The organism is Salipiger sp. PrR003 (genome assembly GCF_010500785.1).
Lineage (GTDB): Bacteria > Pseudomonadota > Alphaproteobacteria > Rhodobacterales > Rhodobacteraceae > Salipiger > Salipiger pacificus_A.
Genome location: NZ_JAAGOV010000065.1, coordinates 165,204 through 219,473, shown reverse-complemented (window position 1 = coordinate 219,473; position 54,270 = coordinate 165,204). Strand labels below are relative to the sequence as shown.

General features: G+C 66.9%; 57 protein-coding genes, 3 tRNA genes and 1 pseudogene (2 of these 61 running past the window's edge). 38 read left to right on the top strand and 23 right to left on the bottom strand.

Features of this window, described 5'->3' with window-relative positions:
* The 7 genes from G0D83_RS23545 to G0D83_RS23515 all read left to right on the top strand — a co-directional run.
* A protein-coding gene (locus G0D83_RS23545; protein ID WP_164197027.1) for an ABC transporter substrate-binding protein crosses the window boundary here: on the top strand, positions 1-640 show its 3' portion. 545 nt of this gene lie to the left of the window's left edge; only the last 640 of its 1,185 coding nucleotides appear in the window; its start codon lies beyond the left edge, outside the window; it ends in the stop codon at positions 638-640.
* Positions 641-767: 127 nt separating this feature from the next.
* Positions 768-1,550: an ABC transporter ATP-binding protein gene (locus G0D83_RS23540; RefSeq protein ID WP_108965591.1), complete on the top strand. Its 783-nt coding sequence runs from the start codon at positions 768-770 to the stop codon at positions 1,548-1,550.
* Positions 1,547-2,371, top strand: a complete 825-nt coding sequence (locus tag G0D83_RS23535; protein ID WP_164197026.1) for an ABC transporter ATP-binding protein — start codon at positions 1,547-1,549, stop codon at positions 2,369-2,371. The genes G0D83_RS23540 and G0D83_RS23535 overlap by 4 nt, the downstream gene beginning before the upstream one ends.
* Positions 2,364-2,786, top strand: a complete 423-nt coding sequence (locus G0D83_RS23530) for a hypothetical protein (RefSeq protein WP_164197025.1) — start codon at positions 2,364-2,366, stop codon at positions 2,784-2,786. Before G0D83_RS23535 ends, G0D83_RS23530 begins: the two co-directional genes overlap by 8 nt.
* Positions 2,786-3,796 carry a branched-chain amino acid ABC transporter permease gene (locus G0D83_RS23525; protein WP_108965598.1) on the top strand — a complete coding sequence of 337 codons (1,011 nt, stop codon included), beginning with the start codon at positions 2,786-2,788 and terminating at the stop codon, positions 3,794-3,796. Before G0D83_RS23530 ends, G0D83_RS23525 begins: the two co-directional genes overlap by 1 nt.
* Entirely contained in the window at positions 3,793-5,085 is a 1,293-nt protein-coding gene (locus G0D83_RS23520; RefSeq protein ID WP_164197024.1) for a branched-chain amino acid ABC transporter permease, read from the top strand. The genes G0D83_RS23525 and G0D83_RS23520 overlap by 4 nt, the downstream gene beginning before the upstream one ends.
* Positions 5,086-5,311: 226 nt before the next feature.
* The gene (locus G0D83_RS23515) at positions 5,312-5,542 is read left to right on the top strand and encodes a hypothetical protein (protein WP_108965602.1); all 231 of its coding nucleotides are present in this window, start codon (positions 5,312-5,314) and stop codon (positions 5,540-5,542) included.
* Between the two features lie 52 nt (positions 5,543-5,594).
* Here G0D83_RS23515 and G0D83_RS23510 read toward each other — a convergent pair whose 3' ends face one another.
* Positions 5,595-6,215, bottom strand: coding sequence for a helix-turn-helix domain-containing protein (locus tag G0D83_RS23510; RefSeq protein ID WP_108965604.1), 621 nt, complete (start codon positions 6,213-6,215; stop codon positions 5,595-5,597).
* Positions 6,216-6,303: 88 nt separating this feature from the next.
* Between G0D83_RS23510 and G0D83_RS23505 the strand changes: the two genes are divergently transcribed.
* The gene (locus G0D83_RS23505) at positions 6,304-7,815 is read left to right on the top strand and encodes a class I adenylate-forming enzyme family protein (protein ID WP_164197023.1); all 1,512 of its coding nucleotides are present in this window, start codon (positions 6,304-6,306) and stop codon (positions 7,813-7,815) included.
* 37 nt (positions 7,816-7,852) lie between these two features.
* On the opposite strand, the gene G0D83_RS23500 is transcribed toward G0D83_RS23505, so the two are convergent.
* The 5 genes from G0D83_RS23500 to pdxH all read right to left on the bottom strand — a co-directional run bounded on the left by G0D83_RS23500 (position 7,853) and on the right by pdxH (position 13,863).
* Positions 7,853-11,455, bottom strand: coding sequence for a vitamin B12-dependent ribonucleotide reductase (locus G0D83_RS23500; protein ID WP_164197022.1), 3,603 nt, complete (start codon positions 11,453-11,455; stop codon positions 7,853-7,855).
* Positions 11,456-12,039: 584 nt separating this feature from the next.
* Positions 12,040-12,116 (bottom strand) — tRNA-Pro (locus G0D83_RS23495).
* A gap of 48 nt (positions 12,117-12,164) precedes the next feature.
* Positions 12,165-12,635: a DUF192 domain-containing protein gene (locus tag G0D83_RS23490; protein ID WP_164197021.1), complete on the bottom strand. Its 471-nt coding sequence runs from the start codon at positions 12,633-12,635 to the stop codon at positions 12,165-12,167.
* A complete protein-coding gene (locus tag G0D83_RS23485; RefSeq protein ID WP_095880456.1) occupies positions 12,611-13,150 on the bottom strand; it encodes a cold-shock protein in 540 nt (179 codons plus the stop codon). Before G0D83_RS23485 ends, G0D83_RS23490 begins: the two co-directional genes overlap by 25 nt.
* A gap of 107 nt (positions 13,151-13,257) precedes the next feature.
* Positions 13,258-13,863, bottom strand: coding sequence for a pyridoxamine 5'-phosphate oxidase (pdxH, locus tag G0D83_RS23480; RefSeq protein ID WP_108965612.1), 606 nt, complete (start codon positions 13,861-13,863; stop codon positions 13,258-13,260).
* A 115-nt stretch (positions 13,864-13,978) separates the two neighbouring features.
* Between pdxH and fabI the strand changes: the two genes are divergently transcribed.
* Positions 13,979-14,785 (top strand): enoyl-ACP reductase FabI, encoded by an 807-nt coding sequence (gene fabI / locus G0D83_RS23475; RefSeq protein ID WP_108965614.1) that lies wholly within the window; start codon positions 13,979-13,981, stop codon positions 14,783-14,785.
* Between the two features lie 72 nt (positions 14,786-14,857).
* Positions 14,858-15,367 carry a xanthine phosphoribosyltransferase gene (gene gpt / locus G0D83_RS23470; protein ID WP_108967619.1) on the top strand — a complete coding sequence of 170 codons (510 nt, stop codon included), beginning with the start codon at positions 14,858-14,860 and terminating at the stop codon, positions 15,365-15,367.
* Between the two features lie 94 nt (positions 15,368-15,461).
* Here the strand turns inward: gpt and G0D83_RS23465 are convergent, their stop codons facing one another.
* Entirely contained in the window at positions 15,462-16,343 is an 882-nt protein-coding gene (locus G0D83_RS23465) for an SDR family oxidoreductase (RefSeq protein ID WP_164197020.1), read from the bottom strand.
* A gap of 103 nt (positions 16,344-16,446) precedes the next feature.
* On the opposite strand from G0D83_RS23465, the gene G0D83_RS23460 reads away from it, so the two are divergent.
* The 5 genes from G0D83_RS23460 to G0D83_RS23440 all read left to right on the top strand — a co-directional run bounded on the left by G0D83_RS23460 (position 16,447) and on the right by G0D83_RS23440 (position 22,059).
* On the top strand, positions 16,447-16,890 hold the full coding sequence (locus G0D83_RS23460) for a helix-turn-helix domain-containing protein (RefSeq protein ID WP_164197019.1): 444 nt from the start codon (positions 16,447-16,449) through the stop codon (positions 16,888-16,890).
* 63 nt (positions 16,891-16,953) lie between these two features.
* Complete coding sequence (locus tag G0D83_RS23455) at positions 16,954-18,180, top strand: aminotransferase (protein ID WP_164197018.1); 1,227 nt, start codon at positions 16,954-16,956, stop codon at positions 18,178-18,180.
* Between the two features lie 37 nt (positions 18,181-18,217).
* Complete coding sequence (locus G0D83_RS23450; RefSeq protein WP_164197017.1) at positions 18,218-20,065, top strand: SurA N-terminal domain-containing protein; 1,848 nt, start codon at positions 18,218-18,220, stop codon at positions 20,063-20,065.
* A 4-nt stretch (positions 20,066-20,069) separates the two neighbouring features.
* Complete coding sequence (trpE, locus tag G0D83_RS23445; RefSeq protein ID WP_164197016.1) at positions 20,070-21,584, top strand: anthranilate synthase component I; 1,515 nt, start codon at positions 20,070-20,072, stop codon at positions 21,582-21,584.
* Entirely contained in the window at positions 21,577-22,059 is a 483-nt protein-coding gene (locus G0D83_RS23440) for a GNAT family N-acetyltransferase (RefSeq protein ID WP_164197015.1), read from the top strand. The genes trpE and G0D83_RS23440 overlap by 8 nt, the downstream gene beginning before the upstream one ends.
* A gap of 39 nt (positions 22,060-22,098) precedes the next feature.
* On the opposite strand, the gene G0D83_RS23435 is transcribed toward G0D83_RS23440, so the two are convergent.
* The gene (locus G0D83_RS23435) at positions 22,099-22,599 is read right to left on the bottom strand and encodes a superoxide dismutase family protein (RefSeq protein ID WP_164197014.1); all 501 of its coding nucleotides are present in this window, start codon (positions 22,597-22,599) and stop codon (positions 22,099-22,101) included.
* 217 nt (positions 22,600-22,816) lie between these two features.
* Here G0D83_RS23435 and G0D83_RS23430 point away from each other — a divergent pair, with 217 nt between their 5' ends.
* Both G0D83_RS23430 and bmt read left to right on the top strand, forming a co-directional pair.
* Complete coding sequence (locus G0D83_RS23430) at positions 22,817-23,890, top strand: site-2 protease family protein (RefSeq protein ID WP_164197013.1); 1,074 nt, start codon at positions 22,817-22,819, stop codon at positions 23,888-23,890.
* 106 nt (positions 23,891-23,996) lie between these two features.
* Positions 23,997-25,010 carry a betaine--homocysteine S-methyltransferase gene (gene bmt, locus G0D83_RS23425; protein ID WP_164197012.1) on the top strand — a complete coding sequence of 338 codons (1,014 nt, stop codon included), beginning with the start codon at positions 23,997-23,999 and terminating at the stop codon, positions 25,008-25,010.
* A gap of 166 nt (positions 25,011-25,176) precedes the next feature.
* Here the strand turns inward: bmt and G0D83_RS23420 are convergent, their stop codons facing one another.
* Positions 25,177-26,262 (bottom strand): PA0069 family radical SAM protein, encoded by a 1,086-nt coding sequence (locus G0D83_RS23420; protein ID WP_164197011.1) that lies wholly within the window; start codon positions 26,260-26,262, stop codon positions 25,177-25,179.
* Positions 26,263-26,400: 138 nt separating this feature from the next.
* Between G0D83_RS23420 and G0D83_RS23415 the strand changes: the two genes are divergently transcribed.
* The 3 genes from G0D83_RS23415 to G0D83_RS23410 all read left to right on the top strand — a co-directional run bounded on the left by G0D83_RS23415 (position 26,401) and on the right by G0D83_RS23410 (position 28,120).
* Positions 26,401-27,111 carry a B12-binding domain-containing protein gene (locus G0D83_RS23415; RefSeq protein ID WP_164197010.1) on the top strand — a complete coding sequence of 237 codons (711 nt, stop codon included), beginning with the start codon at positions 26,401-26,403 and terminating at the stop codon, positions 27,109-27,111.
* Between the two features lie 144 nt (positions 27,112-27,255).
* The gene (locus tag G0D83_RS31950) at positions 27,256-27,429 is read left to right on the top strand and encodes a hypothetical protein (RefSeq protein WP_193989020.1); all 174 of its coding nucleotides are present in this window, start codon (positions 27,256-27,258) and stop codon (positions 27,427-27,429) included.
* A complete protein-coding gene (locus G0D83_RS23410; RefSeq protein WP_164197009.1) occupies positions 27,413-28,120 on the top strand; it encodes a DUF1638 domain-containing protein in 708 nt (235 codons plus the stop codon). The genes G0D83_RS31950 and G0D83_RS23410 overlap by 17 nt, the downstream gene beginning before the upstream one ends.
* 70 nt (positions 28,121-28,190) lie before the next feature.
* On the opposite strand, the gene G0D83_RS23405 is transcribed toward G0D83_RS23410, so the two are convergent.
* Positions 28,191-29,930: a divergent polysaccharide deacetylase family protein gene (locus G0D83_RS23405; RefSeq protein WP_164197008.1), complete on the bottom strand. Its 1,740-nt coding sequence runs from the start codon at positions 29,928-29,930 to the stop codon at positions 28,191-28,193.
* A 174-nt stretch (positions 29,931-30,104) separates the two neighbouring features.
* On the opposite strand from G0D83_RS23405, the gene G0D83_RS23400 reads away from it, so the two are divergent.
* From G0D83_RS23400 to lexA, 7 genes are all read left to right on the top strand, one after another.
* On the top strand, positions 30,105-30,686 hold the full coding sequence (locus G0D83_RS23400; protein WP_164197007.1) for an aminodeoxychorismate/anthranilate synthase component II: 582 nt from the start codon (positions 30,105-30,107) through the stop codon (positions 30,684-30,686).
* Positions 30,683-31,705 (top strand): anthranilate phosphoribosyltransferase, encoded by a 1,023-nt coding sequence (gene trpD / locus G0D83_RS23395; protein ID WP_164197006.1) that lies wholly within the window; start codon positions 30,683-30,685, stop codon positions 31,703-31,705. Before G0D83_RS23400 ends, trpD begins: the two co-directional genes overlap by 4 nt.
* Positions 31,702-32,355: a uracil-DNA glycosylase gene (locus G0D83_RS23390; RefSeq protein ID WP_164197005.1), complete on the top strand. Its 654-nt coding sequence runs from the start codon at positions 31,702-31,704 to the stop codon at positions 32,353-32,355. The genes trpD and G0D83_RS23390 overlap by 4 nt, the downstream gene beginning before the upstream one ends.
* Positions 32,356-32,387: 32 nt before the next feature.
* The gene (gene trpC, locus G0D83_RS23385; RefSeq protein ID WP_164197004.1) at positions 32,388-33,191 is read left to right on the top strand and encodes an indole-3-glycerol phosphate synthase TrpC; all 804 of its coding nucleotides are present in this window, start codon (positions 32,388-32,390) and stop codon (positions 33,189-33,191) included.
* A complete protein-coding gene (gene moaC, locus G0D83_RS23380) occupies positions 33,188-33,664 on the top strand; it encodes a cyclic pyranopterin monophosphate synthase MoaC (protein WP_108965639.1) in 477 nt (158 codons plus the stop codon). The genes trpC and moaC overlap by 4 nt, the downstream gene beginning before the upstream one ends.
* Entirely contained in the window at positions 33,661-34,827 is a 1,167-nt protein-coding gene (glp, locus tag G0D83_RS23375) for a gephyrin-like molybdotransferase Glp (RefSeq protein ID WP_164197003.1), read from the top strand. The genes moaC and glp overlap by 4 nt, the downstream gene beginning before the upstream one ends.
* Positions 34,828-35,001: 174 nt before the next feature.
* Positions 35,002-35,700 carry a transcriptional repressor LexA gene (gene lexA / locus G0D83_RS23370; protein WP_164197002.1) on the top strand — a complete coding sequence of 233 codons (699 nt, stop codon included), beginning with the start codon at positions 35,002-35,004 and terminating at the stop codon, positions 35,698-35,700.
* Here the strand turns inward: lexA and G0D83_RS23365 are convergent.
* Positions 35,697-37,775, bottom strand: coding sequence for a ComEC/Rec2 family competence protein (locus G0D83_RS23365; RefSeq protein WP_164197001.1), 2,079 nt, complete (start codon positions 37,773-37,775; stop codon positions 35,697-35,699). The two genes, lexA and G0D83_RS23365, sit on opposite strands and share 4 nt — an antisense overlap.
* A 78-nt stretch (positions 37,776-37,853) precedes the next feature.
* Between G0D83_RS23365 and gltX the strand changes: the two genes are divergently transcribed.
* Both gltX and gltA read left to right on the top strand, forming a co-directional pair.
* The gene (gene gltX / locus G0D83_RS23360) at positions 37,854-39,284 is read left to right on the top strand and encodes a glutamate--tRNA ligase (protein WP_164197000.1); all 1,431 of its coding nucleotides are present in this window, start codon (positions 37,854-37,856) and stop codon (positions 39,282-39,284) included.
* Positions 39,285-39,391: 107 nt separating this feature from the next.
* On the top strand, positions 39,392-40,687 hold the full coding sequence (gene gltA / locus G0D83_RS23355) for a citrate synthase (RefSeq protein WP_164196999.1): 1,296 nt from the start codon (positions 39,392-39,394) through the stop codon (positions 40,685-40,687).
* 62 nt (positions 40,688-40,749) lie between these two features.
* Here the strand turns inward: gltA and G0D83_RS23350 are convergent, their stop codons facing one another.
* A complete protein-coding gene (locus G0D83_RS23350; RefSeq protein WP_164196998.1) occupies positions 40,750-41,877 on the bottom strand; it encodes a citrate synthase family protein in 1,128 nt (375 codons plus the stop codon).
* Between the two features lie 85 nt (positions 41,878-41,962).
* On the opposite strand from G0D83_RS23350, the gene G0D83_RS23345 reads away from it, so the two are divergent.
* Positions 41,963-43,300, top strand: coding sequence for a CoA transferase (locus tag G0D83_RS23345; protein WP_164196997.1), 1,338 nt, complete (start codon positions 41,963-41,965; stop codon positions 43,298-43,300).
* A gap of 4 nt (positions 43,301-43,304) precedes the next feature.
* Here G0D83_RS23345 and G0D83_RS23340 read toward each other — a convergent pair whose 3' ends face one another.
* From G0D83_RS23340 to G0D83_RS23305, 9 genes and pseudogenes are all read right to left on the bottom strand, one after another.
* Complete coding sequence (locus G0D83_RS23340; protein ID WP_164196996.1) at positions 43,305-44,081, bottom strand: enoyl-CoA hydratase-related protein; 777 nt, start codon at positions 44,079-44,081, stop codon at positions 43,305-43,307.
* Between the two features lie 84 nt (positions 44,082-44,165).
* Positions 44,166-44,294 (bottom strand): annotated as a pseudogene (locus G0D83_RS32865) (hypothetical protein); the annotation flags it as partial.
* A gap of 36 nt (positions 44,295-44,330) precedes the next feature.
* Positions 44,331-44,525, bottom strand: a complete 195-nt coding sequence (locus G0D83_RS23335; protein WP_164196995.1) for a hypothetical protein — start codon at positions 44,523-44,525, stop codon at positions 44,331-44,333.
* 34 nt (positions 44,526-44,559) lie between these two features.
* On the bottom strand, positions 44,560-45,057 hold the full coding sequence (locus G0D83_RS23330) for a cytochrome c-type biogenesis protein (RefSeq protein WP_164196994.1): 498 nt from the start codon (positions 45,055-45,057) through the stop codon (positions 44,560-44,562).
* Positions 45,054-47,021, bottom strand: a complete 1,968-nt coding sequence (locus G0D83_RS23325; RefSeq protein WP_164196993.1) for a heme lyase CcmF/NrfE family subunit — start codon at positions 47,019-47,021, stop codon at positions 45,054-45,056. The genes G0D83_RS23330 and G0D83_RS23325 overlap by 4 nt, the downstream gene beginning before the upstream one ends.
* 97 nt (positions 47,022-47,118) lie before the next feature.
* Positions 47,119-47,670: a GNAT family N-acetyltransferase gene (locus tag G0D83_RS23320; RefSeq protein WP_164196992.1), complete on the bottom strand. Its 552-nt coding sequence runs from the start codon at positions 47,668-47,670 to the stop codon at positions 47,119-47,121.
* 111 nt (positions 47,671-47,781) lie between these two features.
* Positions 47,782-48,051, bottom strand: a complete 270-nt coding sequence (gene rpmA / locus G0D83_RS23315; RefSeq protein WP_108965665.1) for a 50S ribosomal protein L27 — start codon at positions 48,049-48,051, stop codon at positions 47,782-47,784.
* A gap of 23 nt (positions 48,052-48,074) precedes the next feature.
* The gene (gene rplU / locus G0D83_RS23310) at positions 48,075-48,638 is read right to left on the bottom strand and encodes a 50S ribosomal protein L21 (protein WP_095883877.1); all 564 of its coding nucleotides are present in this window, start codon (positions 48,636-48,638) and stop codon (positions 48,075-48,077) included.
* 271 nt (positions 48,639-48,909) lie between these two features.
* On the bottom strand, positions 48,910-49,719 hold the full coding sequence (locus G0D83_RS23305) for a DUF2059 domain-containing protein (RefSeq protein ID WP_164196991.1): 810 nt from the start codon (positions 49,717-49,719) through the stop codon (positions 48,910-48,912).
* Positions 49,720-49,904: 185 nt separating this feature from the next.
* Between G0D83_RS23305 and G0D83_RS23300 the strand changes: the two genes are divergently transcribed.
* Positions 49,905-49,994, top strand: a tRNA-Ser gene (locus tag G0D83_RS23300).
* A gap of 311 nt (positions 49,995-50,305) precedes the next feature.
* Here the strand turns inward: G0D83_RS23300 and G0D83_RS23295 are convergent.
* On the bottom strand, positions 50,306-50,815 hold the full coding sequence (locus G0D83_RS23295; protein ID WP_164196990.1) for a hypothetical protein: 510 nt from the start codon (positions 50,813-50,815) through the stop codon (positions 50,306-50,308).
* A gap of 176 nt (positions 50,816-50,991) precedes the next feature.
* Positions 50,992-51,077: transfer RNA gene (locus G0D83_RS23290), tRNA-Leu, on the bottom strand.
* A gap of 164 nt (positions 51,078-51,241) precedes the next feature.
* On the opposite strand from G0D83_RS23290, the gene G0D83_RS23285 reads away from it, so the two are divergent.
* The 7 genes from G0D83_RS23285 to gap form a co-directional block, all read left to right on the top strand.
* Positions 51,242-51,820: a YqaA family protein gene (locus tag G0D83_RS23285; protein WP_164196989.1), complete on the top strand. Its 579-nt coding sequence runs from the start codon at positions 51,242-51,244 to the stop codon at positions 51,818-51,820.
* A gap of 3 nt (positions 51,821-51,823) precedes the next feature.
* Positions 51,824-52,291 carry a disulfide bond formation protein B gene (locus G0D83_RS23280; RefSeq protein WP_164196988.1) on the top strand — a complete coding sequence of 156 codons (468 nt, stop codon included), beginning with the start codon at positions 51,824-51,826 and terminating at the stop codon, positions 52,289-52,291.
* 144 nt (positions 52,292-52,435) lie between these two features.
* The gene (locus G0D83_RS23275; RefSeq protein WP_164196987.1) at positions 52,436-52,684 is read left to right on the top strand and encodes a PepSY domain-containing protein; all 249 of its coding nucleotides are present in this window, start codon (positions 52,436-52,438) and stop codon (positions 52,682-52,684) included.
* Positions 52,685-52,758: 74 nt separating this feature from the next.
* Positions 52,759-53,310: a cytochrome b/b6 domain-containing protein gene (locus G0D83_RS23270; protein WP_370457303.1), complete on the top strand. Its 552-nt coding sequence runs from the start codon at positions 52,759-52,761 to the stop codon at positions 53,308-53,310.
* The gene (locus G0D83_RS23265; RefSeq protein WP_164196986.1) at positions 53,307-53,843 is read left to right on the top strand and encodes a helix-turn-helix transcriptional regulator; all 537 of its coding nucleotides are present in this window, start codon (positions 53,307-53,309) and stop codon (positions 53,841-53,843) included. The genes G0D83_RS23270 and G0D83_RS23265 overlap by 4 nt, the downstream gene beginning before the upstream one ends.
* A 31-nt stretch (positions 53,844-53,874) precedes the next feature.
* On the top strand, positions 53,875-54,018 hold the full coding sequence (locus G0D83_RS31945; RefSeq protein WP_193989021.1) for a hypothetical protein: 144 nt from the start codon (positions 53,875-53,877) through the stop codon (positions 54,016-54,018).
* 85 nt (positions 54,019-54,103) lie between these two features.
* Positions 54,104-54,270, top strand: partial view of a type I glyceraldehyde-3-phosphate dehydrogenase gene (gene gap / locus G0D83_RS23260; RefSeq protein ID WP_164196985.1) — the start only. The gene runs 835 nt beyond the window's last position; the window shows 167 of its 1,002 coding nt (coding positions 1-167); it begins with the start codon at positions 54,104-54,106; the stop codon falls past the right edge of the window.

The window sequence follows — 54,270 nt, the reverse complement described above, 5'->3', positions numbered from 1 at the left end:
CGAGGCGGCCTTCAAGGACGCCGGCGGCGAGATCACCCTCGCCTCCCCGCACGAAGACGGCAAGGCCGACTACTCGGCCGAAGTCGGCGCGCTGGCCTCGGCCGGCGGCGACGCGCTGGTGGTGCTGGGCTATTCGGACCAGGGCGGCAAGGGCATGATCCAGGCCTCGCTCGACACCGGTGCCTTCGACACCTTCGCGCTGGGAGACGGGATGTATTCCGACGCGCTCCTCGCAGACCTCGGCAGCGACATCGACGGATCCTTCGGCTCGGTGCCGTGGGCGGAAGGTGAAGGCGCCGAGAAGTTCAAGGCCGTTGCGGAAGCCGCCGGCGTGAACTCCGAAAGCTCCTACACCCGCGAAAGCTACGACGCCGCGGCGCTGATCGCGCTGGCGATGGCCAAGGGTGGCGAGCCCTCCTCGGCCGCGGTCGCCGCGAACATCCTCGACGTCGCCAACGCACCGGGCGAGCCGATCCTGCCGGGCGAGCTGGGCAAGGCCCTCGAGATCCTCAAGGCGGGCGGCGACATCGACTACGTCGGCGCCACCAACGTCGAGCTGATCGGACCGGGCGAAGCCGCCGGCACCTACCGCTATTACGAGATCAAGGACGGCGCCTTCGAGACCGTCTCGTTCAAGTAAGCGAAAGACCACAGCGCCCGGGGCCAGAGCTCCGGGCGCTTCTCAACACAAGGGCGCGGAAGAACACGCGCCGCGAAGAACCAAACAAAAACACGGGCAAAAAACGGGCCCGCTGGGGAAACAAGATTTGATCCGCGTCGAAAACCTTCACCGCCATTTCGGCGGTTTTCGTGCCGTTGACGGGGCCAGCCTGGAGATCGCCAAGGGCTCGATCACCGGGCTCGTCGGGCCAAACGGCGCCGGCAAGACCACGCTGTTCAACGTCGTCGCCGGGGCGCTCGCGCCCACCTCGGGCCGGGTGCTCATGGATGGCGAAGACGTGAGCGGGCTGCCGCCGCACGAGCTCTTCCACAAGGGGCTGCTGCGCACCTTCCAGATCGCGCATGAATTCAGCTCGATGAGCTGCCGCGAGAACCTGATGATGGTGCCGGGCAGCCAATCGGGCGAAAGCCTGTGGAACGCCATTTTCGGCCGCGGCCGCATTGCCCAGGAAGAGGCCATGCTGCTGAAGAAGGCCGACGAGGTGCTCGACTTCCTGACCATCTCGCACCTCAAGGACGAGAAGGCGGGCAACCTTTCGGGCGGTCAGAAGAAGCTGCTCGAGCTCGGCCGCACGATGATGGTCGACGCCAAGATCGTCTTCCTCGACGAGGTCGGCGCGGGGGTCAACCGCACGCTGCTCAACACCATCGGCGACGCCATCCTGCGGCTCAACCAGGAGCGCGGCTACACCTTCTGCATGATCGAACATGACATGGATTTCATCGGGCGGCTTTGCGACCCGGTCATCGTCATGGCCGAAGGCAAGGTGCTGGCCGAGGGCACGGTGGACGAGATCAAGGCAAATGAGGCGGTGATCGAGGCCTATCTCGGCACCGGGCTGAAGAACAAGGAGATGATCGGCGGATGAGCGGCGAGATCTACGGCGATCGCGGCAACAAGGACCGCTCGATCACCAATCCCAAGGGCATGGGCGACGCCTGGCCGGTGAAACCCGGCGGCGCGGCCCATGCGGCCCCCGGGGGGCCCTTCCTCATCGGCGATGCGATGACCGGCGGCTACGGCAAGGGCGCGGACATCCTGCATGGCTGCACCATCGCCGTCGAACGCGGCGAGATCGCCGTCATCGTCGGACCGAACGGTGCCGGCAAGTCCACCGCCATGAAGGCGGTCTTCGGCATGCTCGATCTGCGGTCGGGCTCGGTGCGGCTCGATGGCGAGGACATCACCGCGCTCTCGCCGCAGGACCGCGTGCGGCGCGGCATGGGCTTCGTGCCGCAGGTGCGCAACATCTTCCCCTCGATGACGGTGGAAGAGAACCTCGAGATGGGCGCCTTCATCCGCAAGGACGATTTCCGCCAGACCATGGAGCAGGTCTACACGCTGTTCCCGATCCTGCGCGACAAGCGCCGGCAGGCGGCGGGCGAGCTCTCGGGCGGCCAGCGTCAGCAGGTGGCCGTGGGCCGCGCGCTGATGACCCGGCCCAAGGTGCTGATGCTCGACGAGCCGACCGCGGGCGTTTCGCCCATCGTCATGGACGAGCTCTTCGACCGTATCCTCGAGGTGGCGCGCACCGGCATCCCGATCCTCATGGTCGAGCAGAATGCCCGGCAGGCGCTGGAGATCGCCGACAAGGGCTACGTGCTGGTACAGGGCGGCAATGCCTTCACCGGCACCGGCAAGGAGCTTCTGGCCGATCCCGACGTGCGGCGGAGCTTCCTCGGTGGTTGATCTGCATCGCCGACTGACCGGCGCAGCGATCTGCGGGGCACTCTCCCTCGCGGCGCTGCCCGCCTTCGCGGAAGGCGCGCGCGTCTCGCTCGCGTGCGATCGCGTCACCGTCTGCTCCGAGGCGGGCACCTGCACCGATGCGGAGGGCCAAGTCAGCTTCGTGCTGGCGCCGGTCGACACCGATGCCACCGGCGCGGGCGCCTACGAGCTCACCATCGACGGCGGCGCTTCCCTGGCGGCGCAGGCGATGAGCTTTGCCGGTCCCTATCTCTGGGCCCCGGCACTCGGCCACCGAGAGACGCTGACCTTCACCAGTGAAACCTCCGCGCTCTGGCTCCGCCAGACCATCGAGACCGGCACCACCGCGCCGCCCTCGGCGGAGATCGACTTTCTGACATGCAGGATCCTACCCTGATGGACTTCCTCAACGCATTCGTGGCCTTGGCCAATTTCGTCATCGTGCCGGCGCTCGCCTACGGCAGCCAGCTGGCGCTCGGCGCGCTCGGCGTGACGCTGATCTACGCAATCCTGCGTTTCTCCAACTTTGCCCATGGCGACACCATGGCCTGGGGCACCATGTGCGCCGTGCTGGCCACCTGGGGCCTGCAGGCCGCGGGGATTAGTCTCGGACCACTTCCGACCGCCCTGCTCGCCATCCCCGCCGGCATCGCCGGGGCCGCGGTGCTGGTGCTGGCGACCGACCGCGTGGTCTACCGCTTTTACCGCGCGCAAAAGGCCAAGCCGGTGATCCTGGTGATCGTCTCGATGGGCATCATGTTCGTCTACAACGGGCTCACCCGCTTCGTGATCGGCCCCGATGACCAGAACTTCGCCGACGGCGAGCGCTTCCTGATTTCTGCGCGCGACTTCAAGGCAATGACCGGCCTCGATGAGGGCCTCGCGATAAAGACCACCCAGGCGCTCACCGTTGTGGTGGCGCTGATCACCGTCTCGCTGCTGTTCTGGTTCCTCAATCGCACGCGCACCGGAAAGTCGATGCGCGCCTATTCCGACAACGAGGACCTGGCGCTGCTCTCGGGCATCAACCCCGAGCGTGTGGTCACCGTGACCTGGCTGATCGTGGCGGCGCTGGCGACCATCGCCGGGGTGCTCTACGGGCTCGACAAGAGCTTCAAACCCTTCACCTACTTCCAGCTGCTGCTGCCGATCTTTGCGGCGGCCATCGTTGGCGGCATCGGCAACCCGCTTGGTGCCATTGCCGGCGGCTTCGTCATCGCCTTCTCCGAGGTGGGCATCACCTACGCCTGGAAGAAATTCCTCACCTACTTCCTGCCGGAGAGCATGGCGCCCGACGGGCTCGTGCAGCTGCTTTCCACCGACTACAAATTCGCGGTCAGCTTCGTGATCCTGGTGATCGTGCTGCTGTTCCGCCCGACCGGACTGTTCAAGGGGCAGACCATATGACCCGCACCATTGGTCTTTTCGCGCTGGTCGCAGCGCTGATCCTCGGCACCGGCTTCCTGCAGAGCTGGAACTCGGCGCTGATCATCCTCAACATGGGCCTCGTGAGCGCGATCATGGCGCTCGGGGTGAACCTGCAGTGGGGCCTTGCCGGGCTCTTCAACGTCGGCGTCATGGGCTTTGTCGCCGTCGGCGGGCTGGCCGTGGTGCTGGTCTCGATGGCGCCGGTCCCCGAGGCTTGGGATGCTGGCGGCCCCCGCGTCATCGGCGCGATCCTCTTCGGCATCGCCGTGGTCGTCGCGGCCGTGCTGGCCTGGAAGAAGCTCGCTACCGGCGTGCGCGGCTGGGCCGTGGCGGCAATCACCGTGGCGGGCTTCTTCGCCTACCGCGCGCTGCTCGACCCGGCGGTGGATGCCATCGAGGCGGTGAACCCCGCAGCCACCGGCTATCTCGGCGGGCTCGGCCTGCCGGTGCTGCTGGCCTGGCCGGTGGGCGGCGTGATGGCGGCGGGCGTGGCCTGGGCGATCGGCAAGACAGCGCTCGGGCTGCGTTCGGACTATCTCGCCATCGCGACCCTGGGCATTGCCGAGATCATCATCGCGGTGCTGAAGAACGAGGACTGGCTGGCGCGCGGCGTGAAGAACGTCATCGGCCTGCCCCGCCCCGTGCCCTACGAGATCGACCTGCAGGCCGATCCGGGTTTCGTCGAAACCGCAGGCTCGCTGGGCCTTGATGCCACCACGGCCTCGACGCTGGCGGTGAAGCTTGGCTACTCGCTGCTGTTCACCGTGGTGCTGGTGGTGCTGCTGATCCTCGCCCAGCTGGCGCTGAAATCGCCTTGGGGCCGGATGATGCGCGCGATCCGCGACAACGAGACCGCCGCCGAGGCGATGGGCAAGGACGTCACCCGTCGCCACCTGCAGATCTTCGTGCTCGGCTGCGCGCTCTGCGGCATGGCCGGCGCGATGATGACCACGCTCGATGGCCAGCTCACCCCGGGCACCTACCAGCCGCTGCGCTACACCTTCCTCATCTGGGTGATGGTGATCGTCGGCGGCTCGGGCAACAACCTTGGCGCGGTGCTCGGCGGCTTCCTGATCTGGTTCCTCTGGGTGCAGGTCGAGCCGATGGGCCAATTCGCGATGAACCTGATCACCTCGGGCATGGCCGACGGCTCAGCGATCAAGGCCCATCTGCAGGACAGCGTCCAGCACATGCGGCTGCTGACCATGGGGGTGATCCTGCTGCTGGTGCTGCGCTTCGCACCGCGCGGACTGCTGCCCGAGAAGTGAAACGCGCCGCTGACCCCGCCCCCGGCGGGGTCAGCAACCTTTGGCCGAGAGCCACCCCGGGGCTGCGCGGGCTTTGGCCGAACGGACAGCGTGTCGCAGCCTAAGACTATGGTAATCTGCCCGTCTCATCTTAGGTGGACGTCACCGCCGACGAACCTGCCCTCCGCCGGTGCGCAAGAGGCCGGGAACATCGTCCCGGCGCATTCGTTCAGGAGTCATGAGACACATGAATTGGCAAAGCATCACCCGCAACTGGGGCCTCACCGCCGAACGCCTTCCGCAACGTTTCCCGCATCTCGACAGCGACGAGCTGCGCGCACGCCCCCGGAGCCGCGAGGAACTCACCGCCGAGATCGCCCGGCGCCACGACCTGACCCTGCAAGAAGCGGAACGCGAGCTGGACGATTGGGCCTTCGCGCTCGGCGCGGCCCAGAAGCTCGACCGGCTTGCCGGGTAGGCTTTCCCGAGGACTGTATGGCCGGGCCGCGTGACGCCGCCCGCGTGCCGTTTCAGCCCAGCGAGGTCACCCAGAGGATGCTCGCATCCTCGGCACTGACCGACACCACGTTGTGCCCCATCGAGGCGTCGTAATACGCGGAGTCGCCGCGGCGCATCTCGATGGGCTCATAGAACTCGGTGTAAAGCGTTACGACGCCCGTGAGCACGTAGAGGAACTCTTCTCCGTCGTGCCGAACCCATCCGTCGAATTCGTCCATGGACCGGGCGCGCACCCGCGCGCGGTAGGGCAGCATCTTCTTGCGGGTCAGCGATTCTGCCAGCAGTTCATGCTCGTAGGTCGTGGTGACCTGCCGCAGCCCCTCGCCGTCCTTGACGTGCACCATCCGGCCCGAGACCTGCTCGCGCTTCGGCGGGGTGAAAAGCTGGGGCACCGATATTCCCAGCCCTACCGCCAGCTTCTTGAGCGCCTCGTAGGTCGGAGACATCTGCCCGTTCTCGATCTTCGAGAGCGTCGAGCGCGCCAGCCCGGCCTGCTTGGCAGCCTGTTCCAGCGTCCAGTCCCGTTCCTTGCGCAGCTCGCGCACGCGCGCGCCCAGATCGAGCGGCTCGGCGGAGTGTTCCTGCCCGGACTCGCGGGCAATGCGGATGAGGGTACGGGGATCACGCGACATGAAACTGCCATAGCCTTCCGCCGCCACGCTTGCAATGCCGCTTGCGGCGGGCTTGCGCGACTCCCGCGGCCTGCCTAAGCCTTTCGCCATGCTGTCCGTTTTCGATGAAGGCGCTTTTGCCCCCTGTCCCGCCCGCTTCAATCTCGCCGCCCATGTGCTTGCGGCGGGCGCGGCCACGCCCGACAAGATCGCTTTGTCGATCCTGCGCCCCAGCGCGACCGAGCACTGGTCCTACGCGCGGCTCATTGCTGCGGTGCGGGGCACCGCAACCGGGCTCCTGCAGGCCGGGCTCGAGCCAGGGCAGATCCTGCTGCTGCGGCTGGGAAACACGGTGGATTTTCCGATCAGCTACCTTGGCGCTATCGCCGCAGGTATCGTACCAGTGCCGACCTCCTCGCAGCTGACCGAGCCCGAGGTGGCCCGTATCATTGCGCAGCTTTCCCCCGCAGCGATCTTGCTCGGCGACAGGATCGCCTGTCCCGCCACGGATATCCCGACCCACACAGCCGAGCGCTTCACCCCCTGGCACGACCTGCCGCCCGCAGACTTCGCCATGGGTGATCCGGAGCGGCTTGCCTACATCATCTACACCTCGGGCACCTCCGGCGTACCCCGCGCCGTCGCCCATGCGCATCGCGCGATCTGGGCGCGACAGATGATGATGGAGGACTGGTACGGTCTGCGCGCCGACGACCGGCTGTTGCACGCCGGGGCCTTCAACTGGACCTACACGCTGGGCACCGGCCTCATGGACCCCTGGACCCGCGGCGCCACGGCGCTCATCCCCAAGGCCCGCACCGATCCTGCGCAGCTTGCAGTGCTGATGAAGCGCAACGATGCCAGCATCTTCGCCGCCGCGCCGGGCGTGTTTCGGCAGGTGCTGAAATTCCCCCTCCCGCCGCTGCCCGATCTGCGCCACGCGCTCTCAGCCGGCGAGAAACTCTCTGACCCGATCCGCGAGCGCTGGCGCGCGGCGACGGGCAGCGAGATCTACGAGGCCTTTGGCATGTCCGAATGCTCGACCTTCATTTCGGGATCCCCCGAAAGGCCCGCCGCCGCCGGCACGCTCGGCCGTCCGCAGAACGGGCGGCGCGTGGCCGTTCTCGGCCCGGACCACGCGCCGGTCCCCCTCGGAGAACCCGGTACGCTCGCGGTGCATCGCACCGACCCGGGCCTCATGCTCGGCTACCTCGGGGCGCCCGAGGAAACCCGGGCGCGGCTTGCCGGCGACTGGTTCCTCACCGGCGATCAGGCCGCCATGGCCGAGGATGCCTCGATCAGCTACCTCGGCCGCGGCGACGACATGATGAACGCCGGCGGCTACAGGGTCTCGCCGCTGGAAGTCGAGGCGGCGCTGGCGGGTCTGCCGGGAATCCTCGAACTGGCGGTCACCGATCTTGCGGTAAAAGAGGGCGTCCGGGTCATTGCCGCCTTCTACGTCGCCGAAACCGAGCTTGATCCGGACATGCTCAAGGCTGACGCGGCCGAGAAACTCGCGCGCTACAAGCAGCCCCGCGCCTGGGTGAGGGTCGAGACCCTGCCCCGCAGTGCCAACGGCAAGCTGCGGCGCAAGGCGCTTCAGCAGGTCGCACCGGAGTGACGACAGGGGCCGGGCGCGGTGCCCGGCCGCCGATGGCTCAGCTGCAGCCCGACGTGCCGCCGCACGTGTTGCACTTCATGCAGGTGCCGTTGCGCACCAGCGTATAGTTGCCGCATTCGCCGCAGGCCTCGCCCTCGTAGCCCTGCATGCGTGCCTTTGTGCGCGCGTCCATGGCGAGCGACGAGGTGCTCATTGCCGCGGAGCTCACCGCCGGGCGCTCCTCGGAGATCAGCGTGCCGAGCGCCGAAAGCTCCTGCGGCAGCCGCTTGCGCAGATACCCCGACGAAGAGATATGCTTGAGCACCTCGAGCGAGCGGGTTGCGGCGCTTTCGCTCAGTTCTTCGACATTGCCGAGCCCGTCTTCCTCGCCGCGTCCGAGATCGTCGAAGGACGCGCCCGAGGGTTTCACATGGGCGAGATCCGTGCGGTCGAGATAGGACACCGCCAGCTCGCGGAACACGTAATCGAGGATCGAGGTCGCGTTCTTGATGCTGTCGTTGCCCTGCACCATGCCCGCCGGCTCGAACTTGGTGAAGGTGAAGGCGTCGACGAATTCCTCCAGCGGCACGCCGTATTGCAGGCCCACCGACACCGCGATGGCGAAGTTGTTCATCATCGCCCGGAAGCCCGCGCCTTCCTTGTGCATGTCGATGAAGATCTCGCCAAGCGAGCCGTCGCCGTATTCGCCGGTGCGCAAATACACCTTGTGCCCGCCGACAACCGCCTTCTGGGTGTACCCCTTGCGGCGGTCGGGCATCTTCTCGCGGTGCGAGCGCACCAGCTCCTTGATCACCACCTTCTCGATGACCTTCTCGGCCAGCACCTGCGCCTTGGCGGCGGGGGTGCCGGTCTCCAGCACCTCCTGCGCCTCCTCGTCATCCTCCACCAGCGCCGCGGCGAGCGGCTGGCTGAGCTTGGAGCCGTCGCGGTAGAGCGCATTGGCCTTGACCCCCAGCGACCACGACAGCTCGTAGGCCTTCTGGCAATCCTCGATGGTGGCCGAGTTGGGCATGTTGATGGTCTTGGAGATCGCCCCCGAGATGAAGCTCTGCGCCGCGGCCATCATCTGGATGTGGCTGTCGACACTGAGGTAGCGCTTGCCCTTCTTGCCGCAGGGGTTGGCGCAGTCGAAGACGCCGAGATGCTCGTCCTTGAGGAAGGGCGCGCCCTCGAGCGTCATGGTCCCGCAGACATGGTCGTTCGCCGCCTCGATCTCGGCCTTGCTGAAGCCGAGGTGGCGCAGCAGATCGAAGCTGGGGTCAGAGAGCTTCTTGGCCGGAATGCCCAGCGTGCCGCGGCAGAACTCCTCGCCCAGCGTGAACTGGTTGAAGACAAAGCGAATGTCGAAGGCGGTGGCCAGGGCGGCCTCGATCTTCTCGAGTTGCGCCTTGCCGAAGCCATGGCCAATCAACGCCGTGTGGTTCACGCCCGGCGCATTGCCGAGCGAGCCGTGGCCGACTGCATAGGCGGTGATCTCCTCGATCTGGCTGGGTGTGTAGCCAAGACCCGCCAGCGCTGCAGGCACCGAGCGGTTGATGATCTTGAAATACCCGCCGCCTGCGAGCTTCTTGAACTTCACCAGAGCAAAGTCGGGCTCGATGCCGGTGGTGTCGCAGTCCATCACGAGGCCGATCGTTCCGGTCGGTGCGATCACCGTGGTCTGGGCATTGCGGTAACCGTGTTTCTCGCCCAACTCCAGTGCCTCGTCCCATGCGGATTTCGCAAGCTCGACAAGGGTTTGGTCGGGACAGTTCGCGTTATCCAGCGGTACGGGTGTGACCGCCAGCGCCTCGAAGCCATCCGACTTGCCGTGGGCGGCGGCGCGGTGGTTGCGGATCACCCGCAGCATGTGTTCCCGGTTGCGGTCGAAGCCTGCAAAGGTGCCCAGTTCTGCGGCGATCTCGGCCGAGGTGGCATAGGCCGTGCCGGTCATCACGGCGGTCAGCGCGCCGCAGAGCGCCCGGCCCGCGGCGCTGTCATAGCTCAACCCCATGGTCATCAGCAGCCCGCCGATGTTGGCATATCCAAGCCCAAGGGTCCGGAAATCATAGGAACGTTGGGCAATTTCCTTGCTCGGGAACTGCGCCATCAGCACCGAGATTTCCAGCGTCAGCGTCCAGAGCCGCGTGGCATGCACATAGCTGTCCGCATCGAACTTGCCGCCCTTGAGGAAGGTCAGCAGGTTCATCGAGGCGAGGTTGCAGGCGGTGTCGTCGAGGAACATATACTCCGAGCACGGGTTCGAGCCACGGATGGCGCCGTCCTCGGGACAGGTGTGCCAGGCGTTGACAGTGTCGTGGAACTGGATCCCCGGATCGGCGCAGGCCCAGGCAGCATGCCCGACCTGCTCCCAAAGATCGCGCGCTTTCAGGGTTTTGGCGATGGTTCCGTCGGTGCGTCGGATGAGCTCCCAATCGGCATCGTCCCTCACGGCCTGCAGGAAGGCATCGGTGACGCGAATCGAGTTGTTGGAGTTCTGTCCCGAGACGCTGGCATAGGCCTCGCTGTCCCAGTCGGTGTCGTAGGTCGGGAACTCGATGCTGGCGTAGCCCTGCTTGGCGTAATCCAGAACCCGCTTGATGTAGGTCTCTGGAATGGCGAGCTTTTTCGCCTCGCGCACCGCCGTCTTCAGCGCCGTGTTGACCGTGGGGTCATAGCCATCCGCCTCGGCCCCATCCCATTGCCGGATCGCGTCGAAGATCGCGTTGAGCATCTTTTCGTGCATCTTCGAGCCCGCAACGATGCTGGCGACCTTCTGCTCTTCGCGAACCTTCCAGTTGATGAAGTCCTCGATGTCCGGGTGATCGGCGTCGACGATCACCATCTTCGCGGCGCGGCGGGTGGTGCCGCCGGACTTGATCGCCCCGGCAGCGCGGTCGCCAATCTTGAGGAACCCCATGAGGCCGGAGGATTTGCCGCCACCCGAAAGCCGCTCGTTCTCGGCGCGCAGCGACGAGAAGTTGGTGCCGGTGCCCGAGCCGTATTTGAACAGCCGCGCCTCGCGCACCCAGAGGTCCATGATGCCGCCCTCGTTCACCAGGTCATCGCTGACCGACTGGATGAAACAGGCGTGCGGCTGCGGGTGCTCGTAGGCGGACTTGGACTTGGTGAGCTTGCCGGTCTTGTGGTCGACGTAGAAATGTCCCTGGCCGGGGCCGTCAATGCCGTAGGCCCAGTGCAGCCCGGTGTTGAACCATTGCGGCGAGTTCGGCGCGGCGGTCTGGCTCGCCAACATGTGGCGCATCTCGTCGAAGTAGGCCCTCGCGTCGGCCTCGGTGGTGAAATAGCCCCCCTTCCAGCCCCAGTAGGTCCAGGCACCCGCCAGACGATCGAAGACCTGCTTGGCCGAGGTCTCGCCGCCGCGCGGTGTATCGGTCTCGGCGGGAATCGCGCGCCAGAGGAACTCGGGAACACCGGCTTCCCTCACCTTCTTCAGCGCCGAGGGCACGCCCGCCTTGCGAAAGTACTTCTGCGCGATCACGTCCGAAGCAACCTGGCTCCAGCCGGCGGGCACCTCCATGCCCTCCAGCTTGAAGACCGAACTGCCGTCTGGGTTACGTATTTCGGAGGTGGTGGTGACGAAGTCGATGCCCGCATAGGCGTCCTGCCCCGCCGTGGTATACCGTCTCTCGATCTTCATGGTCTCTGCCCCTGCCTGCTGACCCTAATCAAAATTCGGACTGCAAGGCACGGGAGGCCCGACGACGGACGCACTCTCGCACGCGCCGCCGTGTTCTGGCGTTTCCATATGGTCTGTCCCTGCGGAAGGCCACTACATATTGTGGCTCTTGGTCCGTTGATAACAAGTTGGCTCACATCCCCGTCATCGGTCAACGGAAAATTCCGGCCACAGCCATATATTTGGTGATGCGCCAGAAATAAGGCACTAGGGCTATGGGCCCTCAAGAGGAGTGGCGAAATTCCGGTGCCTGCAGCAGCTCCGGCTACCTTCGAAGTTTCAGAGCCCATCTGACACAGTCTGTGTCAGATAAGCACAAGATGTGGTTTATTGTCTCTTACCGCGCCACAGTGGCATTAGCGCCGCCGGACCGGGTGTGATGCACGAAAGACACGCGTTTCTGCCCAGCATTTAAGCAAGACGCCACGTCACAATCCGAGCCCAAAACGCGCGACAGCGCCATCCTCCTGACGATTGCGATGCAAGGGACGTCGATGTTAGGAGAGGAGGATGTCGATGTGAGGAAGGGTGAGCGCCTTGCGCTGTGGTCGGGGCGAGAGGATTCGAACCTCCGACCTACGGTACCCAAAACCGTCGCGCTACCAGGCTGCGCTACGCCCCGACAAGAGAGCCAATACAAGGCTCTTCCGGGATTGAAAAGCCGAAAATCCTAGTCGCAGGGCCAAGCCGCTTCGGTGATTGCCGGGTGTTGCATCTGGCTGCCTTCGGCGATGCCGAGACGGGCCGCCATGCCGCCGTTGATCTCGAGCACGTATTGGGTCGGCGCACCGCTGTCGATGCTCGTGAGATCGCCCGGAATCGCGTTCTCATGCACCGAGACCACGACGCCACGCGCGTCGGCAAAGACCATATCAAGCGGGATCAGCGTGTTCTTCATCCAGAAGGACACCGGATGCGCCTCGTCATAGACGAAGAGCATCCCGGCTGCGGACGGCATCTGCTCGACGAACATCAGCCCGCGCGCGCGTTCCTCTACGCTGTCGGCCACGGCGACGGCGAAACGGGCGCTGCCCCAGTCGCCGCGGAGTTGCACCTCATTGACGTCGCAGGCGGCATAGGCCGCCTGCCCGCCGAGCAGCAGCGCCGCCGCGAGGCTCAGTGCTCCACCGCGGTTTCCCATGCACAGACCTCCGTGGCCATCTGGCCTCGCTTGCCCTGGATCACCCGGATGGCCAGCGCCTCTCCCGGCTGCAGATCCGCGAGCCCCGAGCGCCGCAGCACCTCGATGTGGATGAAGACGTCCTGGTCGCGACCGAAGACATTGGCAAAGCCGAAACCCTTGGCCTTGTCGAACCATTTCACCCGGGCCGGCTCGAGCGGCGCCGACCGGATGATCTCGGGATCGATCTCCTCGAAATCAGCCAGGGGAACACCTGCGGGCGCCTCGGGCGGTTCAATCCTAAAGACCTCGGTGGCCTGGATGCCACGTTCGGTGCTCTGGACACTCACTTCAATGCGGGCGGCGTCAGCCACGGAACTCTGGCCGAAATTGCGCAGCACGTTCGCATGCAGCAATATGTCCGGTCCTCCCTCGTCCGAGATGACGAAGCCGAACCCCTTCACGGGGTCGAACCACTTCACCCGGCCAAGAACGCGCCGCGTTTCACTCTCTTCTTGTGTCAAATGCGTTTCCACTGGTCGTCTTGCGTATCCCCGCCCCCCAATTGCGTTAGGGTGACGTAAAATTGCAAGTCATTGAAACCTATATTTTCTACCAAATTGCTTTTCGCGTATGATGAATTTTACGGATTTAGCCTGGTCACTGTCCACTGATCCGAAACACTTGTGCGCCTCCAGACGAACCGGTCATGCAACCGGAACGCGCCATCGGCCCAAAATTCAATTTCTACGGGAGTGATACGAAATCCCCCCCAAAAATCGGGCCGCGGCGGGTTCGGCCCCTTCGTCGCCGTAATCTTGGCAACTTCCGCCATTAGCGATGCCCGTGACGCTAGAGGCCTGGACTGCTTGGACGCCCATGCCCCTAAACGAGATTTCAGCGAGCGCGACGCGTAATATGCGTCTGCCTGCGGGCCATTCTCCTTAATAACATGTCCACGAACCCGGACCTGACGCCGCAGTGTTTTGGAGTGTAACACAAAGGCTGCCTTGCTGCTGCCCAAAATTTCCTCTGCCTTCGCACTTTCGTAATTAGTGTAGAAAACGAAGGCATTTGCCTCGATTTCCTTCAGCAGAACCATGCGCACGTTGGGCATTCCTTCGGCGTCCACCGTCGCCAGCGCGATCGCATTGGGATCGTTGGGCTCGGTCGCCTCGGCCTCGGTGAGCCAGCGTTGCGCGATGACGAAAGGGTCGTCTCCTGCAAAAATTCCGCCCCGATCGCTCATCTTCCGTCTCCTTTTCCCGCCGGGCGTTGCCCGGAACGGACGTCCAAACTCTTGATGCCTCCGGGCCAATCGCCTAAAGGACACAAATAAAATCAATGCCGGGTAGAGGTCAGGTATGTCAAACACTCTGATGGCCGGGAAGCGCGGCCTGATCATGGGTCTCGCCAACGACAAGTCGATTGCCTGGGGCATCGCGAAGAAACTGCACGAAGCGGGGGCGGAGCTTGCCTTCTCCTACCAGGGCGAGGCGCTGAAGAAGCGCGTCGATCCGCTGGCCGCGCAACTGGGCTCGGACATCGTGCTGCCCTGCGACGTCTCCGACGAGGCTTCGATCGACGCGCTGTTCGACGGGCTGAAGGAGCGCTGGGACAATCTCGATTTCGTGGTCCACGCCATCGGCTTCTCGGACAAGAACGAACTGCGCGGGCGTTACGTCGACACCAGCCGGTCGAACTTCAACCTGACCATGGACATCTCGGTCTACAGCTTCACCGCGGTGATGCAGCGCGCCGAGAAAATGATGAACAACGGTGGCGCCGCGCTAACGCTCACCTACTATGGCGCCGAGCGGATCATGCCCCATTACAACGTGATGGGCGTGGCCAAGGCGGCGCTTGAGGCGTCGGTCCGTTATCTCGCCGAGGACCTCGGCAAGGACGGCATCCGGGTCAACGCCATCTCGGCCGGCCCGATCAAGACGCTGGCCGCCTCGGGCATCGGCGACTTCCGCTACATCATGAAGTGGAACGAGTACAACTCGCCCCTGCGCCGCAACGTGACCATTGACGACGTCGGCGGATCGGCGCTCTACCTGCTGTCCGAACTCGGCGCAGGTGTGACCGGCGAGACGCACCACGTCGACGCGGGCTACCATGTCGTCGGCATGAAGGCCGTCGACGCGCCCGACATTTCCAAGGGCTGAGCCCGTTCACCTGACCAAGGGCCCAGCCCTTCCGACCGACAGACATCCGACAGGGAGAGCCCCATGCCCGAGATGACCGACCGCCTGCCCCATGAAAAGGGCTTCCACGTCAGCTGGGACCAGCTGCACCGCGACAGCCGTGCACTGGCCTGGCGCCTGCAGAGCCACAAGCCCGAGGGCGGCGGCGATTGGCGCGCCGTTGTCGCGATCACCCGCGGCGGCATGGCCCCGGCGATGATCGTGGCACGCGAACTCAACGTCCGCATCGTCGACACGATCTCGGTCAAGAGCTACAACCACCAGGCGCAGTCCGAGCCCAAGGTCATCAAGTTCCCGGACATGGAGGTGATGGGCGACGGCGAGGGCGTGCTGATCATCGACGATCTGGTCGACACCGGCCGCACCCTGGAAGTTGTGCGCAAGCACCTGCCCAAGGCGCATGTGGCCACCGTTTATGCCAAGCCGATGGGCCGCCCGCAGGTCGACAGTTTCATCACCGAGGTGAGCCAGGACACCTGGATCTTCTTCCCTTGGGACATGGCCCTGCAATACGTCAAGCCGTTCCACGGCACCAACGACTGATCTTCGGTCTGAAATCTGCCGAGGGGCGCGGCCGTGCTGGCCGCGCCCCTCTCCGTTTGCAGAAACCGCGCCGCGAGAGCTGCGCTCGACTGCCTCAGGACTCGACCTTGACGCCGGCGGTCAGAGTGTCCTTCCACGGCGTCGTCGGGCGCCCGATCAGCGTCGAGAGCGTCGTGTTCTCGCTGAAAAGTCCTCCCTGCGCCGCGCCGCTGTCACTGTCGGCGAGCATCTGCGCCACCGGCACCGGCAGGCCGGCGCCTTCAAGCGCCGCAGCGTAGTCCGCCTCGCTCATGTTCACATAGGGAATCTCCCTGCCCGCGATCTCCGACAGCGCCGCCGCGAAATCTGCCAGGGTGTAGCTCTCGCTCCCCGCCAGCTCATAGATCGTGCCGCGGGCTGGGGTCGCCCCGGTGAGGACCGCAACGGCGGCCGCCGCATAGTCGGCCCGCGCCGCAGAGGAAATGCGGCCCTCTCCGGCGGCCCCGATCAGCGCCCCATGCTCCAGTGCCGCACCCGCGCCCATGACGTAATTCTCTGTGTACCAGCCGTTGCGCAGCAGCGCGTAGTCGAGCCCAGAGGCGGCGAGCGCCCGTTCAGTCGCCACGTGCTCGCCCGGAAGCACGGTCAGCGGCGAGCTGTCAGCATTGAGGATCGAGGTGTAAGCTATGAACTTCACGCCGACTTTCTTCGCCGCATCAATCACCTTCGCATGCTGATCCGCACGCTTGCCGACTTCGCTCGAGGAGATGAGCAGCAATTTCTCGACCCCAGCGAGAGCCGTTTCAAGCGCCGCCGGATCGTCATAGGCAGCAACGCGCACTGTGAAACCCTGTGCTTCGAGAGCGGCAACCGCTTCGGGGCGGCGCACAAGCGCGCCGATGGTTGCATCCGGCGCAGCCGCCTTGAGCTGCTGCAGAACCAGCGCGCCGAGTTGGCCGCTCGCACCGGTGATGAGGTAGTCGACTGTGTCGGACATGGTCTTTCCTTTCCAAGGTCCCTGCACTGGCGCAGAGTTCCGATTCGAGATATGGTCTCATAAATAGACCTTCTAACATGACCTCGTAAGGAGGCACTTTCACATGACAAGGGTACACGCAGGGAACCACCTCCCAGAGATCTCCGATCCTGTCCGCACAATGCTCGACAGCATGGCCGCCTGGACGGGCGCGCCCGAGGACGAGGCGCAATGCCCCGTGCGCGACGTGCTCGACCGGGTCGGCCAGAAGTGGACGCTGCTGATCCTCGTCGCTCTGGAGCCCTCCCCAAAACGATTTTCGCAATTGCAGCGGCAGGTTGGCGACATTTCCAAACGTATGCTGACGCAAACCCTGAGGCAGCTCGAGCGCGATGGGCTGGTATCCCGGCAGGTCTTCCCGACCAAGCCCCCCTCGGTGGAATACGCGCTCACCGAGCTTGGCCGCTCGGCGCTGGCGCCCATTGGCGCACTGCTGGTCTGGGCCGACAGCAACCACCAGACGATCCGTGCCGCGCGCGCCGCCTTTGACGCAGAAGAAGTCTCCTGAGCCCTCTTCCCCCTGACTTGAGCCGCTGATAGCGTCCGCGCAACACTTAGGGAGAGACCGCACATGACCAGCAAGAGCCGCACCCAAACCACCTTCGCCCCACCGGTGATGGAGGCGCGGCGCTGGCTCGACAGCGTCACGTTTTCTGCAGACCGGCCCCTGATCAACGTCAGCCAAGCCGCCCCCATCGACCCGCCGCCCGCGCCGCTTGTTGCCGCTATGGGCCAGGCGCTGGCCGATCCGGCCACCCACCTCTACGGACCGGTGCTCGGCATGCCCGAGCTGCGCGAGGAACTGGCGCGCCATTGGTCCGCCCATTATGGCGCAAATGTGTCAGCGGAAAACGTCGCGATTACATCTGGTTGCAACCAGGCCTTCGCGGCCTGCATTAGCGCGCTCTGCGGCGAGGGGGATGAGGTTCTGCTGCCGACGCCCTGGTATTTCAACCACAAGATGTGGCTCGACATGTCCGGGGTCACGACCGTGCCGTTGCCCACCGATGCCGAACTCTTGCCGCAGGTGACGACGGCCGCTTCCCTCATCACATCAAGAACGCGCGCCATTGTTCTGGTTTCCCCGAATAATCCCGGCGGCAAGGAGTATCCGGCAGAGACCCTGAGGGCCTTCTTCGACCTCGCACGCGCGCACGGGATCAAGCTGATCGTCGATGAGACCTACAAGGATTTCGACAGCCGCAGCGGCGCGCCGCACGACCTGCTGACCGCGCCCGAGGGCCGTGACACGCTGGTCCAGCTATACAGCTTCTCCAAGGCATACCGCCTCACCGGCCACCGGGTCGGCGCGATCATCGCCAGCGAAGACCTCCTGCCCGAGGTTGAGAAGTTCCTAGATACTGTCGCCATTTGCGCGACGCAGCTCGGGCAGCGCGCGGCGCTCTGGGGGCTACGGAACCTTGCCCAATGGGTCGCTGGCGAGCGCGACGAGATCCTCGACCGCCGCGCCGCCATCGCCGACAACATGCCGCGGCTCGACGCCAAAGGGTGGAAGCTGCTCGGCCTCGGCGCCTATTTCGCCTATCTCGAGCACCCCTTCGCGGAAAGCTCGGCGCAGCTCGCACCAAAGCTGGTGAGAGAGGCCGGCGTCCTTTCTCTTCCGGGCACCATGTTCATGCCGGAGACCGACCCGCGCGGCGCCCGGCAATTCCGCTTTGCCTTTGCCAATGTGAACCGCGCAGAGATCGGCGATCTTTTCGGACGGCTCGAAGCGCTGGACTGGCCCGTCCGGCCGCAGGGCGCGACAGCCCTTGCGAGCAAGGACTTGGCCCAGTAAACCCCGACGCCAGAAACACATGATCAAGAGGCAGCGCATGGCACGCGGCAAGAGCAGCATCGGCAAGACTCTGGTATGGGGTCTTCTGATCCTCGTGGTGATGGGCTTCGGCGCCTTCGGCACGGTGAATTTCAGCGGCGGCCTGCGTGGGATCGGTTCGGTCGGCGACACCGAGATCTCGGTGAACGACTATTCGCGCGCGCTGCAGAACGAGATGCGCGCATTCGAGGCGCAGACCGGCCAGCCGATGACCCTTGATCAGGCACAGCAGTTCGGTCTCGACCGCCAGGTTCTGGCGCAGGTGGTGACCAATGCCGCGCTCGACGACGAGGCCGCCCGCATCGGTCTTTCGGTCGGCGACGACCAGGTGGCCGAAGCGCTGAGCCAGGTCGGCGCCTTCCAGGGTCCCGACGGTAAGTTCAACCGCGAGAGCTATGCCTTCGCGCTGCGCAACACCGGCCTCACCGAAGCCGAATTCGAAGACGACCTGCGCAGCGAAAGCGCCCGGAACCTCCTGAACTCGGCGGTTTACTCCGGCACCACCCTGCCCGACACCTATGTCGACACGCTGCTCGGCTGGGCCGGCGAGACCCGCGACTTCACCTGGGCTCGCCTTGGCGCCGACGCGCTGGAAACCGGCCTGCCGGTGGCCACCGACGAGGAGCTTCAGACCTGGTACGACGCCCATGTCGCGCAGTTCACCCTGCCCGAAACCAAGGTCATCACCTATGCCTGGATCACCCCGGACATGATCGTCGACAACGTCGAGCTGGACGAGGCGACCCTGCGCGCCGCCTATGACGAGCGCAGTGCCGAGTTCAACCTGCCCGAGCGCCGCCTGGTCGAGCGCCTCGTCTTCGGCAACGAGGCCGAGGCGCAGCAGGCGATGGACCGCATCACCTCGGGCGAGATTGGCTTCGAGGGGCTGGTCGAGGAGCGCGGCCTGCAGCTGGCAGACACCGATCTCGGCGACGTGACCAAGGGCGAGCTCGGCGAAGCCGGTGACGGCGTCTATGCGCTCGACACCGGTGAAGTCGCCGGCCCGCTGCCCTCGAACCTCGGCCCGGCGCTCTACCGCGTCAACGCCATCCTGCATGCGCAGGAGACCCCGTTCGAGGAAGCCGTGCCGTCGCTGCGCGATGAGCTGGCGCTCGACCGCGCCCGACGGGTGATCGAAGGCATGGCGCAGAGCCTCGACGACGAGCTGGCCGGTGGCGCGACGCTGGAAGAGCTGGCAAGCGACACCGAGATGGAGCTTGGCACGATCGCCTGGACCCAGCAGAGCGATGAGACCATCGCCGGATATGACGCCTTCCGCGAGGCCGCGCAGGCGGTGACCGCGGACGACTACCCCTCGATCTCCGATCTCGGCGACGGCGGCGTCTTCGCGCTTCGTCTCGACGAGATCCGCCCGCCCGCACCGCGCCCCTTCGAGGAAGTGCGCGACGAAGTTGCCGCGGGCTGGGACAAGGACAAGACAACCGAGATGCTTGTCGCGCAGGCCGAAGACCTGGCGCAGCAAATCGCCGGCGGTGCAAGCTTTGCCGACCTTGGTCTCGAGCCGATGCGGGAGCAGACCCTGACCCGCGACGCGCAGATCCCCGACATGCCGGGTGGCCTGCTCGAGGCTGCCTTCGAGATGCAGCCGGGCGAGGCACGCGCGCTTCCGGGCGACGGTGCGGCGCTGATCATGCAGCTCGACGCCGTGACCCCTGTCGACCGCGAAAGCGACGCCTCCAAGCAGCTCGAGGGGCTGCTGAAGGATCGCGCCGCGAGCAGCGTGGCGCAGGATCTCTTCCGCGCCTTCGTCACCGACATTCAGGAACGCGCCGGGGTCAACATCGACCAGCAGGCGGTGAATGCCGTCCACACCAACTTCCGGTAAGACCATGGCATCTCTGACCCCCTCTTATGACGACTTCGCCCGGGCTTACGAGGCGGGCGAGAACCAGGTCGTCTACACAAGGCTCGCCGCCGATCTCGACACGCCTGTGTCGCTGATGCTCAAGCTCACGGGGGCAGCCAAGGACGCCTTCATGCTCGAGTCGGTCACCGGCGGCGAAGTCCGCGGGCGCTACTCGATCATCGGCATGAAGCCCGACCTCGTGTGGAAGTGCCACGGCAAGGAGGCGCGGCTGAACCGCCAAGCGCGCTTCGACCCCGAGGCCTTCGACGACGAGCCCCTCGATCCGCTCGCCTCGCTGCGCGCGCTGATCGCCGAGAGCAAGATCGACCTGCCCGAAGACCTGCCGCAGGCCGCGGCGGGTCTTTTCGGCTACCTCGGCTATGACATGATCCGGCTGGTCGAGCGTCTGCCCAACGTGAACCCCGACCCTCTCGGCCTGCCCGACGCGGTGATGCTGCGCCCCTCGGTGGTCGCGGTGCTTGACGGGGTGAAGGGCGAGGTGACCGTGGTTGCCCCGGCCTGGGTGCAGTCGGGGCTTTCCGCCCGCGCCGCCTATGCGCAGGCCGCCGAGCGGGTGATGGACGCCGTGCGCGACCTGGAGCGGGCCCTGCCGCAGGCGGGCCGCGAGCTGGGCGAGGCACGCGAGGTCGGGGAGCCGGTGTCGAACTTCACCCGCGAGAGCTACAAGGCTGCGGTTGAAAAGGCCAAGGACTACATCCGCGCGGGCGACATCTTTCAGGTGGTGCCGGCGCAGCGCTGGACGCAGGATTTCCCGCTGCCGCCCTTCTCGCTCTACCGCTCGCTGCGGCGCACCAACCCGTCGCCCTTCATGTTCTATTTCAACTTCGGTGGCTTCCAGGTCATCGGCGCGAGCCCCGAGATCCTCGTGCGGGTCTTCGGTCGCGAGGTCACCATCCGCCCGATCGCCGGCACCCGCCCGCGCGGCGCGACCCCCGAGGAAGATCGGGCGCTCGAGGCCGACCTGCTGGCGGACAAGAAGGAACTGGCCGAGCACCTCATGTTGCTCGATCTGGGCCGCAACGACACCGGCAAGGTCTCGAAGATCGGCACCGTGCGCCCGACCGAACAGTTCACCATCGAGCGCTACAGCCACGTGATGCACATCGTGTCCAACGTTGTCGGTGAATTGGCCGAGGATCAGGATGCGCTGTCGGCCTTCTTTGCCGGCATGCCCGCGGGCACCGTCTCGGGCGCGCCCAAGGTCCGCGCGATGGAGATCATCGACGAGCTCGAGCCCGAGAAGCGCGGCGTCTACGCCGGCGGCGTCGGCTATTTCAGCGCGGGCGGCGACATGGACATGTGCATTGCCCTGCGCACCGCCATCGTGAAGGACGAAAAGCTCTATATCCAGGCGGGCGGCGGCGTGGTCTATGACAGCGACCCCGAGGCCGAGTACATGGAGACCGTCCACAAGTCGAACGCCATCCGGCGGGCGGCGGCAGACGCGGCGCGCTTTACCGGCTCGGGCAATGGCTGACCCATTCCGCGGGCGCATCCGCCGGGCGGTCCCGGCGGATGCGCCCGCGCTCTCGCGCTTGCTGCAGGACTTGGTGTCCGCCGGCAAGCGCAGCGCACGGGCGGACGCGGATTTTGTGCTGTCGCATTACGTGCAGAACCCCGATGGCATCTGCTGCTTTGTGGCCGAGGACGCCGACGGTGCATTGCTCGGGCTGCAATCCATGAAGCGCACCTCCGAGGGCAGTGAGTATGGTACCCCCGGCGGCTGGGGCTTCATCGGCACCCATGTCTCGCCGAGAGCGGCGCGACGCGGCGTCGGCGCGGGCCTCTTCCGCGCCACCCGAGAGGCGGCGCAGACTGCGGGGGTACCTGCCATCGAGGCCTATATCGGCGCCGGCAATACGGGCGGTCAGGCCTATTACGAGGCGATGGGCTTTCGCACCTGGCGCAAGCCCGAGGGCGCGGTCTGCAAGCGCTACGACCTGGCCCCTTGATGCGCCGACGAGGCGCCTAGGCGCCCCGCCGATGTTGCGTCACTCGCTCTCGAAGACCCCGCAGGCGAGCCGGCTGCCCGCATCGCCCGAGGGCTGACTTTCGTAGTCGTCTGGACCCGCGTGCACGATGAAGGCCGAGCCGTCGTCATCCAGAAGCATTTCGGTAACGTCGAAATCGGGCAGGAAGGCTTCGACGGTCAGCGATCCGTCCGGCGCGATGTGCGCATTGGGCAGATCCCCCGGGTGCGGGCCGTTTTCCGCCATCACGCCGTGATCCGCGTCCCCGGAAAGATGTCCCCCCGCAGAGGTAAAGTCGCTCGCCGAACAGTCGCCGGTTTCGTGGATGTGAATGCCATGCGCCCCCTCTGGCAGTCCCTGCAACTCGGCAACGACATGGCCCATGCCCGAAGGTGTGTCGGTCACGGTGACGGTTCCGATGTTGCTGCCATCGGTCCCCGCGAGCTGCGCGGTGGCGGTGGCGGCGATGGCCGGGGCACCGGCAAGCCCGAAAAGAGCGGTGGCAATAGCAATGGTTTTCATGACATCCTCCGTTGGCAAAGGGCGCGGCGACGCGATAAGCCCGCCTCCTGCCCTGCAGCCTCAACGCGGGGCAAGAGCCTCGGTTGCGCGGGCTGGCAGAAAAGACCGCGGCGGCAGGACGTGTCGGTGCGTGGGCCTCTTAACCTGACGCCGCGACGATTTTATCTTTTGCAAAGAGGCCCGGACGAGTTTCGCCACAGCCCCAAGGAGACGCCCCATGCACTGGTCCTTTCCAATCGGCCGCCTTTTCGGATCGGAGCTGCGTGTCCATGCGACGTTCTTCCTGCTGTTGCTCTGGATCGGCGTCGCCGCATGGTCGGCGGGCGGTATGGCGGCGGCGGTGCAGAATGTGCTGTTCATCCTCGCGCTCTTCGCATGCGTCGTGGCGCATGAGTTCGGTCACGCGCTGACCGCCCGGCGCTTCGGCATCAAGACCCCGGACATCACCCTGCTGCCCATCGGCGGGCTCGCCCGGCTCGAGCGCATGCCCGAGAAACCCGCGCAGGAGATCGCCGTCGCCATTGCCGGCCCGCTGGTCAACGTGGCGATCTGGCTGGTTCTGCTGTTGCTCGGCGCGAACTCCGACATGGGCGCTCTGTCGCGCCTTGGCGAGGGGACCGGGGCCTTTCTCAGCCAACTCGCCTCGATCAACCTCGCGCTGGCGCTCTTCAACATGCTCCCGGCCTTTCCGATGGATGGCGGGCGGGTGCTGCGCGCGGTGCTCGCACTGCGCACCGACCGGGTGAGCGCGACCCGCGCGGCGGCGATCACCGGCCAGATCCTTGCCTTCGGTCTTGCCTTCTGGGGGCTGAGTTCGGGCAATTTCATCCTGATCCTCATCGCCATCTTCGTCTTCTTCGCCGGTCAGGCCGAGAGCCAGGACGTTGCCAGCCGCGCGGTTGCGCATGACCTCTTGGCGCGCGACGCGATGATCACCAGCTTCGAGACCTTGCGGCCCGAGGATACGCTGGCCACCGCCGGGCAGACCTTGATCAGGACCACTCAGCACGAGTTCCCCGTGCTCACGCCGGATGGACAGCTCGCCGGTTTCCTGACCCGCGACGCGCTCTTTCGCGGCATCGCCGAGGACCACGCAACGCGGCGCGTCTCTGAATTCATGACCGAGGTGCCCCAGCTGCCGCTCGCCGCGCCGCTGCAATCGGTGCTCGACGCGCTGGCGCAGGCACCGGCGGTGGCGGTGATTGACGCGGGCAGCCACGTGCTGGGCTACGTCACCCGCGAAAACGTCGGCGAGCTCATGGTGCTGCGCGGCCCCGGCATGGCCGGCTGAGACACGCCGGGCATGAGCGCCCCGCCGCTTGCCCCGCACGAACGATTGCGGCCCACAGCGGGATGTGGAATTTCCCGACCCGAAGAGGATTTTCAAGAGGCATTTCATGACCGACGCGCTTTCCAAGCTGCTTGCGAAGCGGGACTGGCTGCTCGCCGACGGCGGCATCGGCACCAGCTTGTTCAGCATGGGTCTGACACCGGGCGACGCCCCGGAATTCTGGAACGAGACCCATCCGGACCGCATCCGCGCGCTGTACCAAGGCCCGGTCGACGCGGGCTCCGACATTTTCCTCACCAATTCCTTCGGCGCCAATGCCGCGCGGCTCAAGCTGCACGGGGCTGCGCCCCGTGCCCGCGCGCTGTCGCGGAGTGCCGCCGAGCTGGCGCGCGAGGTGGCCGAGTCCGCCGGGCGTCCGGTCGTTGTGGCGGGTTCGGTCGGCCCCACCGGCGAGATCCTCGCGCCCATCGGCCCGTTGCCACACGCGCTGGCAGTAGAGATGTTCGAAGAGACCGCGGCGGGCCTCAAGGAGGGCGGCGCCGATGTGCTCTGGCTCGAGACCATCTCGGCACCCGAAGAGGTCCGCGCCGCCGCAGAAGCCTTCGCGACCGTCGGCCTGCCCTGGTGCTGCACCATGAGCTTCGACACCGCCGGGCGTACGATGATGGGGCTCACCGCTGCCGACTTCGCGCGGCTCGTCGAGACGCTGCCGACACCGCCCATCGCCTTTGGCGCGAACTGCGGCACCGGACCGTCGGACCTGCTGCGCAGCGTGCTTGGCTTCGCGGCAATCGGCACCGAACGACCGATCATCGCCAAGGGCAACGCCGGCATCCCGCGCTACGAGAACGGGGAACTGCATTACGACGGCACACCCGAGGTGATGGCGGACTACGCGGTCATGGCCCGCGACGCCGGGGCACGGATCATCGGCGGCTGCTGCGGCACCACGCCCGAGCACCTGCGCGCCATGCGTGCGGCGCTCGAAAGCGGCCCGCTCGGGCCGCGCCCGACGCTGGAGCGGATCGCCAGCAAGCTGGGCGCCTTCAGCTCGGAAAGCGACGGGCTCGGCGAAGACGCTCCCCAGCGCGTCCGGCGTGGCGGGCGCCGCCGCAGCTGAGCCGGTTCGCCGCGCATCCCCCCAAGGACGTGGCAGGGTGCCTGCATGACGGCCCTGCGGCGTGCGTTTCAAACCGACGCGTGGCCGCGCACCGTCGTCCTCAGCCGCGCTGCGGCGCAAGGCGAAGGCTACGCTTGGCGCCCTCCAGCGTTGAGGTGAGCCCAACTCAGAAAAGCGACAGCTGGTCCCCCGCCCGTGGCGGCGGGCGAAAGAGATCGCTGCGTAGCGCCGGCTGTTCCGCATCCAGTCCCAGCCGCCGCACCGCCTTGTCGAAGCGCTGCGCGATGAGCTGCGCATAGATGCCCTCCCCGCGCATCCGCCGGTGCCACTGCGCCGAGTAATCCTGTCCGCCGTGCATCTCGCGCAGCCGCGCCATGACCCGCGCAGCGCGGCCCGGATAGTGCTCCTCGAGCCATGCGCGCCAGAGCGGCGCGACCTCGAGCGGCAGTCGGAGCATGATCCAACTGGCCGAAACGGCCCCCGCCTCGGCCCCGGCTTGCAGGATGTGCTCGAGCTCGGGATCGGTCAGCGCGGGCACGACGGGCGATGCCATGACCCGCACCGGGATCCCCGCCTCGCTCAGCCGCCGGATCGTCGCAAGCCGCCGGACCGGCGAGGGCACGCGCGGCTCCATCCGGCGCGCGAGATCGGCGTCGAGCGTGGTGACCGAAAGGCCCACGCGCGCCAGCCCCTGCGCCGCCATCTCCGAAAGGATGTCGATGTCGCGCTCGATCAGCGTGCCCTTGGTGACGATGGCGACCGGGTGGCGGAAGTCGCGCAGCACCTCGAGGCAGGCGCGCATGATGCCCCGGTCCCGCTCGATCGGCTGGTAGGGATCGGTATTGGTGCCGATGGCCAGCGGCGCGGGCGCGTAACGCTTGGCCCCCAGTTCACGCGCCAGCACCTCGGGCGCATCGGGCCGGGCGATGAGCTTGGTCTCGAAATCCAGCCCCGGCGAGAGCCCCAGATAGGCGTGGCTGGGCCGGGCGAAGCAGTAGATGCAGCCGTGCTCGCAGCCGCGATAGGGATTGATCGTCCGGTCAAAGGGCAGGTCCGGCGAGCGCACGTAGTTGATCAGGCTGCGCGGGCGCTCTTCGCTGACCTCGGTGCGCAGCGGTGGCAGCTCCTCGGGGATCTCCCAGCCGTCATGGGCGTCCTCATAGGCAAGCCGCTCGAAGCGCCCGCTGTCACGGGAGCCGGCGCCGCGCCCCTTGCGGCGCTCCTTTTCGATGGATCGGCTGGCGGCGCTCATAAGTCAGATATGGAACAGATAGAGAACATGCGCAAGCCCCACCGCCGCGGCGTCGCCTCCGTCCCCGGCCATGTCGCAATCGGCCATGTGGCGCAAGCGCCCGGGGCGCAGGCTGGAGGGAGCGCAAGGGAGGTGCCCATGTCCGAAGACGAACCCGGCGAAGAGATCATCCTGGCCGATCTCGACGATGCGGAGCTGGTCGAGCAGATGTTCGACGATCTCTACGACGGCATGCGCGAAGAGATCGAAGAGGGCGTGCGGATCCTGCTGGATCGGGGCTGGCCGCCCTACAAGGTCCTCACCGAGGCGCTTGTCGGCGGCATGAAGATCGTCGGTGAGGATTTCCGCGATGGCATCCTCTTCGTTCCCGAGGTGCTGCTGGCGGCGGGCGCGATGAAAGGCGGCATGGCGATCCTCAAGCCGCTGCTGGCCGAGACCGGGGCGCCGACCATCGGCAAAATGGTGATCGGCACGGTCAAGGGCGACATCCACGACATCGGCAAGAACCTCGTGTCGATGATGATGGAGGGCGCGGGCTTCGAAGTGATCGACCTCGGCATCAACAACGCCGTCGAGTCCTACCTCGAGGCGATGGAGGCGGAGAAGCCCGATATCCTTGGCATGTCCGCCCTGCTCACCACCACGATGCCCTACATGAAGGTGGTGATCGACACGATGGTCGCAAAGGGCCTGCGCGACGATTACATCGTGCTGGTCGGCGGCGCGCCTCTCAACGAGGACTTCGGCCGGGCCATCGGCGCCGACGCCTATTGCCGCGATGCGGCGGTCGCGGTGGAGACTGCAAAGGCGCTCATCGCGCGCCGCCACAACCGCGCTGCAGCGGGATGAGCCCGCGCCACTCTGGCCCCGAAGCCCATGCCGATCAGCGAAAATTTGCAGGGCATTGCGGGGACAACGTGACGGAAAAGTGGATTTCTCTTTGCTTTCGGGGAGTCCGGCACCTATCTTCAATGGCAGGGAAAGGAGACCCCGATGCCGGTGACCACTCTCGTAACGCTTCTGATCGCGGTGATTGCCTCCGCAGGCTTCACCGTCTGGGCCCTGTTTGCCTGGGGGGCGAGCAAGGTCATCCCGCTGTTGCTCGGCATCGCCCTGCTGATCCGCTGGGGCATGGCCTCGGTGCCCGCGGATGACACCCGCGCCTGACGGCGCCCCAGCTGCCGAAGCCCACCCGAATCCCGAATTCGCGCCATCAGACAAGGCGCTCGCCGAGCGTGGCTTTGCGTTGTCCGCGGCGCATCCTGGCACGGGACGCATCCTGCTCATTGCCTGCGGCGCGCTCGCCCGCGAGGTGCTCGCGGTGACCCGTCAGAGTGGGCTCGACCATCTCGACCTCGTCTGTCTGCCCGCGCAATTGCACAATACCCCCGAGCGCATCCCCGGCGCCGTGCGCGCGGCCGTCGCCCGTCACCGCGCGTCACATGCCGAGATCAAGCTGCTCTACGCCGATTGCGGCACCGGCGGGCAGCTGTCCGCGCTTTGCGACGAGCTGGGGATCGAAATGCTTCCCGGCGCGCATTGCTATGCCGTCTTCGACGGTGTTGCGCGCTTTGCCGCGCGCGGTGAGATGACCAGCTTCTACCTCACGGATTTCTTGGTGCACCAGTTCGACGCTTTCGTCTGGCGCCCGCTTGGCCTCGACCGGCACCCGCAGCTGAGGGACGCCTATTTCGGGAATTACCGAACCTTGGTGCATCTCGCGCAGGTGGAGGACCCAGGGACAGCCGAACTGGCCGCGCAGCACGCCGCCCGTCTCGGGCTCGCCTTCGAGCGGCGGATCACCGGCTACGGCGATCTGGGCGCTTCGCTGGAAGCCTGGGCGACGCCGCGCGTTTAAAGAGGGCTCCACCCCGCGCGGCACTGCGGTCCCTGGCACGCGGGCACTTGCGCCCCTAAGACAGCGCCGGTCAGTCTTGGCGCGCCTGCCGGAGCAGCAGCGCCGAGACCGGGACCAGGGCGACGCTGTTCGCGCGGTCCTGCAGCCCCCAGAGCAGCAGCGCCGAGACCGTGTCGGCGCGCAGACGGCCCAGCATCACCACGTTCTCGTCCTGCCGCGCCCGGAAGGCCGCCTGGTCGAGGAAGCGCCGCATGACCCGCGGCTCCTGCCCCTTGCCGTCGAAGTCCCGGAAAACCGTCAGGCTCGGCACGCCGGCGCGGCGGGCCAGCGCCTCGGCAGTGTTCAGCCCGTTCGGCATCATCACCAGCCCGTGGCCGGAGTCTGCAAGAAACTCCGCCGCCTGCTCCGAGATCGCCCGGTTGTGTTGCAGCGCCAGATCCGCGCTCTCCAGCACCGCGACCGCGCCGGGGACGGTGCTGAGCGCGCCTTCGAGCGCGATCTCCGTGTCGGAGGGGGTCGCGTTCTCGGGCAGCGCGGCCAAGGCAAGAACCTCGAAGCCACGCGCGCGATAGGCCTCGGCGGCGCTGGCGGGATCGGGATGCGAGGGCGCGATCGCGAAGCTCACCGGGAAGGGAAAGGCCTCGACCGTTTCCGGACCAAGCGGCCCGGTGCCGTCGTCGATGAGCAAGATGGACATGGCCGCGTCGCCGGGAGCAAGGTCGGAGGCGGCGGCATAGAGCTGCAGCGGTGAGGCCCCGGTGTCAGGCGTGGCCGCGGGAGCGTCTTCGGTGATCACCGGCAGGCGGCTATCCGGCGCGGAGCCGATGCCCGGCGAGGCAGGCTCTGCCGCGTGTTGCGGGGTGTCTTCGGGCGCACGGGTGACCAAGGATGACGCCGGCGTGCCGACGCTCGGTCCGTCGGAGGGAAGCGGCTCCGCCGGGCGGCCTGGCACAAGAGTGGTGACCCGGGGGAGCGCGGCCCCTGCAGGCGGTGCCTCCTCCGGTGAGATGACAGGCATTTCGGGCTTGTCCGAAACAGCCTCCCCGGTGGGCGCTTCCACGGCAGCCTCAGGCGTGGGCTCGGGCTGTGGCACGGCCTGCGGCTCTGGCTCGGGCGCGAGGCCGCTGTCCTGGGTTGGAGTGGGCGGCTGCGCGGGATCGGTCGAGAGCGATGGCTGCGCCTCGGCCAGGGGGGCTTCCGGTGGCAGCGCGGGCAGACCGGGCTGCACCGGGGCGTCGCCGCCGACCGCGAGCCGTGCAGCCTCGGAGGTGCCGGGCGCGTCCGGGGCATCGGGCATCGGGATCGGGTCGGGACGCTGCAGCGGATTGGTGTCGGGAGCGCTGCCCTCGACGAGCGAGGGCGCCGCGAGCGTCGGTCCCGCGGCGGAGGGAGCCACCCCCTGCTCCTCGGCAGGGCGGTGCGCCGGCGGCGGCGTTTCGGCTTTTTCCGAAATGGCGTCCGGCGCCGTTTCGACCGGAGGCTCTTCGGCGCGTGTCTCCGGAGCCGCCGCCGTATCTTCCGAGCTTCCAGCTTCCGACGCGCCGTCCGCCCCCTTGGTCGCTGGCGCAGGGTCCGGCCGTTCGGCCGTCTCCTCTGCGATGTCCGGCGCATTGCTCTGGGGCGCTCGGGTGACCGGCGCGGCGCGCTCGCCCAGGCTGTCGACCGCCTCGGCAACGGGATCGGTGGCGATGGGCATCTCGGGGCGGGTCGGACGGTTGGCGGGCGGCCCCATGGCCACCGACAGCACTCCAGCGCCCACGCCCGAGACCACCAGACCCCAGATCGCCCCTGCCAAGAAACCGCGTGCCATGTCCCTGCCCGTCCTCTTCTCTGCCGCGGGTCCCGTTGCCGGACCCTTTGTCGCCGTGCTACGGCGCGCGTGCCGGTCCCGATCAGAGTTCGGGACATGGCCTTGACGCTGCACCACCTGCGGGCGCATGTATACCCCCACCGCGGGTGCGCCCGCCAGTCTGAAGAGTCTACCATGCTGCTTCTCATCGACAATTACGACAGTTTCACCTGGAACCTCGTGCATTACGTGGGCGAGCTGGGCGTGGAGGCCAAAGTCGTGCGCAACGACCAGATCGACGTTCAGTCGGCCATGGCGCTGAAACCCGCAGGCATCCTGCTCTCGCCGGGGCCCTGCACGCCGACCGAGGCAGGCATCTGTCTCGCGCTCACCGAGGCCGCCGCCGAGACCCGCACGCCGCTCTTCGGCGTCTGCCTCGGCCACCAGACCATCGGCCAGGCCTTCGGCGGCACCGTGAAGCGCCACGACGAGATCGTGCACGGCAAGGTGGGGCTGATGCATCACGACGACACCGGGGTGTTCGCCGGGCTGCCCTCGCCTTTCGAGGCGACGCGCTATCATTCTCTGGTCGTCGCCCGCGACGACCTGCCCGAGGAGCTTATCGCCAACGCCTGGCTCGAGGATGGCACGATCATGGGTCTGCGGCACCGCGAGCTGCCCATCCACGGCGTGCAGTTTCACCCCGAGAGCATCGCCTCCCAGCACGGCCATGCGCTGATCGAGAATTTCCTGAAGACCATGAAAGTCCCTGCATGAGCGATCGACTGAAGCCGCTGATCGGCGCCGCCTGTACCCGTCCGCTGAGCCGGCAGGAGGCCGAGGCGGCCTTCGAGATCCTCTTTGCGGGAGAGGCCACCCCGGCGCAGATCGGCGGGCTGCTGATGAGCCTGCGCACCCGCGGCGAGACGGTCGAGGAATACGCCGCCGCCGCCGCGGTGATGCGCGCCAAGTGCAACAAGGTTGTCGCGCCCGCGGGCGCAATCGACATCGTCGGCACCGGCGGCGACGGCAAGGGCACGCTGAACATCTCGACCGCCACCGCCTTTGTCGTGGCGGGCGCGGGCGTCACCGTGGCCAAGCACGGCAACCGGAATCTCTCGTCGAAGTCGGGCTCGGCGGATGCGCTGGGACAGATGGGCATCAACGTGATGCTGCCCGCCTCGGCCATCGCGCCCATCCTCAACGAGGTCGGAATCTGCTTCATGATGGCCACCATGCACCACCCGGCGATGAAGCACGTGGGCCCGCCGCGCATGGAGCTGGGCACGCGCACGATCTTCAACATTCTCGGGCCGATGACCAATCCGGCGGGCGTGAAGCGCCAGCTGACCGGCGCCTTCTCGCGCGATCTCATCCGGCCCATGGCCGAGGTTCTGGGCCAGCTCGGGTCGGAGCGCGCCTGGCTGGTGCACGGCTCGGACGGCACCGACGAGCTCGCGATCTGCGGCGTGAGCTGGGTTGCGGCGCTGGAAGAGGACGGCTCCATCCGCGAGGTCGAGCTGCACCCCGAGGACGCGGGGCTTCCCGAACACCCGTTCGAGCAGATCATCGGTGGCGACCCGGCCGAGAACGCTGCGGCAATGCGGGCGCTTCTGGACGGGGCAGAGAATGCCTACCGCGATGCGGTGCTGCTGAACTCGGCCGCGGCACTGGTGGTCGCGGGCAAGGCGGCCGACCTGCGCGAGGGCGTCGCCATGGCCCGCGAAAGCATCGACAGCGGCGCGGCCAAGGCCAAGGTCGAGGCACTTGCCAAGGCGAGCCAAGCCGCCGCATGAGCCTGCCTGAACGCTGGGGCCACCTGCCCTTTTTCACCAAGGAGTTCCCGCGTATCGCCGCCGCGCTGGCAGAGGAGACGCGGGAGATCCTGCCGCCCGAGCCACAGCGCTTCGCGGCGCTCGACGCCTGCGCGCCCGAAGAGGTGCGCGTGGTGATCCTCGGACAGGATCCCTACCCGACGCCCGGCCACGCCCATGGGCTCGCCTTTTCGGTGGAACCCGAAATACGGCCCCTGCCGCGGTCGCTTACAAATATCTACAAGGAATTGCAGGAAGAATTCGGCGCGGTCCCGCCCAACGGCGACCTGCGCTTCTGGGCCCGTCAGGGCGTGCTCCTGCTCAACACCGCGCTCTCGGTGCCCGCCGGCAACGCGGGCGCACACGCCAAGCTCGGCTGGTCGACCCTGACCGCGCAGGTGCTCGAGGCGCTCTCGGACCAGCCGCGCGCCTTCGTCCTTTGGGGTGGCCACGCACAGAAATTCGCGCCGTACATCCGCGGCGAGGACCACCTGATCCTCACCTCCGCCCACCCCTCGCCGCTCTCGGCGCGACGCGGCTTTTTCGGCTCTCGCCCCTTTTCCCGCGTCAACGACTGGCTTAAAGCCAGAGGGGAGACGCCGATCAACTGGACCACGCCCGGCGCGGCCTGACCGACCGGCCCGAGAACGATACGGAGCCCGCCATGACCCAGACGATCCTCGACAAGATCAAGGCCTACAAGCTCGAAGAGGTCGCCGCCGACAAGGCCGCGAAACCGCTGAGCGAGGTCGAGGCGGAGGCCCGTGCCGCAGACCCCGTGCGCCCCTTCGCGCAAGCGCTCATCGAGGCCGCCAAGACCGGCTATGGCCTCATCTCGGAAGTAAAAAAAGCCTCACCCTCCAAGGGGCTGATCCGCGAGGACTTCGACCCCGCGACGCTGGCCCGGGCCTATGAACGCGGCGGTGCGACCTGCCTGTCGGTGCTCACCGATACGCCGTCGTTCCAGGGGGCCAAGGCCTTCCTGACCGAGGCGCGCTCGGCCACCAATATGCCCGCGCTGCGCAAGGATTTCATTTACGACCCCTACCAGGTCGCCGAAGCCCGCGCGCTTGGTGGTGACTGCATCCTGATCATCATGGCCTCGGTCTCCGACATGCTGGCCGCCGAACTCGAGGATGCCGCTTTCCACTGGGGCATGGACGCGCTGATCGAGGTGCATGATGCCGAGGAGTTGGAGCGCGCGCTCAAGCTCAAATCGCCGCTGATCGGGGTCAACAACCGCAACCTCAAAACCTTCGAAACCACGCTCGACACCACACGCGTGCTGTCGCAGGGGGTGCCCGAGGGCCGCTTCCTGATCTCCGAGTCAGGGCTCAACACCCCGGCCGATCTGGCGGACATGGCGCACTACGGCGCCCGCGCCTTCCTCATCGGCGAGAGCCTGATGCGGCAGCAGGACGTCGAATCCGCGACCCGCACGCTGCTCGCCGACCCGGTGCCCGCATGAGCGGCCTCACACATTTCGACGCCAAGGGCGATGCGCATATGGTCGACGTTTCGGACAAACCCGTAACGTCCCGCATCGCCACCGCTGCCGCGTGGATCCGTATGGAGCAGGCGACTTTCGAGCTGATCTCCGAGGGCAAGGCCAAGAAGGGCGACGTCCTCGGCGTGGCGCGTCTCGCCGGGATCATGGGCGCCAAAAAGACGTCCGAACTGATCCCGCTCTGCCACCCGCTTCCGGTGACGAAGGTCACCGTCGAGATCACCGCGGATGCCGCGCTGCCGGGCCTGCAGATCGAAGCCACCGTCAAGACCACCGGGCAGACCGGCGTCGAGATGGAGGCGCTGACTGCCGCCTCGACCGCTGCGCTGACCGTCTACGACATGGTCAAGGCGGTGGACCGCGGCATGGAAATCGGTGGGTTGCGCGTGCTCCTGAAGGACGGCGGCAAGTCGGGGCGCTACGAAGCCAAATGATCCCCGTCACGGAAGCGCTCGACCATCTCTTCGCCCTTGCCCGCCCATTGGATGTGGAGGAGGTGCCCCTGCGCGAGGCCGGAGGCCGCGTGCTCGCGCGGTCGGTCGCGGCCCGCCGCGACCAGCCGCCTTTTGCGGCGTCGGCGATGGATGGCTACGGCGTGACCGAAGCGGCGCCGGGTCTGCGCTTCACCGTGATCGGCGAAGCGGCCGCGGGACGCGGCTTCCAGGGAAAGGTCGGCGCCGGCGAAGCGGTGCGCATCTTCACCGGCGCGCCGGTGCCGGACGGGGTGAAAACCGTTGTCATCCAAGAGGATGTCACCCGCGACGGGGATGTGATCACGATCACCGACCAGCTTGGTGCAGGCGACAACATCCGCCCCTACGGCAATGACTTCCGCGCCGGCCTCACACTCGATGCCCCCCGTCTTCTCGGCCCCCAGGATATTGCCCTTTTGGCCGCGATGAACATCGCCCGCGTGCCCGTGACGCGCCGCCCGAAGGTCGCCCTGATCTCCACCGGGGACGAGCTGGTCATGCCCGGCGAAGACCCTGGCCCCGACCAGATCATCGCGTCGAACACCTTCGGCCTTTACGTGCTGATGCAGCAGCTCGGCGCCGAGCCGCGCCTGCTTCCCATCGCCCGCGACAACGAGGCCTCGCTGCGCACGGTCTTCGGCATGGCCGATGACGCAGACCTCGTGGTGACCATCGGTGGCGCCTCGGTCGGAGATCATGACCTCGTGGCCCGCGTGGCCGAGGGCATGGGGCTCGAACGGGCCTTTCACAAGGTCGCCATGCGCCCCGGCAAGCCCCTGATGTCCGGCCGTTTCGGCGAGGCGATGATGGTCGGCCTGCCCGGCAACCCGGTGTCGGCCATGGTCTGCGGACATATCTTTCTTGCCCCGGTGGTCCGCGCCATGCTCGGCCTCGGCGCTGCGCCGGCACGGCGCGAGACGCTGCGCCTCGCGGCCCCGGTCAGCGAAAACGGCCCGCGCGAGCACTACATGCGAGCCCGGATCACGCCCGAGGGGGTCTCGATTTTTGATCGTCAGGACAGCGCCTTGCTGAGCGTTCTCGGCGCCGCCGATGCGCTGGCCGTGCGCCCTCCGCGCGATCCCGCCCGCGCCGCCGGGGACCAGATCGAGGTGATCCGCCTCTGAGGCACCTTTCACCTTCATCCGAAACGCAAGGTTTCCCGGTCGAAGCGTTTGGATAGCCTCAAGAATTAATCTCGCTTTAACCTTGCATTAATGATCGCGGGGATTGACACAAAACGGGAACAGGGCTAGAACAAAGTCGAACATCTCTTCAGGCAAAGACTCGGGACAACGCGCATGCTGACCAAGAAACAGCTCGATTTGCTGGATTTCATCAACAGGCGCATGGCGCGCGACGGCGTTCCGCCCAGCTTTGACGAGATGAAGGATGCGCTGGACCTGCGCTCCAAGTCCGGCATCCACCGGTTGATCACCGCGCTCGAAGAGCGCGGCTTCATCCGCCGCCTCGCCCACCGCGCCCGCGCGATCGAGATCGTGAAACTGCCCGACAGCCTTGCGGGGCGCCCCACCGGCTTCGTGCCACAGGTGATCCAGGGCGACCGCGGTGCCGCTCCGAAACCGCCGGCCAATGACACCTTGGAAGCCGTCGGAGCGATGGAGCTGCCGCTGATGGGCCGGATTGCCGCGGGTGTGCCCATCGAGTCGATCTCCGATATCCCGCCGAATGTCGCCGTGCCCTCGGCCATGCTGTCCAGCAGCGGCCGCCACTACGCGCTCGAGGTCAAAGGCGACTCGATGATCGAGGCCGGGATCAACGATGGCGACGTGGTGATCATCCGCGAGACCAGCTCGGCCGAGAACGGGCAGATCGTCGTCGCCCAGGTCGAAGGCTACGAATCCACCCTCAAGCGCTTCCGCCGCAATGGCAGCAGCATCGTGCTGGAAGCCGCCAACCCTGCCTACGAGCCTCGCGTGCTGCCATCGGGGTCGGTTTCGGTGCAGGGCCGCCTCGTCGGGCTGATCCGCTCTTACTAATCGCCCGCTCCGCCGCCCTCCCACAGGCGCGGTGGATGGCCGCGCGAGGGGTGCATCTTCAAACCACCGGCGCCGCGCCGAAAGGCGACGGCACCGGTGGTCCTGAGCCTCTCGACATCGAAGACCTCGCAGCCCAGCCCCTCCGGGATCGGCACATTTGCCACGAGGATACCGGCGCCTCCACAGCCCGAGATGCTGCCCGCGGCCCGGCGTCCGGAGACATGCAGCACCTCGACACCCTCGACAAGCGCACGGCGCAGCCGCCCTGCCGCATCGGGCCAGAGTGCCGCGGCAGCGGCCTGATCCGCGGGCTGTCCATCGTTCTCGAGCCAGAGCTTGGCGACGAACCCCTCTCCGACATCGCGCGAGAGCGCGCGGCCTTTTTCGGTCATCACGCCGACCAGCCCGCCGCTTTCCGAGATCAGCAGCGCCGGGCGCTCGGACTGCACCCAGACCCCGAGCGCCAGCGCCAGCGGCAGCAGCCCGCCCCAGCGCCCGCGTCCCTGCCAAAGCAATAGCAAGAGCCCGCCAGCCGTGATCAGCGGCAGCACCGCGGGACCCGGTGCCACCACCTGACCGACGGCGCCCTCCCAGCCGGAGGCGGCCTGCGCCACGCTCAGGATCCAGTGCAGCGCCAGCGCCATGCCCCGCAACGCCACCCCGTCCAGCCCGAGCGGCATCAGCACCGCCGCCAGCACCGCCATCGGCACGGCGACAAGTCCCATGGCCGGCACCGCCAGCAGGTTGGCCAGCAACCCGTAGCGCGAAACGAGATTGAAATGCGCCATCGAGAATGGCGCCGTCGCGGCAGAGGCGACGGTCGACGAAAGCAGCAGCGCCAGCAGCGGCCGCGCCCATCGCGGTCCGGCAAGCCGTGTCTCGACCCTGCCAAAGACGCAGACCAGCGCGGTTGTGGCAGCGAAGGACATCTGGAAGCCTGGGCCGAGCAGCGCCTCCGGGCGCAGCAGAAGCACCAGCAGAGCTGCCAAGGCCACCGCCCGCAGGGAGAGCGCCCGCAGGTCCGCGAGCACCGCCCCCAGCATCACCGCCACCATGATGAAAGCGCGCTGGGTCGCGACATTGCCCCCCGAAAGGGCGAGGTAGCCCGAGGCCGCCGCCAGCGCGCCCACCGCCGCGATCTTCTTGCCGGGCCAATGATGGCGGCTGAGCGGGACCAGCAGCAGCGCCACGCGCAGGGCAGCGAAGACGAAGCCGGTCAGCAGTCCCATGTGCAGGCCAGAAATGGCCAGAAGATGCGCGAGGTTCGAGCGGCGCAGGGCCTCGAGCGTCTCTTTCCCGATGCCACTGCGATCGCCGGTCATGAGCGCCGCGGCAAAGCCGCCGAGTTCGCCCGGCAGCTGCGTCTGTACGTGCCGTGACAACGCCAGACGCAGGCGCAGCAGCCGCTGGCTGCCCGCGGCCTCCCTCAGAACCACCGGGGTTCGGCTGTAGCCCACCGCCCCGATCCGCTCGAACCAGGCGTGACGGCGGAAATCGAAGCCGCCAGGCTCCACCGGCCCTCCGGGCGGGACGAGGTGGCCGGTCAGCGCCACCCTCTGCCCCGGCACCAGGTCGAGCGCACGCCCCTGCAGCTCGGGCGGCCCGTGTAGCGCGACGCGGACCTTCGCCGGAGTGCTCGCAGGGGCGACCCGCAGCAGCGTTACCTGATCGAGCGTCAGCCGCGGCACGTCCGAGGCGGAGCGGTCCAGCGCGATCACCCGCCCTTCGATCGGGCCGTAGTATCGAAATCCAAGCTGCGGGGCGGCGACCAGATGCGCCCGCGCCCCGGCATGCGCCATGCCGAGAAGCAGCACCCCCGCGCCGATCGCGACCGGCGCAACTTCGGCCGGCAGTCGGCGCGACCACAGCAGGAGCACGGCCCCGACGCAGGCGCAGGAAAGGAGCCAATGCGCCGCCAGCTCGAACGGCAGGGCAAAATAGACCCCGATACCGGCACCGAGGAAGACCGGCACCCAGGCGAAGAGGTGCCCCCGCTGCGCCGCCAGCGCCGCCCCGGCCCGGCGCGGCAGGCGCAGAGCCCGGAAGACCGCCAGCAAGGTCAGCAGCCGGCCCATGCTTGCCCCCGCCCCCCGCGCTGTTTAAGGAACCTGCAAAACCCTAGGCCCACCACGGTTACCGCGAGGTTAATTCCCATGACGAGCCCCTCTCCGAGCCCCCAGGCAGTCGTTACCCGTTTCGCCCCTTCTCCGACCGGCTACCTCCACATCGGCGGCGCCCGCACGGCGCTGTTCAACTGGCTCTACGCCCGTGGCCGCGGCGGAAAGTTCCTGCTGCGCATCGAGGATACCGACCGCGCGCGCTCGACCCCGGAGGCCACCGCCGCGATCCTCAAGGGGCTCGACTGGCTCGGGCTCGACCATGACGGCGAGGTGATCAGCCAGTTCGAACGCGCGCCGCGCCACGCCGAGGTGGCGCACGAATTGCTCGCCAAGGGCGCGGCCTATAAGTGCTTCTCGACCCAGGAAGAAATCGAGATCTTCCGCGAGGCCGCCCGCGAGGCCGGGAGCTCGACTCTGTTCCGCAGCCCTTGGCGCGACGCCGACCCGGCGAGCCACCCCGATGCGCCCTACGTGATCCGCCTGCGCACTCCCGAAGAGGGAGAGACGGTGATCGAGGACCAGGTGCAGGGCACCGTGCGGATCCGCAACGACCAGCTCGACGACATGATCCTGCTGCGCTCGGACGGCACGCCGGTCTACATGCTCGCGGTGGTGGTCGATGACCACGACATGGGCGTCACACATGTCATCCGCGGCGACGACCACCTCAACAACGCGGCGCGGCAGATGGGCATCTACACCGCCATGGGCTGGCCGCTGCCGGTCTATGCACACATCCCGCTGATCCACGGGCCGGACGGCAAGAAGCTCTCGAAACGCCACGGCGCGCTCGGCGTCGACGAGTACCAGAAGCTCGGCTACCCGGCCGCCGGCATGCGCAACTATCTCGCGCGGCTCGGCTGGAGTCACGGCGATGACGAATTCTTCACCGATACTCAGGCACAAGAATGGTTCGACCTGTCGGGAATCGGGAAATCACCCGCGCGGCTTGATTTCAAGAAACTGGAAAACATCTGCGGCCAGCACATCGCGGTCGGGGACGATGCCGCGCTGCTGCATGAAATCGAGGCATATCTGGATGCGGCAGGTCTGCCCGCCTTCACCGAGGCACAAAAATCCGGGATGACGCGGGGTATGTACTGCCTCAAGGACCGCGCCAAGACTTTCCCGGAACTTCTTGAAAAGGCTCACTTCATCCTGACGGAAACCCCGATCGTCCCGGATGAGAAAGCGGCCAAGAACCTCGATGCAGTATCCCGTGGTATACTGGTCTCGTTGACGCCGCAGTTGCAAAGTGCTAGCTGGTCGCGAGAAGAGCTCGAGGGGGTAACGGCGCGCTTCGCCGAGGAACAGAACACGAAATTCGGAAAGCTGGCCGGGCCGCTTCGCGCGGCGCTTGCAGGCCGCTCCGTCACCCCGAGCGTGTTCGACATGATGCTGGTGCTCGGCCGCGAGGAAACGCTCCTCCGGCTCGAACAGGCAGCGGCTTCCGAGGCGGCGTGACGGTCTGGCAAACCGGCCTCTCCGACCCCGCCACGGGCCATGTGTGACAATACCGACCGGGCGCGCCCGACGCGCCTGGCCTTATCCAGATGAAGGGACAAGCAAGCATGGCTGACACAGCGAAAAGCGCGAAACTGACCATCGGCGAGCAAAGCTACGACCTGCCGATCTATTCGCCCACCGTGGGCCCGGACGTGGTCGACATCCGCAAGCTCTATGGCCAAGCCGGGGTGTTCACCTACGACCCGGGCTTCACCTCCACCGCCAGCTGCGACAGCACCATCACCTTCATCGACGGCGACGAAGGCGTGCTGCTGCACCGCGGGTATCCGATCGACCAGCTCGCGTCGAAGTCGCACTACCTCGAAGTGTGCTACCTGCTGATGTACGGCGAACTGCCGACCGCGGCTGAGCTCGAGGACTTCGAGAACACGATCACCCGTCACACGATGATCCATGAGCAGATGCACAACTTCTTCCGCGGTTTCCGCCGCGACGCGCATCCCATGGCAACCATGGTGGGTGTGGTCGGCGCCATGTCGGCCTTCTATCACGACAGCACCGACATTTCGGACCCGCGCCAGCGCGAGATCGCCTCGCACCGCCTGATCGCCAAGATGCCGACCATCGCGGCGATGGCCTACAAGTACTCGATCGGCCAGCCCTTCGTGTACCCGCGCAACGATCTCGATTACGCGGCAAACTTCCTGCACATGTGCTTCTCGGTTCCGGCCGAGAAATACGAGGTGAACCCGATCCTCGCCCGCGCCATGGACCGGATCTTCACCCTGCACGCCGACCACGAGCAGAACGCCTCGACCTCGACCGTGCGTCTCGCCTCTTCCTCGGGCGCGAACCCGTTTGCCTGCATCGCGGCCGGCATCGCCTGCCTTTGGGGCCCGGCCCACGGCGGCGCCAACCAGGCGTGCCTCGAGATGCTGAAAGAGATCGGCTCGGTCGACCGCATCCCCGAGTTCATCGCCCGCGCCAAGGACAAGAACGATCCCTTCCGCCTGATGGGCTTCGGTCACCGCGTCTACAAGAACCGCGACCCGCGCGCGACGGTGATGAAGCAATCCGCAGACGAGGTGCTCGACCTGCTCGGCGTCGAGAACAACCCGGTCCTGCAGGTCGCCAAAGAGCTCGAGAAACAGGCGCTGGAAGATCCGTATTTCATCGACAAGAAGCTGTTCCCGAACGTCGACTTCTACTCGGGCATCATCCTCGAGGCGATGGGCTTCCCGACCTCGATGTTCACCCCGATCTTCGCGCTGTCGCGCACCGTCGGCTGGGTTTCGCAGTGGAAAGAGCAGCTCGCCGATCCGCAGCACAAGATCGGCCGTCCGCGCCAGCTCTACCTCGGCTCCGCGCAGCGCGACTACACGGATATCGAAAACCGCTGATCCGGATTTCATTGAGACCAAAGGCCCCGCTCTCGCGGGGCCTTTTGCTTCTCGGCAGGGAATTATTCTGCCGCGCAACGCGCCCTGGGCCGGATCGGCGCGCCGCTGCTGGCCTGCTCGAGCGCATGAGCGATCCAGCCCGCAAGCCGCCCCGCCGCAAAGATCGTGAAGCCCGCGTCTCGCGGCAAGCCCCAAGCCAGCTCCAGCGCCGCCAGCCCGGTGTCGACGTTCGGTGCCAGCCCGAGCGTCCGGGCGAGCCGGCGCTGCGCCTGGCGCACCGGGTGGTCATGGGGCAGTCGCTCGAGCAACAGCCGCGCCCGGGGATCGCCGTCGGGATAGAGCGGGTGGCCATGGCCGAAGCCATAGGGAGACTGGCCCGTCCGCGCTGACAGAAATGCCTCTAAGTCGCCCTGCAGCGCGGCCTCCAATGCGGCACGCGCAAGCGCCGAGGCACCGCCATGGCGTGGTCCGCTCAGCGTCGCCAGTCCGCAAAGCAAGGCCGCCGGCAGGCTCGCCCCGGTCGAGGCCGCGATCCGCACCGCGAAGGTCGAGGGGTTCAGCTCGTGATCGCTCAGCAGCACCAGCGCCCGGCGTATCTCGTCCTCGCCGCCTCGATCCAGCCCCCAGGCTCCAGCGAAACGCGCTTGCAACGCGCCGCCTCCAGCCTGCCCCAGCAGCGCGTTGACCACCAGCGAGATCAGCCGACCTGCCTCTGCCGCTCGCTCGCTTGCGCCGAGGTCAGCGATCGGAACCGCCCCGCCGACCGCGCCCGCGAGCGTCTGCATGGCCCGTCCGACTGGCTTGCCGCCTTCGCCGGACCATGGCACGTCGGGCAAATCCAGCCTATCGAAACCGCAAAGATGGGCGGCCATTTGCTCGGGGGTCATGGTCTCGGCGCAGGCCTCGACCGAACGTCCACGCAGCCACAGCATGCCGTCCCGAACCTCGGAGATAGCGGTCACCAACACCGGATCGCCCCAGCGGATCGCCTGTTCTGCAACTTCGGAGCGCGCGCGCGGGCGGCGGTTCTGGCGCAGCAGAGCCTCGACGTCGGGACGGAAGTAAAGGCTGCGCCGCGCATCCTGCGGATCTGCCTCGGCCCGCAGCTGGCCGCGGCTGACATAGGCGTAAAGTGTCTGGGGCTTCACCCCGAGCAGGGCGCAGGCGGCGCCGGCATCGATCCAATCCATGACGTTCATATTGATTATATTGATCAAGATTTACAGCCGGTCAATCCGCGCGCTTGATGGGGGCAGACAAGACTAGGAGGCCGTGATGACATCCCCTTTCGATCCGCAGATTTCCCTGGCGCTCGGCACCGATCTCCCGCCCGGCCTCGAGGTAGACGAGCATGGAGACGCCGAGCTGCCCTCCTGCTTTCAGGTCTCGGAACTGGCCACCGCGTCGCTGAAAGCGGCGACGCGGGAGATGGCTGCGCTGACCGGCGCTCCAAGGGCGACACTCGACCGGCGCCTCGCCTCGATGTGGTTCGATCGGACGTTGTGCCCCGTCGGATGGGAGCTGCCCGCGGCCTGGGACCCGATCGCCGGAGATTACGCGGCGCAGAATGGCTGGATCCGGCTGCACACCAACGCGCCGCACCATCGTGACGCAGCGCTCTCGGTGCTCGGCTGCACCGCCGACCGCGCACAGGTCACCGAAACCGTCTCGAGATGGGAGAAAGCAGCGCTCGAAGCCGCCGTTGTGGCGGCCGGGGGCGCCGCGGCGGCGATGCATTCTCTGGACGAGTGGGCCGCACATCCGCAGGGCGAGGCGGTGGCCGCCGAGCCGCTGATCGACTGGCGCGAGACCGGAAGCTGCGCGGCCCCCGTCTCGATGCAGGGTCTGCGGGTGCTCGACCTGACCCGCGTGCTCGCAGGGCCGGTGGCGACGCGCTTCCTTGCCGGCCACGGCGCCGAAGTGCTGCGCATCGACCCGCCCTGGTGGAACGAGCCAGGCGTCGAGCCGGAAGTCACCTTGGGCAAGCGCCGGGCCGGGCTCGACCTGACCCAGAGCGCCGACCGCGCGACCTTCGAGGACCTGCTGAGACAGGCCGACGTGCTCGTCCACGGCTACCGCCCGGGCGCGCTGGAGAGGCTGGGCTACGGCGGGCGCAAGCTGGCTCCCGGGCAGATCGAGGTGAGCCTTTGCGCCTATGGCTGGACCGGACCCTGGGCCGGGCGGCGGGGCTTCGACAGCCTCGTGCAGATGAGCTGCGGCATCGCCGACGAGGGGATGCGCCGCAGGCCGGCCGCGCGCCCGGTGCCGCTACCGGTTCAGGCGCTCGACCATGCCACCGGCTATCTCATGGCCGCGGCGGTGCTGCGCGCGCTGCGCCGCCGGCAGGCGAGCGGACAGATATTCTCGGCCCGGCTGTCGCTGGCCCGCACGGGCGCCCTGCTGGTCTCGGGCGGGGTCCGTGACGTCACCGGCGCGCCCATCGAGGTCACCGAGGGCGATCAATCCCCGCAGGTCGAGGCAACCGGCTGGGGCCCGGCGCGGCGGCTGCGGTTCCCGGCGACACTGGATGGCCACCCCCCGCGTTGGGATGTTCCTGCGGGACCGCTGCGGGTGGATGCGCCGCGCTGGCGGTCGACGCTGACCGCAGGCTAGGCGCTCAGCGCCCCTCGAACTTCGCGGGGCGCTTCTCGTGGAAGGCGACCACGCCCTCCTTGAAGTCCCGCGTCATGCCGCATTCCCCCTGCAACTGCGCTTCAAGCAGCAGCTGGCCGTCGAAATCCTTCTCGAAGGCACCGCGGATCGCGCGCTTGATGCGGGCATAGGCCTCGGAGGGGCCCTGCGCCAGATGCGCGGCGCGGGCCTTCCAGATCGCCTCGAATTCGGCGTCCGGCACCGCCTCCCAGATCATCCCCCAGCGTTCGGCCTGCGCGGCGCTGATGCGGTCGGCAAAGAGCGCTGCGCCCATGGCCTTGGCGATGCCCATCTGCCGCGGCAGCATCCACGTGCCTCCCGCGTCGGGCATCAGTCCGATGCGGGTGAAGGCCTGCATGAAGAAGGCACTTTCGGCGGCGATGACCACGTCGGCAGCCAGCGCGAGGTTGGCCCCGGCGCCCGCTGCCGCGCCGTTCACCGCGGCGATGGTCGGGCGCGGGCAGTCCACCAGCGCGCTCAGCATCGGCATGTATTCGTCGCGCAGCACCCGCTCGAGATCGATGTTCGCCGCGCTCTCGCGGTCCCCCAGATCCTGCCCCGAGCAAAAGGACCGGCCGTCGCCGGTCAGCACCACCACCCGCGCGTCCTTGCCACCCGCTTGGATGGCATGGGTCAGCTCGGCCCGCATCGGCGCCGAGAGCGCGTTCATCACCTCGGGCCGGGCCAGGGTGATCAGCGCCACGTCGTCGGCGATTTCGTAACGGATGGTGTCGTAGTGCATGGGATCCTCCGGATTGGCGCGGCCGCGCGGGGAAACTTTCCCCCGCGCGCGCCTGGGGTGCAAGACCCCTTGGCCGTACCCGCCTCAGACCTGCCAGAGCGCCGCGATCAGCGCCAGCGCGTCCGCGCTCGGGTGGGCCTCGATGCGGGTGTAGACAGCCCTGTGGGGCGTACGCTCAAGCATGCGGTTCTCGATCATTGTCCGGCGGATCCGAGCCGCGTCGCGGAAGGACCGGAACCCATAAGACGCCTACGCGTCAGCACGCGGCGCCGTCGTGGTCTGCGCGCGCAGGTGCGGGTAGTTGCGGTACCCCGCCGCCCGGGCAATCAACCCGAGCATCTGTTGATACGACGGCAGGGTCTCGAGCCCGGCGCGCAGCCGTCGGGGGAATCCCGAAAGGTCGTCTATGGAAAGCGGGGATGCTGTTGCGTTTCTGAGCGTCACTCCTCGGATCCTCCCGACCCTGCCGGCAGTCCTGTCAGGAGGAGGGGTGTTCATCCAGAATGCGCTTCAGCCGGGCCTCTTCCTCGGGGCTGAGCCCGGCCTCGGTGCTGGCCTCGGCACGCGAGCGGCCGCGCAGGTAGGCTCCCGCAAGGATCAGCGCGATCACGAAGAGGATCGGCCCGGCGGCCCAGAGCAGCCAGTTCCAACCGCGCGTCGTAGGCTGCAGCAGGACGAACTCGCCATAGCGGTCGACCAGGTAGGCGACCGCCTCGTCGTCGGTGTCGCCGGCCACCAGCCGCTCGCGCACCAGCAGGCGCAGGTCGCGGGCGAGCGCGGCGTTGGAATCGTCGATGTTCTCGTTCTGACAGACAAGGCAGCGCAGGTGCTTGGACAGCTCGCGCGCCCGCGCCTCGAGCGCGGGGTCCGAGAGCATCTCGTCGGGCTGCACGGCATGCACCACCGCCGCCTGCACCAGCGGCAGCGCCAGAAGCGCCAACAGAAGCAGCGCGCGGAAGGGTTTCAGCACGGTCATTCAGCCGGAACCCCCTGCGCCGAAGCGGACTTGCGCGCTCCGGCGGCGACGCGGAAACGTCGGTCCGAAAGGCTGAGCGCCCCGCCGAGCGCCATGAGCAGCGCCCCGCCCCAGATCCAGTTGGCGAGCGGTTTGACGTAGACCCGCATGGTCCAGCCGCCGCCCGCCTGCGCATCGCCGAGCACCACGTAGACGTCACGCAGGAAGCCGTTGTCGATCGCCGCCTCTGTGGTCGGCATGCCAGCAACCGGGTAGCTGCGCTTCTCGGGGTAGAGATGCGCGATCTCGGCACCGTTCCTGCGCAGCGAGACCTCGCCCATGTCCGAGACATAGTTCGGCCCTTGCACGCGGCTGACACCAAGAAGGTCCAACTCGTAGGCGCCCACAGCGTAGGGCTCCCCCACCTGCGCAACCCGGATGTCTTCCTCTTGCCAGGCCATCAGCCCGGCAATGCCCAGCATGGTCACGCCGAGGCCCGCATGGGCGACGGCCTTGCCCCAGTCGGCGCGCGGCAGCCGCGCAAGGCGGCGCCAGTCGCGGCTCTGGCCGATGCGGCTGAGAAGATCGGTGATCGACCCCGCCACCAGCCAGGTGCCGAGGAAGACCCCCACCGGCCCCATCAGGCTGCGCCCGCTCTGCATCGCCCAGACCAGCCCGGCGAGCGCCACCGCCAGCACCAGCGCCGGCACCAGCTGCTGCACCGCGCGGCCCAGCTTGCCGCGCTTCCAGCTCAGCAGGCCGCCGATCGGCAGCACCAGCCCCAGCAGCACCATGAAGGGGGTGAAGGCCATGTTGAAAAAGGGCGCCCCGACCGAGAGCTTGCGCCCAAAGAGCATCTCGGCGACCAGCGGCCAGAGCGTGCCGGTAAAGACCACGAAACACGCCACGGCAAGCAGGATATTGTTCACCACGAGTGCCGACTCGCGGCTGACGAGGCCAAAGACCCCCTTGGCCTGCATCACGCCCGCGCGGGCCGCGTAAAGCGTCAGCGCGCCGCCGGTGAAGAAGACGAGGATGCCGAGGATGAAGACCCCGCGCTGCGGATCCGAGGCGAAGGCATGCACCGAGGTCAGCACGCCCGAGCGCACGATGAAGGTGCCGATGAGCGAGAAGCCGAAGGCGAGGATCGCGAGCAGGATCGTCCAGCTCTTCAGCGCCTCGCGCTTTTCCACGACGATGGCAGAATGCAGCAGCGCGGCCGCCAGCAGCCAGGGCATGAACGAGGCGTTCTCGACCGGATCCCAGAACCAGAAACCGCCCCAGCCAAGCTCGTAATAGGCCCACCAGGAGCCGAGCGCGATGCCGATGGTCAGGAACACCCAGCTCAGCAGCGTCCAGGGGCGGACCCAGCGACCCCAGGCGGCGTCGACCCGTCCCTCGATCAGCGCCGCGACGGCGAAGCTGAAGCAGATCGAGAGGCCCACATAGCCCAGATAAAGGAACGGTGGGTGGAAGGCGAGCCCCGGGTCCTGCAACAGCGGGTTGAGGTCTTGCCCGTCGAAGGGCGGCACCGCGAGGCGTAGGAAGGGGTTCGAGGTAAATAGGATGAAGGCGAAGAAGGCCACCGCGACCGAGGCCTGCACCGCCAGCACGCGCGCCCGCAGCGTCGGCGGCAGGTTGCCGCCGAACCAAGCCGCCATAGCCCCGAAGAGCGCCAGGATCAGCACCCAGAGCAGCATCGAGCCCTCGTGGTTCCCCCAGACGCCGCTGATCTTGTAGAGCAAGGGCTTGGCGGAATGCGAGTTCAGCACCACCAGCCGCAACGAGAAGTCGGAAACGATGAAGGCGTGCATCAGCGCGCCGAACGACAGCGCGACAAGCAGGAACTGGGCGGTTGCGGCGGGTTCGGCGACGGCCATCCAGCCGGGCCAGCGCTTCTGCGCCCCGATCATCGGCACCACCGCCTGCACGCAGGCGACGAGGAAGGCGAGGATGAGCGCGAAATGTCCGAATTCGGTGATCATGCCTTGCTTATAGGCGGCAAGACTACGCCCGGCCAACGGAATTCGTCGGCCGGGCGGGATCACTTTGTCGCGGGGCTGCGCGGGCCGAGGCCTACGTTCAGTCCATCCGGCGCAGATAGGTCCAGGTGGGCACGGCCGAATTGCGCGCCACCGAGAAGGCCTCGGCATCACCGATGTATTCGAAACCGCAGTTGGTCAGCACCCGGGCCGAGGCGGCGTTGTCCTGGAAGACCGAGGCGAACATCGTCGCGCTGCCGAAGGGATTGGCCTGCACCATGGCGCGCACCGCCTCGGACGCGTGGCCGGTGTTCCAGAACGGCGGCGCGACCCAGTAGCCGATCTCGGCCTGGTTGCCATCCGTCAGGCGCTCGAGCGAAATCAGCCCCATCACCTCGGCGCCGCCCTGCTCGGAGGCATCCATCGCCCAGACGTCCTCGACACGGCTGGACTCCGTGGCACGGGTGATGAAGGCCTCGGTCGCGCCCGGCGGCAGCGGGTGCGGAATCGAGGTGGTCATGCGCGCGAGGCGCAGCTCGGACGTGTAATGCGCAATCAGCCCGGCATCCGAGCGGCGCAGCGGCCGCAGCAGGAAACGGGGTGTCTCGATGACCGGTTGCGCGGTCAGCTGGTCGTCTTCGGCCAGGCTCATCGTCTTACTCCTCTTGTGCGAGAAATCTCGCGGGCCGCTTCGTCTCCCCCCGAAACGGAGAAGGGGACCGGCCCGTGCCGATCCCCTCCAATTTTTCGATCCGGGATCAGCTTACTCAGCAGCCTCCGCCACCGGCAGGACGGATACGAAGGTGCGGCCCTTGAGGCCTTTGTGGAATTTGACCGAGCCTTCGGCCACGGCGAAGATCGTGTGATCCTTGCCCATATCCACGCCTTCGCCCGGCCAGAACTTGGTGCCGCGCTGACGGATGATGATGTTGCCCGGGTTGGCCGCTTGGCCACCGTAGAGTTTCACGCCGAGACGGCGGCCAGCTGAGTCGCGGCCGTTACGGGAGCTACCGCCTGCTTTTTTATGTGCCATGGGTTGGTCTCCTTAACTGTCTATCAGGCCAGGGTCTTGGCCTGTTCAACCCACTCGGGCTTCACCTTGACGGCATCGAAGCTCTCGGGGTCAACGGCTGCGAGCTGTGCGAAGGTGGCGATGCCGGCTTCGTTCAGCTTCTTGGCGGCGGCGGGGCCGACACCGGTGATCTTGGTCAGGTCGTCGCCTGCGGCGGCAGCAGCCGCCTTCGGAGCAGCGGCTTTCGGTGCGGAGGCGGCGCCAGCGGCGGCCTTCACGCCGGTGCCTTCGGCGCCGGATGCGAGGATCTCGGTCACGCGCAGCAGGGTGAGCTGCTGACGGTGGCCACGGGTACGCTGCGAGCCGTGCTTACGGCGACGCTTGACGAACTTGATGACCTTCTCGCCCTTGATCTGGTCGATCACGGTCGCCTGAACGGCAGCACCGGACACGAGCGGAGCACCCACGGTGACGCTGTCGCCGCCGAGGATCAGGACTTCGTTGAACTGAACGGTTTCACCCGCGTCTGCAGCCAGCTTCTCCACGCGGAGCACGTCGCCCGCCTGGACCTTGTATTGCTTGCCGCCGGTTTTCATCACCGCGAACATCTGCGTCTTCCTTTGTCTACCGCGTCCTGTGGCGCCCCGGTTTCTTGGGGACTTCGTGGTGCGGGTTGGCCCGCTCCGCCGTCGAACAGCGCGCCCTTGCGGGCTGTATGGATGTAAGAATCGAAAGCGGGGCGCGCAATGGCCCCGTCACGAGGCCCGGCTTATCGGGGCAATTTGCCCATGTGTCAACCCGCGCACAGCGGTTTTCCCGCCATATTCTGCAGGTGGTCCACCCCGGCTTTCTGCCCCGAGCCGCCCGGCCCGCCCCGCCTCAGAGGTCCTGCGCCAGCATCTCCTGTGCGGCCGCGAGGCCGAGGCCATAGGAGATCTCGTTGTACATCGCGTTGAACCCGGCAAACAACGCCCGGTTCATCGCCTTTCCCTCGGGCGTCGCGGAAATATCGATATAAGCGTCAAGCTCCGCGTCGCTCAGCGGCCGGTAGGCCAGCAGGAGATAGCCATAAAGCCATTCGAGCGTGTCGGCGCGGGTGACCTCTTCCTGCATCCAGACCTCCTCGAGGATCTCGGGCTCGGTCATTTCGAGTCCGCCGCCGTCGACAAGGCCGAGATAAAACTGGAAGCTGGCGTTGAGCGCGCCGACCACATTGGTCTCTAATAGGTCGTTGGCCTCGACGAATTCATCGAGCTGGTCCAGCCGCGTATCGCCGCTCCCTGCCCGTTCACGCCAGGCTTCGCGCGCCGCCGACTCGACGTCAGGATCGACCATCGCGCGCCGGGCCTCGATCTCCAGCGTCACGACCTTCTGACCGGCTTCGCTGGCGAAATACGCCAGAAGCGGCGCGGGATCGGTGTCACCGAAGCTTTCGAGGAATCCCGCGCGCACCACTTCCTCCATGGCGTTGGGTGTATAGAGCCGGTCGACCGACTGCCGCCATGTCTCGGATTCGCCCGCCGGAAGCAGGTCCGTCGCCATCTCCTCGGCATAGCCCTGCCCCTCAATTCGCATGAGTTCGACGATCTCGTCGATCTTGAGCGCGTCCAGCAGGTCCCCTGCGGGTTCCGCGCGAACGGGCATGGCTAGGATGACGGCAAAACCGCAGGCGGCGAGACGCGAGAACATGGGACAGGACAACTCCGGATATGGCTGACGACAAGCCTAGGGCCCGGCCGCGGCATTTCCAAGGTGAGCAAAAAGCCCACTGGCGGAGCTTCGCCGGAAAAGAAATCCGCCCGGATGAAAAAACTTCAAAATTCCCTGTTGCACCCCCCCGAGCTTGTCGTTAAACGGCCCCCCACGACCCCCGCGGAGAGGTGCCGGAGTGGTCGAACGGGGCGGTCTCGAAAACCGTTGACCCTTCACGGGGTCCCAGGGTTCGAATCCCTGTCTCTCCGCCACTTTCCTTTGGGAAAGTCGGCACTTACTTCGGATAGTGCCATGGTTGTCCAGCCGCGTTTCAACAGCGCCGCTGGTCACCATGGCACTCTGAATCCACCTTCGGATACATCCCCAAGAGTGCCGCTCCGTGGCCCGCGCACCTGCTGCCTCCGTTGCCCCTACAGCATCGGCGAACGGGTGCTGCGTTCCGCCCGGAAACCCGCCCGCTCGCGAGACGAACGACGCGGGACAGGCCGACCAGAATGACAACGCGGCGCACGGGGTCTTCCGCACGCCGCTTGTCTGGGTGCCCGCCCTGGGGCGGTCCGGTTCAGGCCTCGACGCTGGCGCGTTGCGGCGCGCGCTCCCCGCCTTCCGAAGCGCGGGTGGTCGCGTAGCCTTCGGCACCGCGGCGCAGCCGTTGGGCAAGTCCGTCCTCGTCGGCGCCGGCGCCCATCTGGGCGATCACCAGGGACTTCATGAAACTCTCCTGAGTGGCGAGCGCCTGCGCGCGCGCCTTTTCGAGCGACTCCATGGTTTCTGGCTCGTCATCCACCGCGCGCGAGTCGGTCTGTGCAGCGACCTCGGGAGCTTTGGCATTGGCTGCCGCAGCCTGTCCGCTCTCGGTCGCCGTCGGCTTGGAACTGGCATCTTTGACCGCGCTTGCCTCGGCCGCGACGACGGTTTCCCCTGTCTCCGCTTCGCGCGACGCCTCTACAGCCTGCGCCCCGTCCTCCTTGGAGACCGCGCCGGCCTGCCGCCCCGCGTTGATCGCATTGGCGATCCCGCCGAAGAGACCGGCGTAGCTCCCAGACCCGGAGCCCGAAATCAAACCTAACATTCAGATAGACCTTTCTAGTCAGTGCCGGGACGGTCTGATTTCGAAATGAGGAACAAATACGGCAGCAGCGCGGTGTCTCCGCGGCGTGACGAGGAAGTTCTGGCGCCGAACCATTCCGTTACGCGCAGGCCCTTACGGCTGCGCATCGGATCTTCGACACGACGGGATGCGGGATGTGGTACCCAAGGTCGGACTCGAACCGACATGACCTCACGGCCGGGGGATTTTGAATCCCCTGCGTCTACCATTCCGCCACTTGGGCACTGACCCCGATTTATCCGCCACGCCGCGCCGCGTAAAGCGGCAATCGTCACCTGTGATGCCGCACTGACGGAACTGTCACAGCCAATGCCGCTTCAATGGGTTGCACACCGCCGCCCCGCGTGCTTCCTGCGATACAAACAACCGCCGGAGACCTGCCCTTCGATGCTGCGCCGCCTCTACGACTGGACGATGTCGCTTGCCGATCACCCCAAGGCGCTCTGGGGCCTGGCGGCAGTCTCCTTCATCGAAGCTTCGGTCTTCCCGATCCCGCCTGACGTGTTGATGATCCCGATGATCCTCGCGGCGCCGCGCCGGGCCTGGCTGATCGCGCTGGTGGCCACGCTTGCCTCGGTGGTCGGCGGGCTCTTCGGCTATGCCATCGGGCACTTCTTCTTCGACAGCATCGGCCGGCCGATCCTCGAGACCCTCGGCAAAGCCGACTCGATGGAGGCGTTCAACGCCCGCTTCAACGGCGTCGGCTTCTGGGCGGTGCTGATCGCCGGAATCACCCCCTTCCCGTTCAAGGTGATCACCATCATGTCGGGCTGGACCGCGATGCCGCTGGGCGTCTTCGTCACCACCGCCGTCATCGCCCGGGCCTTCCGATTCTTTATCGTCGCGGGGCTGCTGCGGGCCTTTGGCGCGCCGATCCGCGATTTCATCGAAAAGCGGCTCGGCCTGGTGTTTACTGTTTTCGTGCTGCTGCTCGCCGGCGGCTTCTTCTTGGTGAAATACCTCTGAGCCATGACTGACCTGCGCAAGTTCCTCATCCTGATCGCCGCCGGCGGATCGGCCGCCGTGCTGCTCGCCGCGATCGGCTCGCAGTACATCGGCGGGCTGGCGCCCTGCCACCTGTGCATCCTGCAGCGCTGGCCCCACGCCGCGGCCGTGCTGATCGGCGCCCTGGCGCTGGCCTTCCGCGCCCGCATCCTGCCGCTGCTCGGCGCGCTCGCGGCGCTGACCACCTCGGGCATCGGCGTCTATCACACCGGCGTCGAGCGCGGCTGGTGGGAAGGTCCGACCACCTGCACCTCGGGGCCGGTTGGCGGCATGTCCACGGACGATCTTCTGAACCAGATCATGAACGCGCCGCTGGTGCGCTGCGACGAGGTCGCCTGGCAGCTCTTGGGCCTGTCGATGGCCAGTTGGAACGCCTTGATTTCCTTTGGTCTTGCGCTGGTCTGGGTTGCCGTCTGGCGCCGGACCGCCTGAGGTCCCCCACCGGAAAACTCATCTGAACCAAAGTTGCAGGGGGCGGTTTCTGCCCCCCGAGTGGCATGGCGGAGGCGCTAAGGCCACGTCAGATCGGTCTTCGAGGCGCGGATGCCCCGCGTCCTTCCTACAGGAGACCCATAGATGACCTACCGCCTTCTGACCTCCGGCCTCGTCGCCGCCCTTCTCACCGCCGGCACCGCCTTCGCCTCCCCCGAGATCCCCGAACAGACCCAGGCCCAGGTGCGCGAGAAGCTCACCGCCGAGGGCTACGAGGTCCGCCGCATCGACAGCGAGGACGGGATGATCGAGGTCTATGCCATGAAGGACGGCAAGAAGGTCGAGCTCTACCTCGACCAGACCCTGCAGATCGTGCGCAGCAATACCGACTGACGCCCGCCCGGCCCCGCCACCGCGCGCGGCCGCGCCGCCTGATCTGTCCACCCTTCCCGTCAAGGACCGCCCCGATGCCCGAGCGCATGACACGACATTTCGTCTGGGACCCGCTGCTGCGGATCTTCCATTGGAGCCTGGTGACCCTCTTTGCCGCCAACGCGCTCTTCGACGACCCCGAATCCTCCCTGCACCGCTGGGTTGGCTACACCATCGGAGGGCTGATTCTGCTGCGGCTGATCTGGGGCTTCACCGGCCCTCGTTCGGCCCGTTTCTCGAGTTTCTTTCCCACCCGCGCCGGCCTCATCCGGCAGATCACCGACATGGCCACCGGACGGCGCCGCGTGCATCTCATGCACACGCCGCTTGGGGCGCTGATGATCTTCAACCTGCTGCTCACCCTCTGCGGCATCATCGCCACCGGGGTGATGATGACCACCGACGCCTATTGGGGAATCGCATGGGTCGAAACCCTGCATGAAGCGCTGGTAACCTGGGCCGAGGTCTCGGTGATGCTGCACCTCGGCGCAGTGCTGTGGGAAAGCCGCCGCACCGGGGTAAATCTGCCCAAGGCCATGGTTACGGGTGTCAAATGCGTCCCGGATGACGCAAAGATCGAGGCATGACGCCGCAAAGCTCCGAACGCCCGCTCATCCTCACCCTGTTGATCGCCGTGCAGATGATCTGCACGGCCTTCTTCGTGGTCGACGTGATCTTCGACGCTTCCGAGGCCGGGTGGAATCCGGTGACCGACCCCGAGGCGTTTCTCGAGGGCAGCATGGTGCTCTGTCTCGCCGCCGCGATCTGGGTCGAGCTGCGTTTCCTGCTGCGGCTGCTGCGTCACAATGCACATCTCGCGCGGCAGGTCTCGCTGGCCACCGGCGCCTTCCACGAAATCGTCGAGGCGCAATTCTCGGCCTGGGAACTGACCGGCGCGGAACGCGACGTGGCGATGTTCACGCTCAAGGGTCTGACCATCCCCGAGATCGCCGCGCTGCGCGGATCGGCAGAGGGGACGGTGAAATCGCACCTCAATGCAATCTACCGCAAGGCGGGCGTGTCGGGCCGCGGCGCGCTTCTGAGCCACTTCATCGAGGAGTTGATGAGTGGCGCAGAGCGTTCCGATCCCCCCGCCGCGCCCCCGCAAGAATGCAGATGACATCGCGTCAAGTCTCTGGCATCACGACAAAATGACCAACCGCATCGCCGTCTGGCTCGCAGCCCTTCTGATCCTTGCAATTGCGCTGGATGTGACGCTCTTCGACAGCCGCCACCTGCTGTTCCTGGGCCGGAAGGTTTTCATTCTGCTCGATTGGATGGCGTTTTGGCGGTGAGCGCTAACAGTCCAAGTATTGACTTGCCTGACGTATCCTGTTGACCTCTGGGCAACCCCAGACTCTCGGACAGCGAGGAGACATCATGACCGTCAAGGTAGCGATCAACGGCTTCGGCCGCATCGGGCGCAACGTGCTGCGCGCAATCATCGAATCCGGCCGCACCGACATCGAGGTCGTGGCGATCAACGACCTTGGCCCGGTCGAAACCAACGCGCATCTGCTGCAGTTCGACAGCGTGCACGGACGCTT

What these genes read in the sequence shown, in the direction of transcription:
- G0D83_RS23340 (WP_164196996.1), bottom strand. Translation starts at nt 44,081, where the DNA reads ATGCACTACGACACCATCCGTTACGAAATCGCCGACGACGTGGCGCTG.
- G0D83_RS23450 (WP_164197017.1), top strand. Translation starts at nt 18,218, where the DNA reads ATGGCACGCGGCAAGAGCAGCATCGGCAAGACTCTGGTATGGGGTCTT.
- trpE (WP_164197016.1), top strand. Translation starts at nt 20,070, where the DNA reads ATGGCATCTCTGACCCCCTCTTATGACGACTTCGCCCGGGCTTACGAG.
- pdxH (WP_108965612.1), bottom strand. Translation starts at nt 13,863, where the DNA reads ATGAGCGATCGGGGCGGAATTTTTGCAGGAGACGACCCTTTCGTCATC.
- trpC (WP_164197004.1), top strand. Translation starts at nt 32,388, where the DNA reads ATGACCCAGACGATCCTCGACAAGATCAAGGCCTACAAGCTCGAAGAG.
- G0D83_RS23435 (WP_164197014.1), bottom strand. Translation starts at nt 22,599, where the DNA reads ATGAAAACCATTGCTATTGCCACCGCTCTTTTCGGGCTTGCCGGTGCC.
- gpt (WP_108967619.1), top strand. Translation starts at nt 14,858, where the DNA reads ATGACCGACCGCCTGCCCCATGAAAAGGGCTTCCACGTCAGCTGGGAC.
- G0D83_RS23465 (WP_164197020.1), bottom strand. Translation starts at nt 16,343, where the DNA reads ATGTCCGACACAGTCGACTACCTCATCACCGGTGCGAGCGGCCAACTC.
- G0D83_RS23500 (WP_164197022.1), bottom strand. Translation starts at nt 11,455, where the DNA reads ATGAAGATCGAGAGACGGTATACCACGGCGGGGCAGGACGCCTATGCG.
- G0D83_RS23305 (WP_164196991.1), bottom strand. Translation starts at nt 49,719, where the DNA reads ATGTTCTCGCGTCTCGCCGCCTGCGGTTTTGCCGTCATCCTAGCCATG.
- rpmA (WP_108965665.1), bottom strand. Translation starts at nt 48,051, where the DNA reads ATGGCACATAAAAAAGCAGGCGGTAGCTCCCGTAACGGCCGCGACTCA.
- bmt (WP_164197012.1), top strand. Translation starts at nt 23,997, where the DNA reads ATGACCGACGCGCTTTCCAAGCTGCTTGCGAAGCGGGACTGGCTGCTC.
- G0D83_RS23325 (WP_164196993.1), bottom strand. Translation starts at nt 47,021, where the DNA reads ATGATCACCGAATTCGGACATTTCGCGCTCATCCTCGCCTTCCTCGTC.
- G0D83_RS23440 (WP_164197015.1), top strand. Translation starts at nt 21,577, where the DNA reads ATGGCTGACCCATTCCGCGGGCGCATCCGCCGGGCGGTCCCGGCGGAT.
- G0D83_RS23405 (WP_164197008.1), bottom strand. Translation starts at nt 29,930, where the DNA reads ATGGCACGCGGTTTCTTGGCAGGGGCGATCTGGGGTCTGGTGGTCTCG.
- G0D83_RS23400 (WP_164197007.1), top strand. Translation starts at nt 30,105, where the DNA reads ATGCTGCTTCTCATCGACAATTACGACAGTTTCACCTGGAACCTCGTG.
- G0D83_RS23430 (WP_164197013.1), top strand. Translation starts at nt 22,817, where the DNA reads ATGCACTGGTCCTTTCCAATCGGCCGCCTTTTCGGATCGGAGCTGCGT.
- G0D83_RS23265 (WP_164196986.1), top strand. Translation starts at nt 53,307, where the DNA reads ATGACGCCGCAAAGCTCCGAACGCCCGCTCATCCTCACCCTGTTGATC.
- G0D83_RS23460 (WP_164197019.1), top strand. Translation starts at nt 16,447, where the DNA reads ATGACAAGGGTACACGCAGGGAACCACCTCCCAGAGATCTCCGATCCT.
- G0D83_RS23520 (WP_164197024.1), top strand. Translation starts at nt 3,793, where the DNA reads ATGACCCGCACCATTGGTCTTTTCGCGCTGGTCGCAGCGCTGATCCTC.
- G0D83_RS23415 (WP_164197010.1), top strand. Translation starts at nt 26,401, where the DNA reads ATGTCCGAAGACGAACCCGGCGAAGAGATCATCCTGGCCGATCTCGAC.
- G0D83_RS23410 (WP_164197009.1), top strand. Translation starts at nt 27,413, where the DNA reads ATGACACCCGCGCCTGACGGCGCCCCAGCTGCCGAAGCCCACCCGAAT.
- moaC (WP_108965639.1), top strand. Translation starts at nt 33,188, where the DNA reads ATGAGCGGCCTCACACATTTCGACGCCAAGGGCGATGCGCATATGGTC.
- G0D83_RS23510 (WP_108965604.1), bottom strand. Translation starts at nt 6,215, where the DNA reads ATGTCGCGTGATCCCCGTACCCTCATCCGCATTGCCCGCGAGTCCGGG.
- G0D83_RS31950 (WP_193989020.1), top strand. Translation starts at nt 27,256, where the DNA reads ATGCCGGTGACCACTCTCGTAACGCTTCTGATCGCGGTGATTGCCTCC.
- G0D83_RS23275 (WP_164196987.1), top strand. Translation starts at nt 52,436, where the DNA reads ATGACCTACCGCCTTCTGACCTCCGGCCTCGTCGCCGCCCTTCTCACC.
- rplU (WP_095883877.1), bottom strand. Translation starts at nt 48,638, where the DNA reads ATGTTCGCGGTGATGAAAACCGGCGGCAAGCAATACAAGGTCCAGGCG.
- gltX (WP_164197000.1), top strand. Translation starts at nt 37,854, where the DNA reads ATGACGAGCCCCTCTCCGAGCCCCCAGGCAGTCGTTACCCGTTTCGCC.
- glp (WP_164197003.1), top strand. Translation starts at nt 33,661, where the DNA reads ATGATCCCCGTCACGGAAGCGCTCGACCATCTCTTCGCCCTTGCCCGC.
- trpD (WP_164197006.1), top strand. Translation starts at nt 30,683, where the DNA reads ATGAGCGATCGACTGAAGCCGCTGATCGGCGCCGCCTGTACCCGTCCG.
- G0D83_RS23535 (WP_164197026.1), top strand. Translation starts at nt 1,547, where the DNA reads ATGAGCGGCGAGATCTACGGCGATCGCGGCAACAAGGACCGCTCGATC.
- G0D83_RS23455 (WP_164197018.1), top strand. Translation starts at nt 16,954, where the DNA reads ATGACCAGCAAGAGCCGCACCCAAACCACCTTCGCCCCACCGGTGATG.
- gltA (WP_164196999.1), top strand. Translation starts at nt 39,392, where the DNA reads ATGGCTGACACAGCGAAAAGCGCGAAACTGACCATCGGCGAGCAAAGC.
- G0D83_RS23490 (WP_164197021.1), bottom strand. Translation starts at nt 12,635, where the DNA reads ATGGGAAACCGCGGTGGAGCACTGAGCCTCGCGGCGGCGCTGCTGCTC.
- G0D83_RS23390 (WP_164197005.1), top strand. Translation starts at nt 31,702, where the DNA reads ATGAGCCTGCCTGAACGCTGGGGCCACCTGCCCTTTTTCACCAAGGAG.
- G0D83_RS23270 (WP_370457303.1), top strand. Translation starts at nt 52,759, where the DNA reads ATGCCCGAGCGCATGACACGACATTTCGTCTGGGACCCGCTGCTGCGG.
- lexA (WP_164197002.1), top strand. Translation starts at nt 35,002, where the DNA reads ATGCTGACCAAGAAACAGCTCGATTTGCTGGATTTCATCAACAGGCGC.
- G0D83_RS23320 (WP_164196992.1), bottom strand. Translation starts at nt 47,670, where the DNA reads ATGAGCCTGGCCGAAGACGACCAGCTGACCGCGCAACCGGTCATCGAG.
- G0D83_RS23280 (WP_164196988.1), top strand. Translation starts at nt 51,824, where the DNA reads ATGACTGACCTGCGCAAGTTCCTCATCCTGATCGCCGCCGGCGGATCG.
- G0D83_RS23330 (WP_164196994.1), bottom strand. Translation starts at nt 45,057, where the DNA reads ATGACCGTGCTGAAACCCTTCCGCGCGCTGCTTCTGTTGGCGCTTCTG.
- G0D83_RS23350 (WP_164196998.1), bottom strand. Translation starts at nt 41,877, where the DNA reads ATGGATTGGATCGATGCCGGCGCCGCCTGCGCCCTGCTCGGGGTGAAG.
- G0D83_RS23345 (WP_164196997.1), top strand. Translation starts at nt 41,963, where the DNA reads ATGACATCCCCTTTCGATCCGCAGATTTCCCTGGCGCTCGGCACCGAT.
- G0D83_RS23365 (WP_164197001.1), bottom strand. Translation starts at nt 37,775, where the DNA reads ATGGGCCGGCTGCTGACCTTGCTGGCGGTCTTCCGGGCTCTGCGCCTG.
- G0D83_RS31945 (WP_193989021.1), top strand. Translation starts at nt 53,875, where the DNA reads ATGACCAACCGCATCGCCGTCTGGCTCGCAGCCCTTCTGATCCTTGCA.
- G0D83_RS23525 (WP_108965598.1), top strand. Translation starts at nt 2,786, where the DNA reads ATGGACTTCCTCAACGCATTCGTGGCCTTGGCCAATTTCGTCATCGTG.
- G0D83_RS23285 (WP_164196989.1), top strand. Translation starts at nt 51,242, where the DNA reads ATGCTGCGCCGCCTCTACGACTGGACGATGTCGCTTGCCGATCACCCC.
- G0D83_RS23295 (WP_164196990.1), bottom strand. Translation starts at nt 50,815, where the DNA reads ATGTTAGGTTTGATTTCGGGCTCCGGGTCTGGGAGCTACGCCGGTCTC.
- G0D83_RS23420 (WP_164197011.1), bottom strand. Translation starts at nt 26,262, where the DNA reads ATGAGCGCCGCCAGCCGATCCATCGAAAAGGAGCGCCGCAAGGGGCGC.
- fabI (WP_108965614.1), top strand. Translation starts at nt 13,979, where the DNA reads ATGTCAAACACTCTGATGGCCGGGAAGCGCGGCCTGATCATGGGTCTC.
- G0D83_RS23515 (WP_108965602.1), top strand. Translation starts at nt 5,312, where the DNA reads ATGAATTGGCAAAGCATCACCCGCAACTGGGGCCTCACCGCCGAACGC.
- G0D83_RS23505 (WP_164197023.1), top strand. Translation starts at nt 6,304, where the DNA reads ATGCTGTCCGTTTTCGATGAAGGCGCTTTTGCCCCCTGTCCCGCCCGC.